At 69.1% G+C, this 57,671-nt stretch carries 51 protein-coding genes, 1 tRNA gene and 2 pseudogenes (1 of these 54 running past the window's edge); 25 read left to right on the forward strand and 29 right to left on the reverse strand.

The window, feature by feature from the left end:
* Positions 1 to 186 precede the first annotated feature (186 nt).
* Together GVY39_RS26080 and GVY39_RS26085 are read right to left on the reverse strand one after the other, a co-directional pair.
* Positions 187 to 1,302 (reverse strand): annotated as a pseudogene (locus GVY39_RS26080) (amino acid permease); the annotation flags it as partial.
* Between the two features lie 8 nt (positions 1,303 to 1,310).
* Positions 1,311 to 2,777 carry a peptide MFS transporter gene (locus GVY39_RS26085; RefSeq protein WP_159929147.1) on the reverse strand — a complete coding sequence of 489 codons (1,467 nt, stop codon included), beginning with the start codon at positions 2,775 to 2,777 and terminating at the stop codon, positions 1,311 to 1,313.
* Positions 2,778 to 2,941: 164 nt separating this feature from the next.
* Here GVY39_RS26085 and GVY39_RS26090 point away from each other — a divergent pair, with 164 nt between their 5' ends.
* Positions 2,942 to 3,466, forward strand: coding sequence for an SRPBCC family protein (locus tag GVY39_RS26090; protein ID WP_159929149.1), 525 nt, complete (start codon positions 2,942 to 2,944; stop codon positions 3,464 to 3,466).
* Between the two features lie 19 nt (positions 3,467 to 3,485).
* Here the strand turns inward: GVY39_RS26090 and GVY39_RS26095 are convergent, their stop codons facing one another.
* The 9 genes from GVY39_RS26095 to GVY39_RS26135 form a co-directional block, all read right to left on the reverse strand.
* Positions 3,486 to 4,433 (reverse strand): Ppx/GppA phosphatase family protein, encoded by a 948-nt coding sequence (locus GVY39_RS26095; RefSeq protein ID WP_159929151.1) that lies wholly within the window; start codon positions 4,431 to 4,433, stop codon positions 3,486 to 3,488.
* Entirely contained in the window at positions 4,426 to 4,965 is a 540-nt protein-coding gene (locus GVY39_RS26100; protein ID WP_159929153.1) for a DUF501 domain-containing protein, read from the reverse strand. The genes GVY39_RS26095 and GVY39_RS26100 overlap by 8 nt, the downstream gene beginning before the upstream one ends.
* The gene (locus tag GVY39_RS26105; protein WP_159929155.1) at positions 4,962 to 5,573 is read right to left on the reverse strand and encodes a septum formation initiator family protein; all 612 of its coding nucleotides are present in this window, start codon (positions 5,571 to 5,573) and stop codon (positions 4,962 to 4,964) included. The genes GVY39_RS26100 and GVY39_RS26105 overlap by 4 nt, the downstream gene beginning before the upstream one ends.
* Before the next feature lie 90 nt (positions 5,574 to 5,663).
* Complete coding sequence (eno, locus tag GVY39_RS26110) at positions 5,664 to 6,950, reverse strand: phosphopyruvate hydratase (RefSeq protein ID WP_159929157.1); 1,287 nt, start codon at positions 6,948 to 6,950, stop codon at positions 5,664 to 5,666.
* Positions 6,951 to 7,064: 114 nt separating this feature from the next.
* On the reverse strand, positions 7,065 to 7,790 hold the full coding sequence (locus tag GVY39_RS26115; RefSeq protein ID WP_159929294.1) for a lytic transglycosylase domain-containing protein: 726 nt from the start codon (positions 7,788 to 7,790) through the stop codon (positions 7,065 to 7,067).
* Between the two features lie 96 nt (positions 7,791 to 7,886).
* On the reverse strand, positions 7,887 to 9,449 hold the full coding sequence (locus GVY39_RS26120; protein WP_159929159.1) for an ABC transporter ATP-binding protein: 1,563 nt from the start codon (positions 9,447 to 9,449) through the stop codon (positions 7,887 to 7,889).
* Entirely contained in the window at positions 9,446 to 10,294 is an 849-nt protein-coding gene (locus tag GVY39_RS26125) for an ABC transporter permease (protein ID WP_159929161.1), read from the reverse strand. Before GVY39_RS26125 ends, GVY39_RS26120 begins: the two co-directional genes overlap by 4 nt.
* Positions 10,291 to 11,232: an ABC transporter permease gene (locus tag GVY39_RS26130; RefSeq protein WP_236565680.1), complete on the reverse strand. Its 942-nt coding sequence runs from the start codon at positions 11,230 to 11,232 to the stop codon at positions 10,291 to 10,293. Before GVY39_RS26130 ends, GVY39_RS26125 begins: the two co-directional genes overlap by 4 nt.
* On the reverse strand, positions 11,217 to 12,734 hold the full coding sequence (locus GVY39_RS26135) for an ABC transporter substrate-binding protein (RefSeq protein ID WP_159929163.1): 1,518 nt from the start codon (positions 12,732 to 12,734) through the stop codon (positions 11,217 to 11,219). The genes GVY39_RS26130 and GVY39_RS26135 overlap by 16 nt, the downstream gene beginning before the upstream one ends.
* A 321-nt stretch (positions 12,735 to 13,055) precedes the next feature.
* Between GVY39_RS26135 and GVY39_RS26140 the strand changes: the two genes are divergently transcribed.
* From GVY39_RS26140 to GVY39_RS26170, 7 genes are all read left to right on the forward strand, one after another.
* A complete protein-coding gene (locus GVY39_RS26140; protein ID WP_195139765.1) occupies positions 13,056 to 14,213 on the forward strand; it encodes a TauD/TfdA family dioxygenase in 1,158 nt (385 codons plus the stop codon).
* Positions 14,185 to 15,195 (forward strand): ornithine cyclodeaminase family protein, encoded by a 1,011-nt coding sequence (locus GVY39_RS26145; RefSeq protein ID WP_201295355.1) that lies wholly within the window; start codon positions 14,185 to 14,187, stop codon positions 15,193 to 15,195. The genes GVY39_RS26140 and GVY39_RS26145 overlap by 29 nt, the downstream gene beginning before the upstream one ends.
* A gap of 43 nt (positions 15,196 to 15,238) precedes the next feature.
* Positions 15,239 to 16,594, forward strand: a complete 1,356-nt coding sequence (locus GVY39_RS26150) for an alanine racemase (RefSeq protein WP_370523827.1) — start codon at positions 15,239 to 15,241, stop codon at positions 16,592 to 16,594.
* 34 nt (positions 16,595 to 16,628) lie between these two features.
* Entirely contained in the window at positions 16,629 to 17,660 is a 1,032-nt protein-coding gene (locus tag GVY39_RS26155) for a PLP-dependent cysteine synthase family protein (RefSeq protein WP_159929165.1), read from the forward strand.
* A gap of 70 nt (positions 17,661 to 17,730) precedes the next feature.
* Positions 17,731 to 19,134: an MATE family efflux transporter gene (locus tag GVY39_RS26160; protein ID WP_159929167.1), complete on the forward strand. Its 1,404-nt coding sequence runs from the start codon at positions 17,731 to 17,733 to the stop codon at positions 19,132 to 19,134.
* A 159-nt stretch (positions 19,135 to 19,293) separates the two neighbouring features.
* Positions 19,294 to 20,382 (forward strand): glycerol dehydrogenase, encoded by a 1,089-nt coding sequence (locus GVY39_RS26165; protein ID WP_159929169.1) that lies wholly within the window; start codon positions 19,294 to 19,296, stop codon positions 20,380 to 20,382.
* A 163-nt stretch (positions 20,383 to 20,545) separates the two neighbouring features.
* On the forward strand, positions 20,546 to 21,499 hold the full coding sequence (locus GVY39_RS26170; RefSeq protein WP_159929170.1) for a phosphodiesterase: 954 nt from the start codon (positions 20,546 to 20,548) through the stop codon (positions 21,497 to 21,499).
* Here GVY39_RS26170 and GVY39_RS26175 read toward each other — a convergent pair.
* Positions 21,447 to 22,910, reverse strand: a complete 1,464-nt coding sequence (locus tag GVY39_RS26175; protein WP_159929171.1) for a stealth family protein — start codon at positions 22,908 to 22,910, stop codon at positions 21,447 to 21,449. The genes GVY39_RS26170 and GVY39_RS26175 overlap by 53 nt on opposite strands.
* 507 nt (positions 22,911 to 23,417) lie before the next feature.
* On the opposite strand from GVY39_RS26175, the gene GVY39_RS26180 reads away from it, so the two are divergent.
* From GVY39_RS26180 to GVY39_RS26190, 3 genes are all read left to right on the forward strand, one after another.
* Positions 23,418 to 23,873 (forward strand): flavodoxin domain-containing protein, encoded by a 456-nt coding sequence (locus tag GVY39_RS26180; protein ID WP_159929173.1) that lies wholly within the window; start codon positions 23,418 to 23,420, stop codon positions 23,871 to 23,873.
* A gap of 140 nt (positions 23,874 to 24,013) precedes the next feature.
* On the forward strand, positions 24,014 to 24,499 hold the full coding sequence (locus tag GVY39_RS26185; RefSeq protein ID WP_159929304.1) for a hypothetical protein: 486 nt from the start codon (positions 24,014 to 24,016) through the stop codon (positions 24,497 to 24,499).
* Between the two features lie 64 nt (positions 24,500 to 24,563).
* Positions 24,564 to 25,139, forward strand: a complete 576-nt coding sequence (locus tag GVY39_RS26190) for a TerD family protein (protein ID WP_159929175.1) — start codon at positions 24,564 to 24,566, stop codon at positions 25,137 to 25,139.
* A 382-nt stretch (positions 25,140 to 25,521) separates the two neighbouring features.
* On the opposite strand, the gene GVY39_RS35365 is transcribed toward GVY39_RS26190, so the two are convergent.
* The 7 genes and pseudogenes from GVY39_RS35365 to GVY39_RS26225 form a co-directional block, all read right to left on the reverse strand.
* Positions 25,522 to 25,620, reverse strand: coding sequence for a DUF397 domain-containing protein (locus tag GVY39_RS35365; RefSeq protein WP_201295356.1), 99 nt, complete (start codon positions 25,618 to 25,620; stop codon positions 25,522 to 25,524).
* 22 nt (positions 25,621 to 25,642) lie between these two features.
* Positions 25,643 to 26,203, reverse strand: a pseudogene (locus GVY39_RS26200) (DUF5753 domain-containing protein); the annotation flags it as partial.
* Between the two features lie 635 nt (positions 26,204 to 26,838).
* Entirely contained in the window at positions 26,839 to 27,480 is a 642-nt protein-coding gene (locus tag GVY39_RS26205) for a MazG family protein (RefSeq protein ID WP_223521801.1), read from the reverse strand.
* Positions 27,481 to 27,629: 149 nt separating this feature from the next.
* The gene (mfd, locus tag GVY39_RS26210) at positions 27,630 to 31,241 is read right to left on the reverse strand and encodes a transcription-repair coupling factor (RefSeq protein ID WP_159929180.1); all 3,612 of its coding nucleotides are present in this window, start codon (positions 31,239 to 31,241) and stop codon (positions 27,630 to 27,632) included.
* Between the two features lie 223 nt (positions 31,242 to 31,464).
* Positions 31,465 to 31,758 carry a DUF1330 domain-containing protein gene (locus GVY39_RS26215; protein WP_159929182.1) on the reverse strand — a complete coding sequence of 98 codons (294 nt, stop codon included), beginning with the start codon at positions 31,756 to 31,758 and terminating at the stop codon, positions 31,465 to 31,467.
* A 142-nt stretch (positions 31,759 to 31,900) separates the two neighbouring features.
* The gene (locus GVY39_RS26220; RefSeq protein ID WP_159929184.1) at positions 31,901 to 32,548 is read right to left on the reverse strand and encodes a TetR/AcrR family transcriptional regulator; all 648 of its coding nucleotides are present in this window, start codon (positions 32,546 to 32,548) and stop codon (positions 31,901 to 31,903) included.
* 181 nt (positions 32,549 to 32,729) lie between these two features.
* A complete protein-coding gene (locus tag GVY39_RS26225; protein ID WP_159929186.1) occupies positions 32,730 to 33,344 on the reverse strand; it encodes a TetR/AcrR family transcriptional regulator in 615 nt (204 codons plus the stop codon).
* Positions 33,345 to 33,780: 436 nt separating this feature from the next.
* Between GVY39_RS26225 and GVY39_RS26230 the strand changes: the two genes are divergently transcribed.
* The 6 genes from GVY39_RS26230 (at position 33,781) to GVY39_RS26255 (ending at position 38,421) form a co-directional block, all read left to right on the forward strand.
* A tRNA-Gln gene (locus GVY39_RS26230) sits at positions 33,781 to 33,851 on the forward strand.
* Positions 33,852 to 33,940: 89 nt separating this feature from the next.
* Positions 33,941 to 35,431, forward strand: coding sequence for a bifunctional UDP-N-acetylglucosamine diphosphorylase/glucosamine-1-phosphate N-acetyltransferase GlmU (glmU, locus tag GVY39_RS26235; RefSeq protein ID WP_159929188.1), 1,491 nt, complete (start codon positions 33,941 to 33,943; stop codon positions 35,429 to 35,431).
* On the forward strand, positions 35,428 to 36,408 hold the full coding sequence (locus tag GVY39_RS26240; RefSeq protein ID WP_159929190.1) for a ribose-phosphate diphosphokinase: 981 nt from the start codon (positions 35,428 to 35,430) through the stop codon (positions 36,406 to 36,408). Before glmU ends, GVY39_RS26240 begins: the two co-directional genes overlap by 4 nt.
* A gap of 95 nt (positions 36,409 to 36,503) precedes the next feature.
* The gene (locus tag GVY39_RS26245; protein WP_159929192.1) at positions 36,504 to 36,764 is read left to right on the forward strand and encodes a hypothetical protein; all 261 of its coding nucleotides are present in this window, start codon (positions 36,504 to 36,506) and stop codon (positions 36,762 to 36,764) included.
* A gap of 104 nt (positions 36,765 to 36,868) precedes the next feature.
* On the forward strand, positions 36,869 to 37,726 hold the full coding sequence (locus tag GVY39_RS34055; RefSeq protein WP_201295357.1) for a hypothetical protein: 858 nt from the start codon (positions 36,869 to 36,871) through the stop codon (positions 37,724 to 37,726).
* A 50-nt stretch (positions 37,727 to 37,776) separates the two neighbouring features.
* Positions 37,777 to 38,421 carry a DUF2461 domain-containing protein gene (locus GVY39_RS26255; protein ID WP_159929194.1) on the forward strand — a complete coding sequence of 215 codons (645 nt, stop codon included), beginning with the start codon at positions 37,777 to 37,779 and terminating at the stop codon, positions 38,419 to 38,421.
* A gap of 24 nt (positions 38,422 to 38,445) precedes the next feature.
* Here GVY39_RS26255 and egtD read toward each other — a convergent pair whose 3' ends face one another.
* The 4 genes from egtD to egtA all read right to left on the reverse strand — a co-directional run bounded on the left by egtD (position 38,446) and on the right by egtA (position 43,148).
* Positions 38,446 to 39,417: an L-histidine N(alpha)-methyltransferase gene (gene egtD, locus GVY39_RS26260; RefSeq protein ID WP_159929196.1), complete on the reverse strand. Its 972-nt coding sequence runs from the start codon at positions 39,415 to 39,417 to the stop codon at positions 38,446 to 38,448.
* 16 nt (positions 39,418 to 39,433) lie between these two features.
* Positions 39,434 to 40,243 carry an ergothioneine biosynthesis protein EgtC gene (gene egtC, locus GVY39_RS26265; protein ID WP_159929198.1) on the reverse strand — a complete coding sequence of 270 codons (810 nt, stop codon included), beginning with the start codon at positions 40,241 to 40,243 and terminating at the stop codon, positions 39,434 to 39,436.
* 90 nt (positions 40,244 to 40,333) lie between these two features.
* On the reverse strand, positions 40,334 to 41,680 hold the full coding sequence (gene egtB, locus GVY39_RS26270; protein WP_159929200.1) for an ergothioneine biosynthesis protein EgtB: 1,347 nt from the start codon (positions 41,678 to 41,680) through the stop codon (positions 40,334 to 40,336).
* A 130-nt stretch (positions 41,681 to 41,810) separates the two neighbouring features.
* Entirely contained in the window at positions 41,811 to 43,148 is a 1,338-nt protein-coding gene (gene egtA, locus GVY39_RS26275; protein ID WP_159929202.1) for an ergothioneine biosynthesis glutamate--cysteine ligase EgtA, read from the reverse strand.
* A gap of 176 nt (positions 43,149 to 43,324) precedes the next feature.
* Between egtA and GVY39_RS26280 the strand changes: the two genes are divergently transcribed.
* Positions 43,325 to 44,509: an aminotransferase class V-fold PLP-dependent enzyme gene (locus tag GVY39_RS26280; RefSeq protein WP_159929204.1), complete on the forward strand. Its 1,185-nt coding sequence runs from the start codon at positions 43,325 to 43,327 to the stop codon at positions 44,507 to 44,509.
* Positions 44,510 to 44,635: 126 nt separating this feature from the next.
* Positions 44,636 to 46,288 carry a fatty acyl-AMP ligase gene (locus tag GVY39_RS26285; RefSeq protein ID WP_159929206.1) on the forward strand — a complete coding sequence of 551 codons (1,653 nt, stop codon included), beginning with the start codon at positions 44,636 to 44,638 and terminating at the stop codon, positions 46,286 to 46,288.
* A 30-nt stretch (positions 46,289 to 46,318) separates the two neighbouring features.
* Here the strand turns inward: GVY39_RS26285 and pth are convergent, their stop codons facing one another.
* Together pth and GVY39_RS26295 are read right to left on the reverse strand one after the other, a co-directional pair.
* Complete coding sequence (gene pth / locus GVY39_RS26290; RefSeq protein ID WP_159929308.1) at positions 46,319 to 46,906, reverse strand: aminoacyl-tRNA hydrolase; 588 nt, start codon at positions 46,904 to 46,906, stop codon at positions 46,319 to 46,321.
* Positions 46,899 to 47,495 carry a 50S ribosomal protein L25/general stress protein Ctc gene (locus GVY39_RS26295; protein ID WP_159929208.1) on the reverse strand — a complete coding sequence of 199 codons (597 nt, stop codon included), beginning with the start codon at positions 47,493 to 47,495 and terminating at the stop codon, positions 46,899 to 46,901. Before GVY39_RS26295 ends, pth begins: the two co-directional genes overlap by 8 nt.
* Before the next feature lie 303 nt (positions 47,496 to 47,798).
* Here GVY39_RS26295 and GVY39_RS26300 point away from each other — a divergent pair, with 303 nt between their 5' ends.
* Entirely contained in the window at positions 47,799 to 49,442 is a 1,644-nt protein-coding gene (locus tag GVY39_RS26300) for a peptide chain release factor 3 (protein WP_201295358.1), read from the forward strand.
* Position 49,443: 1 nt separating this feature from the next.
* On the opposite strand, the gene GVY39_RS26305 is transcribed toward GVY39_RS26300, so the two are convergent.
* Positions 49,444 to 49,971 carry a nuclear transport factor 2 family protein gene (locus tag GVY39_RS26305; protein ID WP_159929310.1) on the reverse strand — a complete coding sequence of 176 codons (528 nt, stop codon included), beginning with the start codon at positions 49,969 to 49,971 and terminating at the stop codon, positions 49,444 to 49,446.
* A gap of 458 nt (positions 49,972 to 50,429) precedes the next feature.
* Positions 50,430 to 51,308, reverse strand: a complete 879-nt coding sequence (locus GVY39_RS34650; protein ID WP_159929212.1) for an Abi-alpha family protein — start codon at positions 51,306 to 51,308, stop codon at positions 50,430 to 50,432.
* A 240-nt stretch (positions 51,309 to 51,548) separates the two neighbouring features.
* Between GVY39_RS34650 and GVY39_RS26315 the strand changes: the two genes are divergently transcribed.
* Complete coding sequence (locus tag GVY39_RS26315) at positions 51,549 to 52,823, forward strand: DUF445 domain-containing protein (RefSeq protein ID WP_223520691.1); 1,275 nt, start codon at positions 51,549 to 51,551, stop codon at positions 52,821 to 52,823.
* Entirely contained in the window at positions 52,814 to 53,707 is an 894-nt protein-coding gene (locus GVY39_RS26320) for an Abi-alpha family protein (RefSeq protein WP_159929216.1), read from the forward strand. The genes GVY39_RS26315 and GVY39_RS26320 overlap by 10 nt, the downstream gene beginning before the upstream one ends.
* On the opposite strand, the gene GVY39_RS26325 is transcribed toward GVY39_RS26320, so the two are convergent.
* Positions 53,704 to 54,297, reverse strand: coding sequence for a TetR/AcrR family transcriptional regulator (locus GVY39_RS26325; RefSeq protein WP_159929218.1), 594 nt, complete (start codon positions 54,295 to 54,297; stop codon positions 53,704 to 53,706). The genes GVY39_RS26320 and GVY39_RS26325 overlap by 4 nt on opposite strands.
* Before the next feature lie 77 nt (positions 54,298 to 54,374).
* Between GVY39_RS26325 and GVY39_RS26330 the strand changes: the two genes are divergently transcribed.
* Together GVY39_RS26330 and GVY39_RS26335 are read left to right on the forward strand one after the other, a co-directional pair.
* Entirely contained in the window at positions 54,375 to 55,127 is a 753-nt protein-coding gene (locus GVY39_RS26330; protein ID WP_159929220.1) for an SDR family oxidoreductase, read from the forward strand.
* Positions 55,128 to 55,216: 89 nt separating this feature from the next.
* Entirely contained in the window at positions 55,217 to 56,152 is a 936-nt protein-coding gene (locus GVY39_RS26335; protein ID WP_159929222.1) for a 4-(cytidine 5'-diphospho)-2-C-methyl-D-erythritol kinase, read from the forward strand.
* Positions 56,153 to 56,280: 128 nt separating this feature from the next.
* On the opposite strand, the gene GVY39_RS26340 is transcribed toward GVY39_RS26335, so the two are convergent.
* Positions 56,281 to 57,129, reverse strand: coding sequence for an LLM class flavin-dependent oxidoreductase (locus GVY39_RS26340; RefSeq protein WP_159929224.1), 849 nt, complete (start codon positions 57,127 to 57,129; stop codon positions 56,281 to 56,283).
* 269 nt (positions 57,130 to 57,398) lie between these two features.
* On the opposite strand from GVY39_RS26340, the gene GVY39_RS26345 reads away from it, so the two are divergent.
* On the forward strand, positions 57,399 to 57,671 hold the beginning of the coding sequence (locus tag GVY39_RS26345; RefSeq protein WP_159929226.1) for an ABC-F family ATP-binding cassette domain-containing protein. 1,539 nt of this gene lie beyond the right edge of the window; 273 of the gene's 1,812 nt are visible here — the first part of the coding sequence; the start codon lies at positions 57,399 to 57,401; its stop codon lies beyond the right edge, outside the window.

A 57,671-nucleotide genomic window follows, 5' to 3' on the forward strand; every position in this document is an offset into this window, starting at 1 on the left:
GCCGAGGGACACGTCTCAGTTGAGAGGCTGCGCCTCATTCTCCTATCAAGTCACACTCGGCTGGACCAGCTCCGGCCGCAGTGGACGATTCACGAAAAGGCCAACCTCACCGGCGGCACCCACCGTAAGAGTCACCCCGCGACCGGAGCTGATCTACCACCGCATTCGGCGGCAACGGAAGTCTCACACTGAGACCACCGTAGTGAGCCCGGCGAGGGCGCCGATCGAGATGATGTTCTTCGCCCAGGTCACTCCGTGGATGCCGAACGCCGTCGCCAGCGTCGCGTCGCCACCGGACAGCTCGGTGTAGGGCACCATGCCGGTGAGCACGAGCGAGACCGCGACGTAGAGGACCGTGACGATCAGCAGCGAGCCGAGGATGCCGCGGGGCACCGCCTTCTGCGGGTTACGGGTCTCCTCGGCCGTCGTGGCGACCACGTCGAAGCCGATGAACGCGAAGAACACCAGGCTGGCCGCGGCGAGCAGGCCGTACCAGCCGAAGTCGGTGTGCCCGGCGCCGGTCAGATAGGAGAACAGCGACTGCCGCAAGCCCTCGCCTTCTTCACCGGGCTGCGACGGCGGGATGTACGGCGAGAGGTTCGATGACTTGAAGTAGGTGAGGCCGACGACCAGCACCAACGCGATCACGCCCAGCTTGATGGCGACCGCCACGGCCGATACCCGCGAGGACACTTTGGTGCCGGTCGCGAGCAGCACACCGAGCACGGTGATCAGCAGGACCGCGCCCCAGTCGAAACTCACCGAGCCGATGTGCACGATCGGGGACGTGGTGCCGAGCACCTCGCCGAGATACTGCGACCAGCCCTTGGCCACCACCGCCGCGGCGAGCGCGAACTCCAGGATCAAGTCCCAGCCGATGATCCAGGCGACGAGTTCGCCGAAGGTGGCGTAGGAGTAGGTGTAGGCACTACCCGCGACCGGCACGGTGGAGGCGAACTCGGCGTAGCAGAGCGCGGTCAACCCGCAGGCGATGGCGGCGAACACGAAGGCGAGCGAGACCGACGGTCCCGCGACGTTGCCCGCGGTGCGTGCGGTGAGGGTGAAGATGCCCGCGCCGACCACGACAGCGACGCCGAAGACGGTGAGATCCCAGGCGGTCAGGTCCTTGCGTAGTTTCGAGTCGGGTTCGTCGGTGTCGCGGATCGACTGTTCGACGGACTTGGTGCGGAAAAGATCGCCCCACCGAGGCGAGACGTCACCCGCCGGTTCGGCTTGTGGCCCGGGGTTGGTCGTCACGCGTACTCCTTCATTCGTGCTGCTGTGCGTTTGTTCTGTACCCATACGGCGGGTCAATGCACGCCGGCCATGAACTTGCTGATCCATGGTGCGATGGCGGCGACGATCAGCCCCGCGCACACCACGACCGTCCCGGTGATGCCGAAGTAGGCGAACTCATGGCCCTGGTCATAGAACCGGGCCAAGCTACCCGACATCGACGTTCCGATACCAACCGAGAAAAAGTACAGTGCCATCATCTGAGCCCGGAAAGCTTCCGGTGCGAGTTGGGTGGTCACCGCAAGCCCGATGGGCGACAGCAGCAGTTCGGAGATCGCGAACACCGCCATGATCGCCAGCACGAGCAGGGCGGGCACGGCGCGTCCCGTGGTGCCGGACATGGGAACGAACAGCCAGAACGCCACTCCCATACCGATCACGCCGAGCGCGAATTTCCGGGGAGTGCTCGGGGCGCGCCGCCCCAGTCTCGTCCACAGCAGCGCGAACAACGGCGACAGCAGCAGCACCCAGACCGGCTGGATCGATCCGATCCAGCTCGAAGGCGCGGTCCAGCCCAGGATCGTCCAGTTCATCCGCTCGTCGGAGTAGACCGCCAGCACGGTGAAGATCTGCTTGAACAGCGACCAGAACACCGCGTTGGCCAGGAACAGCGGGAGGAACGCCCGCACCCGGCCGCGCTCGGACGGCGTGACCTCGGCGCTGGTGAGCAGCAGTGTGAAGTACCCGGCCGACGCGACGACCAAGACGCCCGTCGTCACTTCGGGCAGATTGTCCAGCGTCACGACGCCGGTCATCCACACCACCGCGATCAGCACCGCGGCGGCGGCCAGCGCGGCGCTGATCGGCACGGCGGCTCCGGGCGCGAGCGGGTGGGGCGCCCTGCGGCCGTGCGTGCCGAGATTGCGGCGGAACATCGCGTACTGGGCGAGGCCGAACGCCATGCCGATCGCGGCCGCACCGAAGCCGTAGTGGAAACCCAGGCGGGTCTGCAACAGGCCGGTGAGCAATGGCCCGGTGAACGCGCCGAGATTGATGCCCAGGTAGAACAGCGTGAATCCACCGGCCGCGCGGGCGTCACCCTGCGGATAGAGGGTGCCCAGCAGCGAGGACGCGTTGGCCTTCAAGCCGCCGCTGCCGAGCGCGACCAGCGCCAGCCCCGCCCCGACGCCGGACAGGCCGGGCAGCACGGCCAGGGCGATGTGCCCGGCCATGACGACCACGCCGCCGTAGAAGAGGGTGCGTTCCATCCCGAGCAACCGATCGGCGATCCAGCCGCCCAGCACGGTGGACAGGTAGACCAGGCCGCCGTAGGCGCCGACGATGCCGACGGCGGTGTCCTTGGCCAAGTCCAGACCGCCGTCGGTGGCCGAGTAGTACAGGTAGTACCCGAGGATGGTGACCATCCCGTAGAACGAGAACCGCTCCCAGAGTTCGACGCCGAACAGGTTGGCCAGCCCGATCGGGTGGCCGAACACGGTCGGTGTCCGCACTGATTCTCGCGAGGTCGTCGCTTCGATCATGCGACGAAGATCGCACCTCGGCCGGTGCGGAGGAGGATTCGTGTGTTCTGTTCAGGCGAGAGGAGAAACCCGGGCGCGCCGAAGGGTTTGCCCACCGCCGCATCGGGCAACCCGCAAGCGCAAGGCAAACCCGCCCCGGCCCGCACCCAGAAAGCGCTGAGCTGATGGTTCACGTGGAAATCACCGTGCCGACGACCCCGGAACAGGTTTTCGCCGTCCTATCCGACGGCTGGCTGTTCTGTGCCTGGGTGGTCGGCGCCACGCACATCCGAAACGTCGACGACGAATGGCCCGCCGCCGGTTCCGAGCTCCGCTACAGCGTGGGAGTCTGGCCGTTCACCGCGGAGGACACCACGCAGGTCGTCTCGGTGGACCCGCCGCACATGCTCGAACTCGAGGCCAAGTTCTCGCCCCTCGGCTCGGCGTGGATCCGTCTGGAACTCGTCGAGACCGTGCCCGGCGAAACCGAGATCCGGATGTACGAGCACGCGAAACGGGGGCTGGGCACGTTGATGCCCAACGTGCTGCAAGAGGTCCTTCTGGTGCCGCGGAACAAGGAGTCGCTCTCCCGGCTCGCCGATATAGCGGTCGGCAAGGCACGCCGGGCCGCGCACACCGGCACGGCGGTTCGCGCCGCCGCCGAGACGCACGCCGAGATCAAGTTCGACGGAAACGCCACGCGGAGCTGACCGGACGCGGCCCGGCCGGTCAGGCGATGGACAGGGCGATGCCGTCGAGGATGTCGTGCTCGCTGACGACCAGCTCGGAAATGCCCGCGCGCCGAGACAGTTCCTCGGCGAGCACTTCGGTGATGACCGCACCGCCGCCGATCACGTCGACCCGGCCCGGATGCATCGGGCCGAGCGCGGCGCGCTGATCGTGGTCCATGGCGATCAGGCGGTCGCAGACCTCGTGCACCTGGTCCATGGTCAGCCGGGTGAGATGCACCCGCTCCGAGTCGTACTGGGGGAGATCGAGCGCTACCGCGGCCAGGGTGGTCATCGTGCCCGCCACGCCGACCCAGGTGTGCGCCCCCTCCACCGGGACGTGAGTGAACGCCTCGGTCAACCGTTGGGTGGCGAAGGCGCGCGCGGCCGCGATCTGATCGGCGGTCGGCGGGTTGCCCGCCAGGCACCGCTCGGTGATCCGGACGCAGCCGATGTCCGCGGAGAACGCGGCGCGCACACCAGCGCTGTCGCCGAACACCAGCTCGGTCGATCCGCCGCCGAGGTCCACCACGACGAAGGGACCCGCGGCCTCGGACAGTTCGCCGATAGCGCCGCCGAACGACAGCCGCGCCTCCTCGTCACCGGTGATCACCTCGGCTTCGGCGCCCGCGACCACGGTGCCGAGTTCGGCGCGGGCCATGGCGAAGAAGTCCTCCCGGTTGACGGCGTCCCGGGTGGCGGACGTGGCCACCATCCGCACCCCGGAGACGCCCGCCTCGCGCATCAGCGCGGCGTAGTCGGCCAGCGCGGCACGGGTGCGTTCGATCGCCTCCGGCGCGAGCGAGCCCGTCGCGTCGACCCCCTGACCGAGACGGACGATCCGCATCTCGCGATGCACGTCGGCCAGGCGGCCGTCGCCGAGCACGTCGGCGATCAGCAGTCGGATGGAGTTCGTGCCGCAATCCACGGCGGCAACCCGGTCACTCATCGCTGTGCTCCAGTCTCTCGGGGCCGTTCGGCGGGTACGCAGGCCAGTCGGCGGGGATCGCGGTGCCGCGCAGGCCGTGCTCGGCGGCCAGCGCCACGGCCTCGTCACCGAGCGGGTTCACTCCCGGCCCCTTGGCCAGTGCGTGGGCGATCAGGACATGCAGGCATTTGACCCGCTCGGGCATCCCGCCGCCGGTGAAATCCGTGCCGAGCGATTCGATCTCGTCCCGTTCGGCCAGATAGCTCTCATGCGCGGCGCGATAGGCGGCGGCCAGCTCCGGGTCGGCGCCGAGCCGCTCGGTCATCTCACGCATCACACCGGCGGATTCCTGCCTGCTCGCTTCCGCGGTGAGCCGGGGATCGGTCAGGTAGTAGAGGGTGGGGAAGGGAGTGCCGTCCGGCAGCCGGGGCGCGGTCTTCACAACGGCCGGGATCCCGTCCGGGGTGCGGTAAGCGACGGCGAGCACGCCGCGCGGCGCACGGCCCAACTGCTCGGCGATGATCGCGAGATCCTGGTCGTTCGGTGCGCTCACCTGGGTCCTTCCAGTCCTTCCGGTGCTTGTGATGGCGGAGCGGCGGCAGGCGAAGGCCCCGGCTCGGAGATGCTGCGCCACAATTCGGTGTACCAGGGATCGGGTTCCCTGGCTCTGGTGGGCGCGGGCGGCGGGGCGGGCGCCTCGATGCCGGGCACCTGCACGATGTACGGGGTCTCACCGGGCATTACCAAGCGAAGACGGTCCCGCGCCTCGGTGCGGATGTAGGCCGGATCCTGTTGCTGGGCCCGGCGATCCCGCAACCGGGCCAGATCCGCCTCCAGTTCCTCGCGCTGCTGCGCCAGCTGCGCGGCCTCCGCGCGCTGGGTGAAGTACGTGCGCATCGGCACGGCGAGGGTGAGCGCGAGCCCGCACACCACCATCGCGAGGATCACCGCCTTGCCGGTGGAGAGCCCGAGGAAAGTGTGGTCGTGCTGCTCGGCGGCCGAACGCGACGCGCTCCTGCGCCATTTCGGCTTCTGGGCGGTCTCCGATCTCCTGCGGCCGCGCTTGGCCGCGGAGTCGGCCGGACGTGATCTGGCGGCACGCGACGTGCGGCGGTCCCCGCGTCCGGCCGGACTGGTCCCACGCGCACGTCGCTCCGTCATCTCACGCCTCGGTCTCTACTTCGCGGCGCTCCCGGCGCCCTGCGTGGTCACGCAGGCTACCTCCGCGGGGCACGCCGCTCGCACCGTGGGTCAGCCTTCGAACGCGAAGCGGGGGAACGCCACGTCGCCGGCGTAACGCGCCGAGTCGCCGAGCGCGTCCTCGATGCGCAGCAGCTGGTTGTACTTGGCGACACGCTCGCTGCGAGCCGGGGCGCCGGTCTTGATCTGGCCGCTGCCGACCGCGACGGCCAAGTCGGCGATGGTGGTGTCCTCGGTCTCGCCGGACCGATGCGACATCATCGTCTTGTAGCCGTTGCGGTGCGCCAGCTCCACCGCGTCCAGGGTCTCGGTGAGCGTGCCGATCTGGTTCACCTTTACCAGCAGCGCGTTGGCCGCGCCCTTGGCGATGCCCTCTTCCAGGCGCTCCGGGTTGGTGACGAACAGGTCGTCGCCGACGAGCTGGATCTTGTCGCCGATCTGGTCGGTCAGGGTGACCCAGCCGTCCCAGTCGTCCTCCGACAGCGGGTCCTCGATGGACACCAGCGGGTAGGCGTTGATCAGCTCGCCGTAGAACTGCGCCATCTCCTCGGCCGAGCGCACGGCGCCCTCGAACTTGTAGCCGCTGCCCGAGGTGTAGAACTCGGTGGCCGCGACATCGAGCGCGAGCGCGACGTCGCTGCCCAGCTTCAGGCCGGTCTTGGCGATGGCCTCGCTGATCAGGTCGAGCGCGGCCTTGGTGCTCGCCACGTCGGGCGCGAAACCGCCCTCGTCACCGAGGCCGGTGGCCAGACTCTTGGCCTTCAGCACCGCCTTCAGCGCGTGGTAGACCTCCGCGCCCCAGCGCAGCGACTCCTTGAAGGTCGCCGCGCCGATCGGGGCGACCATGAATTCCTGGACGTCGACGCCGGTGTCGGCGTGCGCGCCGCCGTTGAGGATGTTCATCATCGGCACGGGCAGCACGTGGGCGTTCGGACCACCGAGGTAGCGGAACAGCTCCAGGCCCGAGGACTCGGCGGCGGCGCGGGCCACGGCCAGCGAAACGCCGAGCAGCGCGTTGGCGCCGAGGCGGGACTTGTCCTGGGTGCCGTCCAGGTCGAGCAGAACCTGATCGACGGTGCGCTGCTCCACGGCGTCCAAGCCGATCACGGCGGGCGCGATCTCGTCGAGCACGCCCTCGACCGCCTTGCGCACGCCCTTGCCGCCGTAGCGCTCGCCGCCATCGCGCAGTTCGACGGCCTCGTGCTCGCCGGTGGACGCGCCGGAGGGCACGGCCGCCCGGGTCAGGGTGCCGTCGTCGAGAGCGATCTCGACCTCGACGGTGGGGTTACCGCGGGAATCCAGGATCTCGCGAGCTCCGACCTGTTCGATGATGGCCACGAAAACGACACTCCTTCGGCTGCTGACACGGTAGGTCTCACGGGATGGGCCGTGCGCTGCGAGCCTATCGTCCCGGCCGCGCCGCGGGTAACCGGCACTCCGGGGACCGGCGGATCACACCCGGCGGCCGACGCTGTAGCTGGCGGCCCGGTCACGCACGGTCAGCAGGTAGCTGCGCGACTGGTTGTAGGTGAGCAACGCCCGCTGCCAGCCGTGCTCGGAGGTGAGGTCGCCGCCGCTCGCGCACAGGTACCGGGCCGCGGTGAGCGCGGCGTCGTCGATGTTCTGCGGATCGGCGACGCCGTCTCCGTTGGCGTCCACGCCCCAGCGCTTCCAGGTCTCCGGGATGAATTGCAGCGGACCGACGGCGCGGTCGTGCACCGGATCGCCGTCGAGCGCGCCGCCGTCGCTGTCGGCGATCCGCGCGACGCCCGGTGCGCCGTCCAGCGGGATGCCGATGATCGGCGGGCGGACCGAGCCGTCGTCGCCGACCTCCGAACCGCGATGGGTGCCGTGCTTGCTCTCCACGCTCGCGATGCCCGCGAGCGTGGTCCACGCGATGCCGCAGCCGGGACGGGCCCGGGTCATCACGGCGGCCGCGTAGCCGTAGGCCTCCAGCGCGATCGACGGGATACCCAGCCGATCGGCCTGTTCGTCGGACCAACCACGCAATTGGACGGCCGTGCGTCCGGGAGCGTCCAGGTCGATCACGGGCAGCGGGGTGCCCGGGCCGGGCGGAATGCCCTCCGGGATGGGGGTGCGGTCGATCCCGCAACCGGCGAGCCCGAGGATCACCACGACGGCGGCGCAGGCGCCGGTCTTTCGCAACACCCCTTCCATGATCCAGATGACGGCGAGTGCCCACGGCAAGCGGGTGATCGAGTCCACTGCGTGTCGGGTGCGCGCATGACTGTCCCCGCGGCGGCGGGGCCCGGGTCAGACCAGCAGCTCACTGGTCGCGTTGTGCGCGGGTGCGGCGAGAACGGTTCCGGTGTGGCCGGATTCGACGATGCGTCCGTGATCGAGGACGAGCAGCCTCGGGCAATATTCGGCGACCAACGCCATGTCGTGGGTGATGATCAGCAGGGCGGTGTCGTGCTCGGCCCGGATCCGGTCCAGAAGTGCCATGATCGCTGCCGCGGTGGCGTGATCGAGGGCCGAGGTGATCTCGTCGCACAGGAGCACGGCGGGGTCGGCGGCCAACGCACGGGCCAGCGCCACCCGTTGGCGTTGGCCGCCGGACAGCTCGTGCGGGTAGCGGGCGGCCAGGTCGGCGGACAGCTCCACCGCGGCGAGGAACTCGGTGATCCGCCGCGCGAGATCGCGGCGCGGGACGCGGCCGATTCGCCGTAGCGGGCGGCCCAGCGTTTGCGCGACCGTGCGGCGCGGGTTGAGCGCGGATCTGGGGTTCTGGGTGACCAGCTGAATGCCGCCCGCGCCGTAGCGGATACGCCGTCCCCGCCCGACCGTGACCGGCTCGCCGCGCAGGGTGAGCGACCCGCTCGCGCGATCGTGCAGACCCGCGATGACGCGCGCCAGCGTGGTCTTGCCCGCGCCCGACGCGCCCACCACCGCGAGCGCCGAACCCGCGCCGAGCGCGAGGTCGATATCGGCAAGCACCTGATGGCCGTCGATGGACGCGGTGATTCCCCGTGCGCGCAGGACATCTCGATCGTCCGTCGCGGTAGCAGGTGAACGCTCGCGGCCGTTCGGCTCGTCGCGAACCGCCGCGGACGCACGCGGCCCTGATTCGGCATCGGAAACCGCTGCGGAGACGGCGGTTCGTGACGCCGAGCCCGGACCGATCGGCGATGACGCCGGGCGACCGTCCCCGAGTTCGACGACGTCGTCGGCGATCGAGTGCACGAGGGCGGTGTCGTGCCCGGACAGCAGGATCGCCGCAGACCGCTCCCGAGCCAGTGCGGCGAGTTGTCCGGCGATGTCGGTGCGCAGGGCGCCGTGCAGCCCGGCGAGCGGCTCGTCGAGCACCAGCACGCCGGTCCGGCGGATCAGCGCCCTGGCGAGGGCGACGCGGCGCTGCTGACCGCCGGAGAGTTCCCCGGGGCGGCGGTGCAGGTAGTCCGGCGACAGGCCGACCAGCGCCAGCGTATCGGTGAGGGTGGACTTGGACGCGTCCGGAGCCACTTCGCGCAACAGGGCGCGCACGCGCAGCAGTGGGTTCAGCGCCGATCCCGGATCCTGTCCCACGTAGGCGATGTGCCTGCGCCGGAAACGACGCAGCGCGTCGCGATTCAGCGCGAACACGTCGTGCCCGGCGACCGACGCCGAACCGGTCGTTCGCGCCGCGGTGGAAGGCAGTTGGCCGAGCAGTGCGCGCATCACCGTGGTCTTGCCGGACCCGGACGGACCGGTGAGCGCGGTGACCGTGCCCGCCGGTATCCGGAAGGTCGCGGGACCGGCCAGTTCCCGCCCGTCCGCGGCGAGCACGGTCAGGTTCTCGACCGCGACGAGGTCGTGCACCGGAATGTCGTCGTTCATTCCCGCACCCCTCGTCCGAACGCCGTCACCGCCAGGTTCACACTCACCGCGACGATCGCGATCGCAAGACTCGGGGCCAGCACGGCCCAGGGATTGAGCAGCATGCCGGAGGCGTTCTCGCGCACCATGACCGCCCAGTTGCTCGCACCGAGCGTGGTGGGCAGTTGCAGGAAGGACGCCGTGCTCACGAGGTAGACCGCGGCCACGAAACGCAGCCCGAGCTGGGTGGTCAGGACTTCGCGCATGTTCGGGATCACCTCCCGGAAGACCAGATGCCGCAGCGGCTCGCCCGCGGCCAGCGCGCTCTCCACGAACCCGGACGCCGCGACCCCCGCGGCCGCCGCCGCGAAGATCCGTGCGCAGTACGGCACGCCGAACAGCAGCGCCACCACGATGAGTCCGACGCTGCCCGCGTCCGGCCAGGAAGTCAGTACCAGCAGGATGCCCAGCACCGCCGGGATCAGGATGAACAAGTCGGTGCCCAGCTCGATCATCGCGCCGATGCGCGGACGCAGGGCGGCGACCGCGCCGAGCACACACGACAGACCGGTGACCGCCACCGCGATGACAGCCGACAGCAACAGCAATCCCCAACCGCCGTAGAGCACTTGGCTGAGCACATCCCGGCCGAGCCGGTCGGTGCCGAGCACCGCGCCGTCGCCGGGATCACCGAACGGTATGCCGACCGCCTCCTGCGCGGCGTGCGGTGCCAGTGTCGGCCCGAGCACCGACAGCATGGTGACCACCAGCGCGGGCGCGACGGTCAGCAGGCCCAGCCCGCGCTTCGCCCGCCGACGCTCTGCGCCTGTCGCCCTTGTTCTGCGCACCGCCCTGGAAACGGTCATCGCCGCCCCCGCAACGACCAGGTACGGATGCCGTCGGCGGCGGCCAGCATGACCATGATCACCACTCCGGACAGCGCGACCACCGCGGCGACCACCGAGGTGTCGCGGTCGGCCACCGAACCGGCCAGGACCGCACCGAGACCGGGGTAGTTGAAGATGGTCTCCACCACCAGGGCGCCGCCGAGCACCATCCCCACCGTGGTGGCGAAGCTGGCGACGATCGTCGGCAACGCGAAGGGCAGCACGTGCCGAGTGAGCACGACCCGCGTCGAAAGTCCGTCCAGCACCGCGCTTTCCACGTGCGGCGCGAGCGCCGCGTCGGAAAGGGCGGCGCGCACCACCCTGGTGTTCCACCCGATCTGCGGCAACGCGAGCGCGAGCACCGGCAGCACCAGCATTTGCGGCCCGGCCGGGAATCCGGACCGGTCGGTGATGGTGACGGCGGGCAGCCAGCCGAGCGCCAGCGCGAAGATCAGGATCAGCACCGTCGAGATCACGAACTCCGGGACCGCCACCGCCGTGGTCGTCACCGGCTGCAATACGCGTGCCGCCGCACTGCCCGGGCGGGTCGCCCACCACGCGCCCAGCGCGAGGGAGGCGAGCACGGTCAGCGCCAGGGCGAGTCCGCCGAGCAGCAGCGTCGGCGGGAACTTGTCGACGAGCAGGTCGTTGACCGACCGCCCGCGCGCGGTACGCCCGAAATCACCGGTCGCCACACCCGATATCCAGTCCCGGAACCGCATCGCCAGCGGGCGGTCCAGGCCGAGTTCGTGTTCTTTGGCCGCGATCTGCTCCGGCGTGGCCTCCCGGCCGAGGACGGCACGGGCGGTATTCCCCGGCAGCAGATCCACCGCCACGAAGACGCACGCCAGCAGCGTCACCAGCAGGATGACGCGCCGCAAGAGGAGTCGCGCGAAGGAGATCACTCGGCCAGCCAAGCCCTTTCCAACTGAACCCGGGCGAACCCGCCGAGGGTGGGCAGTTCGCGCACCCGGGAGGAGGCGATATCGATGCCGTCGGCCATACCCCAGACCAGGTAGCCGCCACGCTCGTACTGGATGCGCTGCACTTCCTGGGCGGCCTGCTGGTACTCCGAATCGCTGCGCGCGGCGGAAGCCTTGGCGGTGGCGGCGTCGAAAGCCGCGTCCTTGAAGGCCGTTTCGTTGCGGTTGGAGCCGCTGGAGAGCAGATTGCTGGCGAAGAAGAGCGTGGAGTCGTTGGTGCCCCAGGAGACCGTGTACAGCGGCGCCTTCAGCCAGGTCTGGTCGTAGAAGGCGTTGGGCTCCTGGGTGACCACCTCGAGCCGGACGCCGATGTCGGCGAGCTGGGTGGCGATGACCTTCGCCGACTCGACCTCGCCGGGGGCCTCCGCCTTGGTGACGAGCGGATAGCTGCGGCCGGTGTCGAAATTCGCTTCGCGCAGCAGCGCCTTCGCGCGGTCCACGTCGCGGGTGCGCTGGGCGATGGAGGTGTCGTAGAGCGGGTCGCCGGTGCCGAGGATGTCGTTGGCCACCGACCCGTAGCCCGAATGCACCTGGTTCACCAGGGCTTTGCGGTCGACGCCCAGCCGCAGCGCGGTGCGTACCCGCGCGTCGGAGAACGGACCGTCGGAGGTTCGCATGGCCACGCCGAGCATCGTGTCGTTCGGGCGGCGAACGACCGTCAGGTCGCCGCGTCCCTCGGCGGTGCGTCCGGCGATGGCGCCGACGTTGGAGGCGAAGTCGATCTGCCCGCCGAGCACCGCGTTGCCCAGCGCGGTGACGCTTTCGAACATGGTGACCTCGATCGCGTCCAGCAGCGGCGGTGTGCCGTGCCACCGGTCGTTGCGCACCAGCCGGGCGTTGCCGCCGTGGTAGGACTCCAACCGGAACGGTCCGCTGCCGATCGCCTCGGTGAAGTCCGTGGTGTCCTTCTTGACCGTGAAGGTCATCAACCGGACCAGTAGCGGCAGTTGGGTATTCGGCGCGGGCACCGTGAGGATCACCCGGTTCGGCCCGTCTGCGGTGATGTCCTCCACGGCCACCGGCATCTTCGAGGCGCCGCCGACCGTGCGCAGTCTGCGCAGCGACCACACGACGTCCTCGGACGTCACCGGAGACCCGTCGTGGAATGTCGCGTTCTCGGCCAGCGTGAAGCTCCACCGCCGCCGATCGGCGTCCGGCTCCCAGCGCGTGGCCAGGCGCGCAGCGACATTCGGGTTTCCGCCCGGCACAGTGAGGGCGTCGTAGACCAGCGAGGTGACCAGGAAGTCGCTGTCGTTGCTGAGGTTGGCGTGCGGATCGCGTTCGATGCGGGCCGCGGTGCCGAGCGCGCCGACGCGCAGCGTGCCGCCGCGCCGCGCGGGCCCGGAGGAGTTCGTGCCGTCGAAACATGCGGCTACCAGCAGTAGCGCCCCGACGCCGAGACCAGACCCCAGCAGTTGCCGTCGATTCAAAACCATTGCGCTGCCCTCTTCCTGAACCGAACCCACGGCGGTACCCGCACTCAGTGTATTGATCAGGACAGGCTAGCCTAATGGGTTGCGCGACTCGCCGGTAGCGGCACCAAAACGGCAGCACTGGGGCGTACCGCCCGCAAACTCATCGAAACAAGCCCCGGCGCACCCGTAGACGACCACCCGAGTCGCAACCCAAGTTATGCGATTCGGCTATTTTTTCGCCGACGCGCTTAGGTAAGCCTTGCTTCACTCCATGGGAAGGGCTACCTTCGCATACTAATCGTTCACCCTGCTTTTCGAACCGATGCGAAGAAGGGACCTCCGGTGGAAAGCGTTCTCTCCGAACGTAAGACGCTTCACCAACAAGATCTCGAACGACGCGAGTTTTCCGCTGAGGCGGGCCGGGCGGTGCGCGAACTCGCCAGAGAGATCTCCGCCACACTCGACCTCGCCCTCACCGATCCGGCCGCCGCCGCGCGCACGCTCGCAGACCCGGCGCTGATCGAACGGATCGATGCCGGCGCCGCGCAGCTCCCGGCCGAGCTGCGTCACGCCGTGCGGCCGCCCGCCACAGCGGCGGGAGCCGCCATCGTCGGCCGTCTTCCGCTGTCGGACAACGAACTCGGGCCGACGCCGCCGAGCTGGCGCGAGGCGGCGCGCTGGAGCGGTGATCCGGCGCTGCGCGCACACTCGTTCGAACTCGACCTGGTCATGCTGCTGCTCGCGCGCAGCGCGGGCGAGCCGTTCGGCTGGCAGGGACAGCAGGACGGGCGGTTGGTCAACAACATCGTCCCCGCGGCCGGTCACGAGCACGAACAGTCCGGCGCCAGCAGCAGAGTACTGCTGAGCCCGCACACCGAGGACGCCTTCCATCCGCGGCGCGCGCACCTGCTGATGCTCGGCTGCCTGCGCAATCCGGACCTGGTCGGCACCACCGTCTCGTCGGTGCGCCGGATCGAACTGTCCACCGAGCAGCGTGCCGTGCTCAGCACGCCCACGCTGCCGATCCTGCCGGACGTCTCCTACGGTGACGGCCACGAAATGTATTGCGCAGCGCCGATTCCGACGCTATGGAGCGCGGGCGGACCCGACCAGCAGACGCTGCGTTACGACCCCGCGTACACCCCGCTCGCGGAAGCCGATCCCGAATTCCGCGCTGCCTACGAGCAGCTCACCGCGGAACTCGAACGCGTCTGCGTGACCGCCGCGCTCGAGCCCGGCGAGCTGTTGCTGGTGGACAACGACGTGGCCGTGCACGGCCGGGTGCCGTTCACCGCACGGTACGACGGCACCGACCGGTGGCTCAAGCGAGTGAACATCCGGCTTCCGGAACGACGGCGGCGGACCGGGGAAGCGGATGAGAATGGCTACGGGCAACAAATCGTAGCCCCGTTCCGAGCGGCGCTCACTTCGCCGGTCGAGAGCGGCACTGATGAGCGGGATGCGGTACGACATGATCGAGGACCCTTTGAGCACGCGTGACCGAAGCACACCCCTGCGGGTGTTGAGCCGCAGCGACCTCGCCGACGTGCCGATCACGCCGGCCGCGGTGGTGCGCGCGGTGGAAGAGGCGTATCTGGCGTTCGCCGCCGGTGATTCGGACAACCCGCGCAAGCTCAGCGTCGCGAACCCGGACGGCTGGTCGGTCGCCTACGCCATGCTCGGCCGCGACGGCCGCAGGCGCGTGGTCGCGATGAAGACCTCCTACAAGTTCGACCCCGGCCACGATCGCAGCACGAAGCGGTACTACACGACCATCACGCTCTACGACGACAGCACCGGCGCGCCGATCGCGATGATGGACTGCGCGCGTGTCGGCGCGCTGCGCACGCCCGCGGTGTCGGCCCTGCTGGTGCGCGAGACCATCCGGCGCGGCGCGGAGAGCGTGCTGCTGATCGGCACCGGAACCCAGGGCCGCAACGCCCTTCCGCATCTGCTCGCCGCGAATCCGCAGCTGCGCAAACTGATGGTCTACGGGACGCACCCCGAGGGGCTGGCGGCCGTGCACCGCGGGCTCGCCGAGCACCATCCGCACGCGCTGCTCGAGACCGTGACCGATCCCCGCGCGGCGGCGGCGACCGCCGATGTCGTGCTGGCAACCGCGGGTCCCGCCACCGAGGTCGCGCTCGAATCCGAGGATCTGGCACCGGGTTCGGTGGCCGTGCTGGTCGGTTACGGACTCGCGCCGTCCACGCTGAGCGATGCCGACCGGGTGATCGCGACCAGCGCCGAGCAGATGGCGCTGACCGGCACCGACATGGCGGGCCCCGACGGCACGCTGCGTCCGGTCGACGCCGAACTGCCGCAGATCCTGAGTCGTCGGGCGGTCGCGCGGCGCTCGGACGACGAGCGAGTCTTCGTCTACAACAGCGGCCTGGTGCTGACCGACATCGCGGTGGCCCACGCGCTGGCCGAGCGGGCGATCGCGGAAGGCCGGGGCACGGAGGTGCCGCTGTGGGACTAGCGCACGGAGGTGCACGGTGGGCCTAGAACACACGGGTACCGTCGTGGAACCGGGATCGGATGCGGACGCGCACGATTCGATCAGCGCGGCGCCGATGCCCGCGCATCTCGATCCGTGGGAGCGCCGACTGCTCACCGATCCGGATCTGCTCGGTGACCTGGCTTTCGCGATGGGCGGCCCGTTCCATGTGATGTATCCGGCGCGGGTGGCACACAACATCCAGGCGTTCCATGCAGCTTTCACGCACGCCGGGGTGCACGGCGCGATCTACTACGGAAAGAAGGCGAACAAGGCCGCGTGCATCGCACGGGCGTGCGCGGAACACGGCGTGGGCGTGGACGTCGCCAGCGTCGGCGAACTGACCGCCGCGCTGGCCCAGGGCGTCCGCGGTGACGAGCTCATGGTGACCGGACCGGCCAAGGCCGACGATTTGCTCTGGCTGGCCGCCCGGCACGGTTCGCTGATCGCCGTGGACGATCCCGCCGAGCTCGACCGGCTCGCCGCACTGGCCTCCTCCGCGGCGCCCGCGCGCGTGCTGATCCGAGTGCTGCCCGCGGCCTCGGCCAGCCGGTTCGGCATGACATCCGGCGAAATCGACGACGCGCTGGCGGTGTGCGGCAGCCGCGACTCGATCCGGCTGGAGGGCTTCAGTTTCCACCTGTCCGGCTACGACGCGGTGGCGCGCGCGGAACTGGCGGGCGAGCTGATCGCCCGCTGCCTGCACGCCCGCACACTCGGGCATCCGGCCACCACCGTGTCGATCGGCGGAGGTTTCGGCGTCGACTACGTTCCGGCCGAGGCCGCGCTGGAGTTCGCCGAACGGGTGGGCAGGCAGTGGTTCCACTCCGGGAAGTCCTTCGACTCGTACTACCCGTACCACTTTCCGGTACCCGGTGCGGCCATGCTCGCGCAGATCCTCGCGCACGAAGATCTCGCCGGACGGCTGCGCGACAACGCCCTGCGCCTGGCGATCGAACCGGGACGCGCGCTGCTGGCGCACGCGGGCTGCACCGTCTTCCGCGTGCAGGGCAGCAAGACCAGGCACGCGCACGGCCGGCCCTACCGGCTGCTCACCGTCGACGGCACCAGTCTCAGTCTCTCGGAGCAGTGGTTCGACAGCGAGTACCTGCCCGATCCGGTGCTGTGGCCCGCGCGGCCGGGCGCCGTGACGCCGACCAGCGTCGGCGCCGCCACCTGTCTGGACTCCGACATGCTCAGCTGGCGCCGGGTGCCGCTACCCCGCCCCGCCGAGATCGGCGATCTGCTGATCTACCCGAATACCGCCGGCTACCAGATGGATTCGAACGAATCCGCCTTTCACGAACTCCCCATCCCACCGAAAGTCGTGCTGCACGACGCACCCGGCGAGCGTTTCCGCTGGACCCGCGACGGTAGCTGACTCGACATCCCCCGATACGAACCAGGAGAGATCAATGCCGCTCGTCACGCGCGTGACGGATCTGATCGGCCGCACGCCGCTGTTCGAGCTCGCGGCCACCGCGACGGGCACCCGCTTACTGCTCAAGCTCGAGCAGTTCAACCCGACCGGTGCGGCCAAGATCAGGATGGCGCGCGAGATGGTGCTCGACGCCGAGCGCCGCGGTTTGCTGCGCAGTGGCGGACATATCATCGAATCCACGTCCGGAAACACCGGGCTCGGCCTCGCGGTAGTTGCCGCCGAACGTGGGTATCGCTTCACCGCGGTAGTCGACCATCACGCATGTAAGGACAAACTGCGCGCGATGCGGGCAATGGGTGCGGAACTGGTGTATGTCGCCGACGAGGGCGACGACAACCTGGCCACCTCGGCACGGGAGGACCTTGCCGAGGCGATGGCGGCCGAGCGTGACGACGCGTTCTTCACCGAGCAGCACAACAACGACGCCAACGCCGTGGGCTACTACGCGGTGGCCGAGGAGTTGCTCGAAGAAGTCGAGAGGGTGGACATCCTGCTGTCGGCGGTGGGTACCGGCGGTTCGCTGTTCGGCACCGCGACCCGGCTGCGCCAGCTGGGCTGCACACCCCACGTGATCGGCGTCGAGCCGGTCGGTTCCATCGCCTTCGGCGGGCCGGGCGGCCCGTACTGGCAGTCGGGCACCGGTACCCCGCCGGGCGCGACCATCGGCACCGCCGTCGACTATTCACTACTCGACGAGGGCGTGAAGGTCTCCGACGTGGCGGCGTTCGCGACCGTCCGCGCGGTGGCGGCCGAACTTGGCCTGATGATCGGCGGGTCGGCGGGCGGCTCGGTGCACGCCGCGCTCACCCGGCTCGAGGAGTTCCCGCCCGGCTCCACCGTGGTCACCATCGTGTGCGACGGCGGGGAGAAGTACCTGGACACGGTGTTCGACGACGAGTGGATGAACGAGCGCGACCTGCTCGACGCCGATGCCGAACGCTCGGTCGCGGACATGCTGCGGCGCTACACGCCCGCCGCGCGCCAGACTCTGGTGGAGGCGCGGTGAACTCCGATCGGTCGTACGGCGCGACGCCGCGCCCGCGCGGGACGCTCCCGTCGGTTGCGAAGGAGGACCGGTGATCATTTCGAGCTTCCGTGGCGACGGCGGGCGGCTCACCGCGCTCGCCACGCCGATCGCGCTCACCCAGCTGGCGCAGATCGCGGTGTCCACCACCAACATCGCGCTGATGGGCACGCTCGGTGTCCGGCAGGTGGCCGCGGGCGGGCTGGCGATCGTGCTGTTCAACCAGATCCGCACCATGTGCGTCGGGTTGATCACCGGCAGCGGCAACCAGATCGCCACCGCGGTGAGCTCCGCGGGCAAACGCGGCACGTCACCGGATCCGGAGATCCGTGACCTGCTGCGGTCGAGTTTCGCGATCGCCACGGTCGCCGGCCTCCTCGGCGGCGCGGCGCTGATCGGACTCGGCTGGGTGCTGCCGTGGCTCGGACAGGACCCCGGAGTGCTCGCCGACGCCCGTCCGCTGATGGTGGCCCTCGCGCCGGGCCTGCTGCCGTGCCTGTGGTTCCAGGTCCTGCGCCAGTACACCGTCGGCATGCAGCGTCCGCAGGCTCTGTTGCTGGTGACGCTCGGCTCGGTGGCGCTGAACCTGCTGCTGGCGCTCGGCTTCATCCACGGCAAGGCGGGGCTGCCCGAACTCGGGCTCACGGGCATCGGCGTCGCGACCTCGCTGGTGTTCCTGATCACCTTCGGCGTGTTCTGGGCAATGGTCTGGCGCGACGAGGAACTCGGCCGCACGCTGCCGATGACTCCGCTGCCGGTGCGCCTGGCGACGGTGCGCGCCGAGTTGAAGCTGGGTACGCCGATCGCCTTGACCTACGGCTCCGAGGCGGGCATGTTCTCGGTGCTCGCCCTGGTCATGGGCAGCATCGGACCAGCAGCGCTGGCCGCGCACAACGTCGTCTACCAGATCATCTACATCGTCTTCCAGGTGGCGATCGGCCTGTCGCACGGTGCCTCGATCCTGGTCAGCCACGCGGTCGCCCGCGACGAGCACGCGCACGCCCGCGCGCTGGCCTGGCTCGCCCTGCGACACGCCGCGGTGATCGCGGCGGTGACCGGCGCGGTGTACGTGGTCGCCCCCGATGTGGTGCTGCGCCCCTTCCTGGATTCCTCGGACGCCGACACCGTACGGATCGCGCACACCTTGCTGCTGATCGGCATCGTGCTGCAATTCTTCGACGCCGCCCAGAACATCGGCACCGGCCTGCTGCGCGGCCTCAAGGCGACCAACGCGGGCTTCCGGCTCTCGTTGATCGGCTACTGGGGCGTCGGCCTGCCCGTCGCCCTGCTGCTGGCCTACCCGGCCGGCCTCGGCGCCGCGGGCGTCTGGTGGGGGCTCACCGCGGGTCTGGCCACCACCGCGATCCTCATGCTGCGCCGCTACTTCGCATTGCTGGGCGAGCTGGACCGCGACCGGCCGCGGCTGCTCCCGGAAACCCTCACCACACCGACCTGATCCGGTGCCGGCGTCCTCCTACCCCACCGTTGGTCGGGTAGGAGGACGCTGGCGATCGCCGAAGCCGACTTCCCGAGGGCGCGCCTCGCGTAGCGTTGAAGGGTCGTTCGGTCGGGCTGTCACAGCGCGCGTTCGCGGCCCGGGATCGGGAGGTGCCAGGTGCTGAGCGTGTTCTCCTCGCCGGGACATTACGTGCAGGGCCGGGATGCCACCGCCGCGCTCGGCGCGGAGATGACCCGGCTCGGGATCGGCGGTCCGGTGCTGATCGTGGCCGGGTCCAGCGCTTTCCGGCTGCTCGCCGACACCTGGGAGCGCTCGCTGACGGACGCGAAGATCGCCTATTCGGTCCAGTTGTCCGGCGGTGAATGCAGCAGGGCGGAGATCGCGCGGATCGCGCACGCCGTCGCGGAGTCCGGCAGCACTGTCGTCCTCGGCGCGGGCGGCGGCAAGGTGCTCGACGCGGCGCGCGCGGTCGCCGACGACCTCGATCTGCCGATGATCAGTTGCCCGAGCGCCGCCTCGAGCGACGCGCCGTGCAGCGCGCTGTCGGTGATCTACACCGAGGCGGGCGAGTTCGAGGCGTATCAGCTGGCCCGGCGGAATCCGGCGCTGGTGCTGGTGGACACCTCGGTGGTCGCCCAGGCTCCGGCCCGCTTGCTGATCGCGGGGATGGGTGACGCCCTGGCCACCTGGTTCGAGGCGCGCACGTGCGGCGCCGCGCAGGTGCGCAACATGCGCGGCGGCGCTTCCACGCGCAGCGCCACCGCATTGGCCGAACTCTGCTACCGCACCCTGCTCGCCGACGGCGCCCACGCGCTGAACGCCGTCCGCAACCGCGTCGTCACGCCCGCGCTCGAGCGCGTCGTCGAGGCCAACACGCTGCTGTCCGGGCTCGGTTTCGAGTCCTCAGGGTTGGCCGCCGCGCACGCCGTGCACAACGGTCTCACCGCCGCCGCGCAGACCCACCCGTTCCTGCACGGTGAGAAGGTCGCCTTCGGCACCGTCACCCAACTCGTGCTCGAGGGCGCGCCCGCGTCCGAGATCGGCACGGTGCTCGATTTCTGCGCGGAGGTCGGCCTGCCGACCACGCTCGCCGCACTCGGGCTGTCCGACGCCGACGACGAGACGCTGTCGGCCATCGCGCAGCGGGCGACCGCCCCGGGTGAAACGATCCACAACGAACCCTTCACCGTGGATGCCGCGATGGTGGCCGACGCCCTGCGCGCCGCCGACGCCCTCGGTCAGTGACCAATCCCACAGGCGCCCGCGTTTCCCCAGCGTTCGACACCGAAATCTCACCTTCCCGCAAGCGTGTCTTCATCAACCGTCGGGAAACCTGTCCGTAACCGCCGCTATCGTGGCGACGGAGCCAAGCCAATGGCGGGCAAACCGCCAGGAGGGATTCGGTCCGGTGTCCATCACCAGAGTCGCGGAGTACCCGCGTCCGGATCACGTGTTGTTTCACTTCAGCGACACACATCTCATCGCAGGCGACGACCCGCTGTACGGCGATGTCGACGCCGACCTGCGGTTACGGCAACTGCTCGAGCAGGCCGCGGCAAGCGGGATCCGTCCGACCGCGATCGTGTTCACCGGCGACCTCACCGATCGGGGCGAGCCCGCCGCGTACACCAAGCTCAAGTCGATCGTCGAGCCATTCGCCAGGAGTTTGCAGTCGCCCCTAGTGTGGGTCACCGGCAACCATGACGACCGCGCCGCCCTCCGCGCGCGCCTGCTCGGCGAGTACCCCACGAGTTCCCCGCTGGACCGGGTGCACATGATCGACGGCCTGCGCGTCATCGCCTTGGACACCTCGGTGCCGGGATACCACCACGGGGAGATCTCCGACGACCAGCTGGAGTGGCTGCGCTCGGTACTGGCCGAGCCCGCGCCCTTCGGGACCATCCTGGCCATGCACCACCCGCCGGTACCGTGCGTGGTCGACCTCGCCGTCACCGTGGAACTGCGGGATCAGCGCAGGCTGGCCGACGTGCTGGACGGCAGCGACGTGCGCGCCATCCTCGCCGGACACCTGCACTTCTCCACCAGCGCGACATTCGCCGGCGTACCGGTCTCGGTGGCGTCGTCCACCTGCTACAGCCAGGATCTCGGCGTGGCTCGAGGCGGCCTGCGCGGCCAGGACAGCGCGCAGGCCTTCAACTACGTGCACGTCTACCCGGACACCGTGGTGCACTCGGTGGTGCCGATCGAGCGCGGCCGCACCGTCGGCGCGCCCGCCACGCCGGAGGAAGCGCGGCAACGGCTGGCGGAGGACGGCATCGTGATCCCGCCCGCCGCGCGCATCCCCCACGTCATGCGGCGCCAGGCGTCGACTCCCGAAGCGGATGACGAGGCGGTGTACTGAGCCGCTCCCACGGTGCCGGTTCCGGGTAGTACGCCGCCAGGAACTCCGAGACGATCCGCACCCGCTCGAACTCGGCGACCTCGGGGAAACTGCCGTCGTTGAGGCAGAAGAAATCGACGTCGCGATGGCGTGCGAGCCCGTCGAGCAGCGCCAATCCGCTGTAGCTGGTCGTGTCGACGTAGCGCACCTTCGCCGTCTCCTGCGGCACCGCGCGCCCGGTCAGCAAGGCGTAGTAGTGGTACAGCGAATTGGTGACCGAGATGTCGGTGGCCGACCGGAACCGGCTCGCGCTGGTGCGCGCGAAATCCGCCGCGAATTCCTCCTCCATCTCCAGGAGCACGCTGCGTCGCAGCGGCGCGGGCGTGTGCTCCAGATGCCGCGTGATGACATGGCCGAAGCGCTCGGCCAGCAGCGCACGGTTGACCCGCGCGGCGTTCTCGTAACCGCTGCGCCGCTCGTTGTTGCGCCCCGGCCCGATCCTGGTGTCCGCTTCGATGAACCGGCTGACCCCGCCCGGAGTGAAGAACATCGACGGACGCACCGGCCGCGCGAAGAACATGTCGTCGTTGGAGTACAGGAAGTGCTCACTGAGCCCGTCGATGTGCTGCAGCTGGCTTTCCACGGCATGTGAGTTGAACACCGGCAAGCCGCTGACGTCGCGGAAGTGGTCGACCGCGCGCACCACGGTCACCTTCGGATGCGCGGTCAGCCAGTCCGGGGGCGTGGAGTCGGTCGCGATGAAGATCCTGCGGATCCACGGCGCGTTCTTGCGCACCGACCGCAGGGCGTACTTCAACTCGTCGATCTGGCGGACCCTGGCGTCCGCGTCGTCGCCTTCGCCGACCACGACTTGGGCGAGCATCCCGGCGCGGCGTGCGCGGAACTCGGGATCGGTGCCGTCCACCCAGGAGAACACCAGGTCGATATCGAAACCGACATCGCTGGTCTGGGGCGCGAACATGTCGACGAGGGTGGGCCAGTTCCGGTCGAACAGCCGCACCTGCGTGTGCTGGACGTCGGCGAGGTCGAACACCGAGCGGGTCAGCGCGTTCGGTCGCGGACAGGTCACCGTGTCGCCGTGGTACTCCCACAGCTGCAGCTCGACGTGATGCGCCGGATCATGGTCGCGCCCGAGACGGAACACGTTGTGCTGCATTTCTTTACAGGCGAACCCGGCCGCGATCGCCGCGGCGGTCACCCGGCGCACCATCGTGCGGTGCGCCGCGTCGGCCGCGAGCACCAGCCGGTGCTCGCTGTCGCGCACGAGCAGGAACGGCACCTCCGCCGTCGCCAGCTCCGCGCGCAAGTAGCCGAGATCCTCGATCATCGCGGCGGACACGGCGAGATTGCTCGCCATGAGCCGCGTCACCATTTCTACCGCCCCCGTACCCAGTGCTCCCCTGTCCACCATGCTTGCCTCCCACATCCGTCGATCCGCCGGTTTCCGATCTGTTTCGGGGCACCGCGCCGAGCGATGAGTCCGCCGATGCTCGACATCGGCGAGTGATGACCGCGCCCGGCGCGGTGACATTCAGAAATGGGGAAGGGTGCCGAAGCGGAGGTGCGAATTGATCACCTGGTATGCAGACGACTGGTAGACCATTTCGTTTTCACCTCACTCACGGCCGGACGCGCGAAGCGTCATGGATGGAAGCGCTGCACTCGTGCGGTGACGATCGAAGAGCACGGGCGGCAGCCGCAGAGCCGGACAGTCATCGGCCGGCGGCAATCGTGCCCAGAAAACACCGGGCACCTCTACGAATGATGCAACGCATCAGAGATTCCGTCAATCGCTGCAGCTGAACTGCCTGTGCCCTTCCGCTGCCACCGACTCCCCTCCTCCGCCGAGCCGGTAGCACACCCCGGGCTATGTGGTTAGGATAGGCTCACCATATTCACTCGAGAAAGGGTTGTGTCGGTGCGTGTCGTCATCCTCTTCGGAACCGAGATGGGCACCGCGGAGTCCGCGGCCGACAGCATCGCCGAGGAGTTGCGCGCGGCGCACGAGGTCTCGGTGTCCGACATGACGGACTTCGACATCGAGGATCTGGACGTGCGCGACTTCCACGTCGTGGTGTGCTCGACCTACGGCGACGGTGACCTGCCGACCGGCGCCGAAACCTTCTACGACGCACTGGAGCGTCACGCGCCGTATCTGGGCGGCCTGCGGTTCGCCGTCTTCGGGCTCGGTGACAGCGTCTACGGCGACACGTTCAACCGTGGCGGCGAGCTCATCGCCGAGAAACTGCTCGCCTGCGGCGCCACCCAGGTCGGCGAGCACGCGCGCCACGACGCGTCGACGGAGGTCCGCGTCGAGGACATGGCTCGGGAATGGGCCGCCACGCTCGACATTTCCACGCTCGTCTCGGCCTGATCGGCGGCATGCGCGGACTGTTGGTCGCCTGAGCGGTCCGGACAATGCGCACAGCGCCAGCGCACATGTGGCACAGCACCTTAGACTGCTATCAAGCGCGGCACAGCCCGCCGCGCTCGACGATCCATGAGGTGACGAAGATGGCAGCCGGAGCGAGCCCCGCCCAACGTCAGCACAACTCGACAGATCATCCCGAGCTGGACGTGCTCCCGGAATGGCCCCTGGAGACGATCGGCGTGCTGGTGACGACGGATCCCGCGCCGCACGCCATCCCGGTGTCCTGGCCGGTGCGGGCCGGTGACCGGCAAATTCTGCTGAGCCTGAAATACGATCGCGGTTCGCTGGCGCGGCTGCGTGAGAATCCCGAGGTGGCGCTGCTGATCCTCGGCGGCGGCAACGTGGCGATGTGCGCCCGTGGCACCGCGCACGTGGTCGCCGAGCGGATGCCCGACGCCGACGACTACGTCGCCGTCCGCATCGACGTCGACGTGATCGATGACCACCGCCAGTCGGCCTTCGCTGTCGTGCAAGGCATCCAGCGCACGGTGCTCGACGACGAGAGCGAACTGCGCGCGCTCGAGAGCCGGGTCGACACCCTGCGATCCTGGGCCGACCACCAGAACTGAAATCAGCCCGGCAGCTGCGGGCAACGGAAGTGGCGGCACCGGCCGTGCCGCGCGGAAGGGGATCATGAGCGTCACTCTTGCCAAAGGCGGCAACGTCTCGCTGTCGAAGCAGGCGGCGAACCTCACCAAGGTGTCGGTGGGACTCGGCTGGGACGTGCGCACCACCACCGGCGCCGACTACGACCTCGACGCCAGTGCGCTCGCCTGCGGACCGAATCTGAAAGTGCTCTCCGATCAGCACTTCATCTTCTACAACAACCTGCGTTCGCCCGACGGATCCATCGAACACACCGGCGACAATCTCACCGGCATGGGTGAAGGCGACGACGAGGTGATCAACGTCGACCTCACGGCGGCTCCGCCGGAGATCACCAACATCTTCTTCCCGGTGTCCATCCACGACGCCGACGCTCGCGGCCAGTCGTTCGGCCAGATCCGCAACGCCTTCATCCGCGTCGTCGACGCGGGCACCGGCGTCGAACTGGCTCGCTACGACCTCACCGAGGACGCGTCGACTGAAACGGCCATGATCTTCGGCGAGCTGTACCGCCATAACAACGAATGGAAGTTCCGCGCCATCGGCCAGGGCTACGCCTCCGGCCTGGGGGGCATCGCCCGGGATTACGGCGTAAACGTCTGATCGAATTCCCCAACGCCGCGGGTCATCCGGAATGCGATGCACACCATCGAATTCCGGAAGACCCGAGCGGCGTCGGTTCAGCACCGGCCGACCTGAGCCCGACCGCTACCGCCTGTGCATGTGGTGGATTACGACCGATCGAACGCCGGCGACGCCGCTATCGAGGAACGCAACCTCGACGCACTCCGCACCTTCAGCGCTGTCAGTACTCTCGAATCACTTCGCGGATGGGAGCCTAGATAACACCGGCAGCGAACACGTCCTGGTCTCGCACCGCGCGCGCACCGCTCCAGGGGGCAAGGAGCTTGCGTCTCCAAGCCATCGGCTACGAAGACCTCGCTACAGACGTCTCCGTCGGCCGACGCCGCCTACCGGGCGGCCATTAGAACCCTCTCTTCGAGTCGCGGACACCGACACCGCCATCAAGGAACGCGACTTCGACGCATTCTGAACACCGGCGCTGTGCATACTCTTGAACCACTCAGCCGTGGATAGATCGATCTTCATACCGCGAACTCCCTCGCTACCTGCAGGAGCAGGTGCCTGCTTTGCACCGGGTCCAACGCTGCGCGCTCGGTGGCTACGAACGCTTTTCGGTAGATCCGCTCATCCTGCGCTCGTTCAAGGTACATGTCGCCCGTGTAACCTTCGACGAAGACAACCGACGGCGCGACCTTCTCCCCTTTCGAGTCGAAGCCGAAGTCCAGAATCACGTACGGCCCGACATACAGACCCACGGGAAATCCCGCTTCGAATGGAAGTATGCGCACCTCCACATTGTCGCGAGTACTCATGTCCGCGATATACCGGTGCTGCGCCGCCATCGTCTTTCGGCTTCCCACCAGAGTCCTCAGGGCGGACTCCTGTAACACCACTTTCAGCGTCACCGGCCGTGTACGTCGGGTGATGACGGCCTGTCGCTTGATTCGCAGCTGCACTCGCCGGTCTAGTTCCTGAGCCGTATCGTCGGGGAAGAAGATGCGATCGAGGGCCTTGGCGTAGTCAGGAGTCTGGAGGATTCCCGGAACCAGATTCGGGCGGAACATCGTCAATAACGTCGCGGCGAACTCGAGCCCGACCTACATGTTGTAGCTTCTCCGGATGACATCGTCGAATGTGTGCCACCAGCACTTCGCATCCGTCTGCCGAGCCAAGCCGGCCATCGCAGTCGTCTTGTCGTCATCGAAACCGTAGATACGGGACAGCTCCCGGATGTCCAGCTCACGCAGGACACCGCCGCTCTCGCCTCCGTTCCTCGGGACTGGCTGATCACAGACATCGCGTGTGCTTGCATGTCATGCGCACGTTTGTCATCCGCAGCAAACCATGTCGTCGCAGGGTTTTCCTACTTCACTGCCGTACGCCGTGAAGTCCCGGATAGGCGCCAAGATTTGTTCGGCTGTACCGGGTTCGAGCGGCGGTGAAGATCGAGGGCTCGGCCGGCCCCAAGTGGCCGGGGTGTCGTCGAGGTCGAAACGCGGTGCGCCGTCGATGAACAGTGTCCACAGTGGGTGGTCGGGAAAACCATTTATCCGCAAGACCCACCAGTGGCCGTCGACGTGGGCGGCGACGGGAAACCTGCTGTTCCCGGTCGATTGCCATCGCGGTCGTGCGTTCAGCTCGGGATACGGCATTGTCTCAGTGTCCCTGATGCGGACGGCCGCGCGGATTGCACTACGGTTCGTCGGCCGGGTGATCTCTACTCGGTCTCCTCCGGCCAGAAGGCGCGCCAATCCTCGGCGGTGAGCGGGAGGCGTTCGCCGCGTTCCTTTTCCGCCGCGTCCTCCGCCGCACGGATAGCGGCGGCGAACGTCAGCGTCGCTTTGCGGAGATGTTCTTCGGCGCTTTCCGGACCGCCGAGGCGCACCACCCGGAGCGCTTCGGGAACGAGATCGGGCGGGAGGCCGGCTCTGGTGCTGCGGGAGATGATCTTCTCGGCGAGCGCCAAGGCTGGCTGGGCCATGGCGATGCCGTCCAGGCAGGAGCGGCGGGACTTCTCGGCGGATTTGCGTTCCTCCCAGGCGCGTTCCTGGGCGGCGATCTTCTCGGCTACCGACGCGGACGGATCGATCGGGGCGTCGACCAGGTGCGGGCTGCGGTTGACCAGCTTGGCGACCAGCGCGGCGGCGACGTCGTCGACAGTGAATTCCCCCGCGGCCTCGGCGATCCGGGAATGGAAGAGCACCTGCAGCAGCAGGTCGCCGAGTTCTTCCTTGATCATCTCGGTATCGCTGTGTTGGATGGCGTCGAGCAGCTCGTAGGTCTCCTCGAGCAGATAGGGGCGCAACGAGTCGTGGGTCTGGGTGACCTCCCACCCGCCGAAGTGCCACAGGCGGTCCATCACCTCGACGGCGCCGGTCAGCCCCGCCGCGACCACCGCCGTGTCCGTGCGCGGCAGCGAGTCGCCGTTCGGCGCGCTCCCGGACGGCGCGCCTCCGGCGGCACGATGCCGGGCGGCCCGCAAGACGGACTCGTCGCGATCGGCCGAGCTCATCGCGGCGCCAGCTCGGCGGCGACGGTGAGGTCGACCGCGCCTTGGGCCTTGCCGTCCAACGCCAGCAGCAAGTCTGCGACGAACTGCAGCAGCACGACGTCCCGCACGCGCTCGGCGCCGACGCTGTCCTCCACGCGCGGCAGCGGAAGCTGCACCACACCGGAGGCGGCGCGGTACCCCGCGCTCGGGTAGAGCCGCTTGAGGCGCATCTGCTTGGAATCGGGCAGATGCAGCGGCGAGATCTTCAAAGTTGTTCCGGTGACCGCTATTTCGGTGATGGCGTACTCACGGGCCAGCAGCCGCAACTTTGCCACCGAGACCAAGCGCCCGACCTCAACCGGGAGCGGACCGTAGCGGTCGACGAGCTCGTCCACGACCAGCGCCAGCGCCGGATCGTCCTGCGCGGCGGCCAGTTTGCGATACGCCTCCAGGCGCAGCCGGTCGCTGGCGATGTAGTCGGGCGGGATGTGCGCGTCGACGGGCAGGTCGATGCGCACCTCCTTGACCTCCTCGGTGGTGATCGGCTTGCCGTCGGCGGCGGCGCGGTAGGCCTCGACCGCCTCGCCGACCAACCGGACGTAGAGATCGAAGCCGACGCCGGCGACGTGACCGGACTGTTCGGCGCCCAGCACGTTGCCCGCGCCGCGGATCTCCAGATCCTTCATCGCGACCGCCATGCCCGCGCCCAGGTCGGAGTTCTGCGAGATGGTGGCCAACCGGTCGTAGGCCGTCTCGGTGAGCGGCTTCTCCGGCGGGTACAGGAAGTAGGCGTAGCCGCGTTCCCGGCTGCGCCCGACCCGGCCGCGCAACTGATGCAGCTGCGAAAGCCCCAGTGCGTCGGCGCGTTCCACGATCAGCGTATTCGCGTTGGAGATGTCCAGACCGGTCTCGATGATCGTCGTGCACACCAGCACGTCGTATTCGCGCTGCCAGAAGCCCTGCACGGTGGACTCGAGCGCGTCCTCGTTCATCTGACCGTGCGCGACCGCCACCCGTGCCTCCGGGACCAGATCGCGAATCCGCTTGGCGGCCTTGTCGATCGATGACACGCGGTTGTGCACATAGAACACCTGGCCGTCGCGCAGCAGCTCGCGCCGGATCGCGGCGGTGACCTGCTTGTCGTTGTAGGCGCCCACATAGGTGAGCACCGGGTGGCGTTCCTCCGGCGGGGTGAGGATGGTCGACATCTCGCGGATCCCGGCCAGGCTCATCTCCAGGGTGCGCGGGATGGGGGTCGCCGACATGGTGAGCACGTCGACGTGCGTGCGCAGCGCCTTGATGTGCTCCTTGTGCTCGACGCCGAAGCGCTGCTCCTCGTCGACCACGACGAGGCCGAGGTCCTTCCAGCGGACGCCGGTCTGCAGCAGCCGGTGCGTGCCGACCACGATGTCGACGCTGCCGTCGGCCATCCCCTCCAGCACGGCGCGGGCCTCGGCCGGGTCGGTGAAGCGGGAAAGACCCTTCACGGTGATCGGGAAGCCCGCGACACGCTCGGCGAAGGTCTGCAGATGCTGTTGCGCGAGCAGCGTGGTCGGCACCAGCACGACGACCTGCTTGCCGTCCTGCACCGCCTTGAACGCCGCGCGCACCGCGATCTCGGTCTTGCCGTAGCCCACGTCGCCGCAGACCACGCGGTCCATCGGGACCGGCTTCTCCATGTCCGCCTTCACTTCGGCGATGGCGGTCATCTGGTCCACGGTCTCGGTGAACGCGAACGCGTCCTCCATCTCCTGCTGCCACGGCGTATCCGGCCCGAAAGCGTGGCCGGGCGCCGCCTGACGGGCGGCGTACAGCTGCACGAGTTCGCCCGCGATCTCGCGAACGGCCTTGCGCGCCTTGCGTTTCGTGTTGGCCCAGTCCGAGCCGCCGAGCTTGGAGAGGCTGGGCATCTCACCGCCGACGTAGCGGGAGAGCTGGTCGAGCGATTCCATCGGCACGAACAACCGGTCGCCGGGCTGGCCGCGCTTGCCCGGTGCGTACTCGATCACCAGGTATTCCCGGCGGGCGCCGCCGACGGTGCGCTCGATCATCTCGACGAATTTGCCGATGCCGTGCTGATCGTGCACCACCATGTCACCCGCGCTCAACGCGAGCGGGTCGACCTGGTTGCGGCGCTTGGCCGGCATCCGCTTGCCCTCGGTCGGCGCGGTGACCCGGTTGCCGGTGAGGTCGGACTCGGCGACGATCACCAGACCGGCGTCCTCGAACACGAGGCCGTCGTGCAGCGAGCCGCACAGCACGCCGACCACGCCGTCGTTCGGCTCGCTACCCTGCTCCAGCGCCACGGCGGGCACGTCGGCATCGGCCAGCCGTTCCAGAATGCGCTGGGCCGTGCCGTGCCCCGCGACTACCACGACGGCCCTGCCGCCGGTAGTGACGTGGGCGCGCAGCGAGGCGAACAAGGTCGCCACCAATTCGTCGGAGCCGCGCGCGGCCGGACCGGGCAGCACCCGCAGTGCGACCTCGGACGCATCGCCGGAGGCGAGCGGGCTCAGCGTCCACCAGGGCAGGCCCTGCCGGTCGGCGCTGGCGTGGATCTCCGGCAGCGGCCGGTAGGCCGAGGCGGCCAGGTCGAGTCCGTGCCCGCCGAGCGGCGCGGCGCCACCGAAGGAGGCGGCGGTCCAGGAGGCCTCCAGGAATTCCTCACCGGTGCGCACCAGGTCCGCCGCGCGGGTGCGAATCTTCTCCGGGTCGCACAGCAGCACGTGCGTGCCCTCCGGCAGCACCTCGGTGAGCAGGCGCAATCGGCCGGGTTGCAGCACGGGCAGCAGCGCTTCCATGCCGTCTACCGGGATGCCCTGCGCCAGTTTCTCCAGCATCTCCACCAGCGCCGCGTCGGCCGCGTTGGCGGCGGCGACCTCGGCGGCCCGCTCGCGCACCTCGGGGGTGAGCAGCAGCTCCCGGCACGGCGGCGCGACCACCACGTCCACCGTGACGTCCGGCAGCGAGCGCTGGTCGGCGACGGCGAACGGCCGCAGCTCGGTGACCTCGTCGCCCCAGAACTCCACGCGCACCGGGTGGGCGGCGGTGGGCGGGAAGAGGTCCAGGATGCCGCCGCGCACCGCGAACTCGCCGCGCTTGCCCACCATGTCGACGCGGGTGTAAGCGAATTCCACCAGCCGCGTCAGCAATTCGTCGAAGTCCAGCTCGGCGCCGACCCGCAGCACGACCGGCTCGATGTCGCCGAGCCCGCCCGACATCGGCTGCATCAGCGACCGCACGGTGGTCACCACCACTCGCAGCGGCGCGGGGAAATGCGAGTCGTCGGGATGCGCGATCCGGCGCAGCACCTCCAGCCTGCGCCCCACCGTGTCCGCGCCCGGCGAGAGCCGCTCGTGTGGCAGCGTCTCCCAGGACGGGAACTGCGCGACCGTGGGGCCGAGCATCTCCTCCAGCTCCACGGTCAGATCGTCGGCCTCACGCCCGGTCGCCGTGACCACCACCAGCGGACGCTCGGCCGCCACCCGCGCCGCGACGAACGGCCGCACCGCCGACGGCGCGACCAACTCGACCGACGTGGTGCCGATCAGCTCCGCGACGGTCCGAAGCGAGGAATCGGCACCGGCCGCGGCGGCCAGTCCCGCCAACGGCGGGCGGTGGGTGGACATCAAGAACTCCTGAGCGCAGGCGACACGTTTCGAGCGGCCAACCGAGTCTAGTGAAGCGAGCATCTCGTTTTTGCGGCGCCCGCGCCGCTGCGCGTTCGCAGGCGCCTCTGGTCCGCGGCCGAGGGAAGGCATCGGGCCGGTCCCGTCGCGAACGCGGCGGTCTGTCGGGACGCGCTCCGCCTCGCCGGCGAGGAGCACCGACCTCGAGCCACCGGGCAGAGGCCTACCCGGGGAGTCCGTCCGCGAAGACCATCCGAACCTCGACCCCCGACTTGCGCACCTCGCGCGCCTTCAGATACTCCGGCGAGTCGTACCACTCCCGGATCCGGTCCAGATCGGGGAACTCCAGGATCACCGCGCGCCGACCGGCGGGCCAGGCGCCTTCCACCGCTTCGGGCACGCTCGCGACGAGATAACGGCCGCCGTACTGCCGGATCGATGACTGCGCCAACCGCGAGTACTGCAATCCGACTTCTTCGTCCGAAACCTCGGCCTCGACAATGACATAAGCGGGCATACACGACTCCAGCAAGACGAGCGGGTCCGACGCGAGCCACACTAGCGTCGCGTGATCACGACGTCCGCACGCGACCGGTACTACGGCCGTGCCGCAGCGACCACATAGGCCACGCCGCGACGAAGTGGCGGCCGGACACCGCTCACGGCACGTAGCGCCGCAACCGCCTTGCCGCGAATTCCCTGAAGTACGAAAGCTTTTCGGGCGGCACGAGGGCCGGGAGCAGGAAGTACCAGGCGCGCTCCATCCGGACCGCCATCTCATCGATGGATTCCGTGCCGACGGCGATGATGTGCACTCCCGCGGCCATCTCCTGCCACAACAGGCCGATGACCTCCGCGTCCAGGTCGGCGATCAGGTCGCCCTGGGCGATGGCCCGCTCGGCCAGCAGCCGGTAGGTGTCGCCCCAGTTCTTGGCGATGTTGTCGCCTTGCGCGCCACGGTAGTCGCCGATCTGATGGGTCAGCTTCAGCATGGCGCCGACCATCGGATCGTTCATCGATAGATCGGCGACGACGTAGGTGATGCCGATGCACGCCTCCAGCGCGGGCACCCGAGGATCGAAGAACCCCTGACACGAACTGGTCAGTCTCTCGTTGCCCTGGTCGACCACGGCGCGCGCCAGCTCTTCCTTCGAGCCGAAGTGAAAGTACAAGGCGCCCTTGGTGACATTGGACTGCGCGATGATCTCGCTCAGGCTCGCATTCGCATATCCCAAGCGCAGAAAGACATCGGCAGCGCCTGCCAGGACGGAATCGCGGGTGATCTCCGCGCGCGCTTGCCTAGCCATCAGATCCGCCTGTCATCCTAAAACCAGCCATCCTGAAGTAGACCGACATCCCGAAGTTGACCGACTTACCGCCCGAACAGCACCCAAAGGATGGGTGAACCGTACCACCAGAGGCGCGCCCAGCAGCCAATTCGAGCATTCGGCCAGAGCTGCCGCGCAATTTTCTAGTTAACAATCCGCGTCACTCACCGGCGCCCGCGCGCCATTCCGAACTCAGTCGCGGATGGGCCTCGAGATGGCTCAGCCCGTTCCAGCACAGGTTCACCAAGTGCGCCGCGACAACCTCTTTCGACGGTTGACGTTCGTCGAGCCACCAGGTCGCGGCGGTGGCGACCTGGCCGACGAGCGCCTGCGCGTAGAGGGTGGACAGGCTGGTGTCGAACCCGCGGCGCGCGAAATCTCCGGCCAGGATGTGCGCCACCTGGTTGGTCGCCTCGTTGAGCAAACTGGAGTACCTGCCCTCCGCGGCGGCGGCGGGCTGATCACGCACCAGGATTCGGAATCCGTCGGTTCGTTCCTCGATGTAGGTCAGCAGGGCCAGTGCGACCTGTTCCAGCCGGATCCGCGATCGGTTGCGGGTGAGCGAGGAGGTGATCATGTCCAGCAGCATCGACATCTCGCGGTCGACCACGACCGCGTACAATCCCTCCTTGCCGCCGAAGTGTTCGTACACCACCGGTTTGGAGACTTGGGCGCGTTGCGCGATCTCCTCGATCGAGGTCGCGTCGTAGCCGCGTTCGGCGAACAGCGCGCGCCCGATCTCGATCAGCTGCTGACGCCGCTGGGTGCCGGTCATACGCGGCCGGGGCACTCGATGCGACTCACCCGAAGACACTGACAATTCTCCGCCTCTCCGCGTTCTCGCCGGCCGTGCGTGCGTCGACGGTTCGCCTCCGGGCCGCGGTCGCATGCCCGGCCGAGTCGTGGGCGTGCCCGGCGAGTTACCCATGTGCGTAGACGCCGGCGTCGCATCAGGGCTCCGACGCACGACGCCGCCGTTCGGATACCACTGTTCCAGACAGCTCGGTGATACACCCCGTCGACCCTCCGCTCCGACCCGCCATGACGCCGCGGAGTGAAACGAGAGAACTTCGAATGGTACGGCCGGAAGACGCGCGCAAGCGGCTCACGACCGAACACACCAAGAATTCGCGGGGAGGCGGGCGAGTATGCGAGGATTCATCCCGTGCCGTGGCACAGCGGCGGGGGTTCGCCAACCGCCGGTGTGGCAATCCGCCGTGGTGTAATGGCAGCACATCTGATTTTGGTTCAGAGAGTTCAGGTTCGAGTCCTGGCGGCGGAGCTCGAGAGCACGATGACTATCGTTGGCCCGCACATCGCTGACCAAGTACGACGACGACCCCCACGATGACAGGCAGCCGAGGGAGATCCATGCCACAGCAGACCGCCGTCGTCGTTCTCGCAGCCGGTGCCGGGACGCGGATGCGGTCGAAGACCCCCAAGGTGCTGCATTCGCTGGCCGGTCGGAGCATGCTCGCGCACGCGCTGCATGCGGCGAACGAGATCGACCCCGCGTACCTCATCACCGTGGTGGGGCACGACCGCGAACAAGTCGGCGCGGCGGTGACCGCGGTGGCCGACGACCTGGGCCGGGAGATCGCCCCCGCGATCCAGGAGCAGCAGCTCGGCACCGGGCACGCGGTGCAGTGCGCGCTGGCCGCCCTGCCGGTCGGCTTCACCGGCGACGTACTGGTCACCTCCGCCGACGTCCCGCTGTTGGACGGTCACACGCTGGCCGCGCTGCTCGACGAGCACCGCAGCTACGCCGAACGCCCCGCGGTCACCGTACTGACCTTCGTGCCGGAGGACCCGAACGGCTACGGCCGCATCGTCCGCGACGCGGACGGCCAGCTGGCCGAGATCGTCGAGCACGCCGACGCCACCCCGGAACAGACCGCGATCACCGAGGTGAACTCCGGTGTGTACGCGTTCGACGCCGCGGTGCTGCGCACCATGATCAGCCGTCTGTCCACCGCCAACGCCCAGCACGAGCTGTATCTGACCGACGTGCTGCGCCTGGCCCGCGAGGCGGGTCACCCGGTGCACGGCGCGCGGCTGGTCGACGCGGCCAAGGTCACCGGCGTCAACGACCGGGTGCAGCTGGCCTCGGCGGCGCGAACGCTCAACCGCTACATCCTCGAACGCCACATGCGCGCGGGTGTCACGATCATGGATCCCGCCTCCACGTGGGTGGACGCCAGCGTGCGCATCGGAAGGGACGCGGTGCTGCGGCCCGGTGTCCAACTGCTCGGCAATACGGTCATCGGCGAGGACGCCGAGGTCGGCCCGGACAGCACGCTCACCGACGTCGTCGTCGGCGACGGCGCCCGGGTGATCCGCACCCACGGCGAAGGCGCGACCATCGGTCCGAAGGCGACCATCGGTCCGTTCAGCTACCTGCGTCCCGGCACTGTCGTGGGCGACGAGGGCAAACTGGGCGCTTTCGTGGAGACCAAGAACGCCTCGATCGGGGCGCATTCGAAGGTCCCGCATCTGACCTACGTGGGCGACGCCACCATCGGCGAGCACAGCAACATCGGTGCGTCCAGCGTCTTCGTCAACTACGACGGCGTGAGCAAGCACCACACCGTCGTCGGCTCGCACGTGCGCACCGGCAGCGACACGATGTTCGTCGCGCCGGTGACGGTGGGTGACGGAGCCTATACGGCGGCGGGTACTGTACTGCGCAGAAACGTTCCGCCAGGGGCTCTCGCGGTGTCCGGTGGACCGCAGAAGAACATCGACGGCTGGGTGCAGCGACACCGTCCAGGGACGGACGCGGCCCGCGCGGCGGCGGAAGCCATCGCGGCCAAGGAGATGTCGGGTCAGGCAATAGAGCAAAAGGATGGCAATCAGCAGTGACCGCGTCATGGATCGACAACCAGAAGAACCTGATGCTCTTCTCGGGACGCGCTCATCCTGAGCTGGCCGAGCAGGTCGCCAAGGAACTCGACGTCCACGTCACCCCGCAGATCGCACGGGACTTCGCCAACGGCGAGATCTTCGTCCGGTTCGAGGAGTCGGTCCGCGGTTCCGACGCCTTCGTCCTGCAGAGCTTCCCCGCACCGCTGAACCAGTGGCTGATGGAACAGCTCATCATGATCGACGCGCTCAAGCGCGGCTCGGCCAAGCGGATCACCGCGGTGCTGCCGTTCTACCCGTACGCCCGCCAGGACAAGAAGCACCGCGGCCGCGAGCCCATCTCGGCCCGCCTGGTGGCGGATCTGCTGAAGACCGCGGGTGCGGACCGGATCATCACCGTCGACCTGCACACCGACCAGATCCAGGGCTTCTTCGACGGCCCGGTCGACCACATGCACGCCCAGTTGCAGCTGGCGGAGTACATCCGCACCAACTACAGCCTCGAGCACATCACCGTCGTGTCCCCCGACTCCGGCCGCGTGCGCGTCGCGGAGAAGTGGGCCGACTCGCTGGGCGGCTCGCCGCTGGCCTTCATCCACAAGACCCGCGACCCGCTGGTGCCCAACCAGGTGAAGTCCAACCGCGTGGTCGGTGAGGTCGAGGGCCGCACCTGCATCTTGATCGACGACATGATCGACACCGGCGGCACCATCGCGGGCGCGGTCAAGGTGCTCAAGGAGGCCGGCGCCGGTGACGTGGTCATCGCCGCGACCCACGGCGTGCTGAGCCCGCCCGCTGCCGAGCGCCTGGCGAGCTGCGGCGCCAAGGAGGTCGTGGTGACCAACACCCTGCCGCTGACGGAGGAGAAGAAGTTCCCGCAGCTGACGGTGCTGTCCATCGCGCCGCTGCTGGCCCGAACCATCCGCGAGGTCTTCGAGAACGGCTCGGTCACCGGCCTTTTCAACGGCAACGCATAAACGAACACATCGCGAGAACGGCGGCTCGGACTTCGGTCCGGGCCGCCGTTGTCGTATGCGCGTTAGCCGCGCCGATCGGTGGGGATACTGAGGGTATGGACCGTGACCCGCTGGAAACCGAGATGGGGGATGACGACCAGGAGGACGAGATCCGCGAGTATCAGCGCAACATCGAGGATCCGCCCGACGACCTGCGCATCCGCTACCACGAGGACGAGGACGACGGCAGGCTCGGCATCGGCGACGAGCTGGATCAGGAGTGGACACCGGGCGACGGCCGGGCCGAGGACGACGAGGCCGACGACCGGTCCGCCGAGGTGGCCGCTATCGAGATCGTCGACGACGAGGACCTCTGAGACCCCGCCCGCCTCGACGCGCCACACCGGCGCAATCGAGGACGACGCCGCGTTCACCGTGGTAGGCATAGGTTGCGTGACCGGGACGATACGAGGAGGGTGCGATGAGCACGCCGAAGGATCCGGAGCACACGAACGACGAGCCGCGGCCGTCGGAGTCGCCGTCGTCGCCGAAGCAGACCGGGGACTCCTCCGGTGACGAGCCTGCCCAGCCGCTGACCGGCGCCGCTCCGGCCCAGACACCTGGCGGACAACCTACCGAGCACGACCCCGCTGCCGCGCGGCCGCCGGAGACCGAGCCGGGGGCCGCGGACCAATGGTGGCAGCCGGGCGGCACGCAGCACGCGGGCCGGCTGGGTGGCCAGTGGGGAGCCGAACCCAGCGGCCAGCCCGCCGAACCCCAGCCATGGGGCGCCGACGGCCCGAGTGGTCAACAGTCCTGGGGCGCCGAACCCGCCGCGCCGGAGAACCCCTTGTCCGGCTCCGCGCCGCAGCCCCCGCCCGACGAGTCGACGCAGCGGTTCACGCCGGACGACCACACGCCATACGGGTCAGGTGGGCAATCGCCTTATCCGCCCACCGGGCAGCCCGCCGACGCCCAGGAGCCGTATCCGCCGACCGGACAACCCCAGTACCCGGCGGGCGGGGTGTACAACTATCCGGCGTCCGGGCAGCAGCCGCAGTACGGCTACCCGTCCTACCCGCAGCAGGGCTACGAACCCTATGGCACACCACCGAGGCAGCCGGGAAGTCAGGTGTACTCGATCATCGGGTTCGTCTGCGCGGTCACCGCGGTGCTGTTCTGCCCGATCCTCTTCGGCCCGGCCGGGATAATCCTGGGCGTCATCGGACACAACAAGGGTGAATCGCTCGGCAAATGGGCAGCGATCGCGTCGGGCGTCGGCATGGTGATCGGCTTGGTCGTAGGGTTCGCCGTGTTCGGCGGAGACCTCACCACGTAGATTCTCGGTATGCGTCTCTTCGGTGACACCGGCTCGGCGGGTGCGCGAGCATGACCGGATTCACAGGCTTTCCGCTGGCGGGGCTGGACTTCTACGAGGACTTGGAAGCCGACAACTCCAAGGCGTTCTGGACCCCGCACAAGAAGATCTACGACGAGTCGGTGCTCGCGCCGATGAAAGCGCTCGTAACCGATCTCGAACCGGACTTCGGACCGGCAAAGATCTTCCGGCCCTACCGGGACGTGCGATTCGCCAAGGACAAGTCGCCGTACAAGACCGCGCAGGGCGCTGTGGTGCGCGCCGCGCCGGGCGTGGGCTGGTACGTCCAGATCAACGCCGCGGGCTTGTTCGTCGGCGGGGGTTTCTACCAGGGCTCGCCCGACCAACTCGCGCAGCTGCGCGCCACCATCGATGACGAGGTGCGCGGACCGGAACTGGCGGCGATCCTCGCGGAACTCGCCCACGCGGGCTACACCATCGACGGCGAGAAACTGAAGACCCGCCCCAAGGGCTACGACGCCGACCATCCGCGCATCGACCTGCTGCGCCACAAGTCCATCACCTGTGGCAAGGAATTCGGCGCGCCCGCCTGGCTGGAAACCCCGCGCGCGGCGAAGGAAATCCGCTCCGCGTGGGAGACTATGCGGCCGCTGGTCGAGTGGCTCGCGGCGGTGGTCGGCGGCGTGCCGTCGTAGTGACCGCCGCCGACGGGAGCGCCGTCAGCGCCGCCCGGCGAGGACCAGCGCGAAGCGATCGTCCGGATCGGTCCACACGTGTCCGGTGTCGAAGCCCGCGGCGGCGAGTTCGGCGTCGAGGCCCTCGACCCGGAATTTCGCCGAGATCTCGGTGCGTATCTGTTCGCCGCGGCCGAAGCGCGCGGTCAGATCGAGGTCGCCGACCGTGACGGTCATGTCCTCGCTCGCCTCCAGCCGCATCTCTATCCACTCCCGCTCCGCGTCCCAGACCGCGACGTGCCGGAACTTCTCCGGCGCGAAGTCGGCGCGCAACCGGGCATTCAACACGTGCAGCACGTTCCGGTTGAACTCGGCGGTCACACCCGCCGCGTCGTCGTAGGCGGGGACGAGCACCGCCGGGTCGGTGACCAGCCCGGCTCCGAGCAGCAGTTGCTCACCCGGTTCGAGCACGTCGTGGATCCTGGCGAGGAATGCGGACCGCTCCTCGGGGACCAGGTTGCCGATGGTGCCGCCCAGGAAGGCGATCATTCGGCGTCCGCCGCGCGGCAGGGTGTCCAAGGTGCCGGTGAAATCGCTGACCACACCGTGCACGGCCAATCCGGGAAACTCGGTCGCGACCTCGTCCACCGCGGCGCGCAGCGCCGTCGATGAAACGTCTTGCGGCACATATGTCTTCAACGGCCCACGGGCGATCGACGCGGTGAGCAGCAGGCGAGTCTTCGCCGCCGATCCCGCGCCGAGCTCGACGAGCACCTCGGCCTGGGCGGCGTCGGCGATCTCGTCGACCACCCGATCCAGCAGCGCGCGCTCGGTGCGGGTCGGATAGTACTCGGGCAGCTCGGTGATCCGCTCGAACAGCTCGCTACCCCTGCCGTCGTAGAACCATTTGGGCGGCAACCATTTCGGGGTAGCTTCCAGGCCGAGCCGGGCGTCCGAGCGGAGCGCCGCGTTCAGATCGTCTTCGGTGAGGTGGATGTCCAGCGTGGCTGCGGTCATGGCTGGGCCTTTCGGGTCAGAGGAGGGCGTCGACGGACAGCGTGCCGGGCTTGGCGCTGACCAGGCTGCGGTCCGGGATCGATCGCCAGCGTGGGTCGTCGTCGAACGGTTCGGAGGACACGAGTGCGAAATCGTCGGTCACCAGCACCGACAGGGAGTGGGAGCAGGTGGTCGCCCACAGCTGCGCGCCATCGGAGAGCAGCAGATTCAGGCGTGCCTCCGGCGCCCGGCCGAGGATCGCGGACACGAGCAGCCGCAGCGCCGCCGGAGCCGCCGACCACTCACCGTCCGGGGAACTGGTCGACAGCAGATCGCACAGCAGCACCCACAGTGTGGCGGCGTCGGTGGCCGATTCCGCCTCCAGCAGCCGCGCCGGGGTGAACAGATCCTCGGCGCCCAGTTCGGCCGCGATGAGCGCGAACTCGCCGGCCACGCCGGTGAGGGTGCGACGCCAGTCCGGAACCACGCCGTTGTGACTGAACGCCCAGCGGTCGCGGGTGAACGGCGCGCACGCGGACCGCTCGACCGGCATGCCGACCGTCGCCGACCGCACCGCCGCGAGCACCGCGGCGGACTCCAGCTGCGGCAGCACCTCGTCCACCGCCGGATCGGTCCAGATCGGCGCGGCGTTGCGGTAACGGCTGGCGGTGACCGTTTCGTCCGCCGCGACGCGCCACCAGGCGACGCCGAAGCCGTCGGCGTTGATGGTGCCGCCGTGGCGCATGTCGCGCGGGGCCCAGGCCTGGGTGCGCAGTGAATGGGAACCGAGGGTCAACATCTCGCCCACCCGCACCGGCGGACCGACGTAGCCGAGGTGTCTACACATCGGCATCCACCGCGACGACCGTGGCCGGGCAGGGGCCGCCTGCCGCGTCGCTGCGGCCTTCCGGCCGGCACGCGGCGTGTCCGCGGTCGCTCACTCGCCTTCTCCCGGCCGCAGGTCTCGCGCCAAGCGGAACCCGGCGAAGATCTGGCGGCGGACGGGGTGGTCCCAGTTGCGGAAGGTGGCGCGGCAGGCCACCGGATCGGTGCCGAAACAACCGCCGCGCAGCACCCGGTAGTCGCCGCCGAAAAACACCTCGGAGTACTCCCGGTACGGGAACGCGCGGAATCCCGGGTACGCCTCGAAGCCGGAGGCGGTCCATTCCCACACGTCACCGATCAGCTGGTGCACACCCGCGGGGGACGCGCCTGCCGGATACGCGCCGACCTCGGCGGGCTCCAGGTGACGCTGCCCGAGGTTGGCGGTGGCGGCATCGGGATCGGCCTCGCCCCAGGGGAAACGGCGCGACACGCCGGTGGCCGGGTCGAACCTGGCCGCCTTCTCCCACTCCGCTTCGGTGGGCAGGCGCTTGCCTGCCCAGTTCGCGTAGGCCTCGGCCTCGAACCAGCACACGTGCACTACCGGCTGCCGAGGCCGCAGCGGGGTCATCACCCCGAAGACCCGCCGCCACCAGCGCCCGGACGGATCGCGCTCCCAGAACTGCGGCGCGACCAGGCCCGCCTCGACGCGGTGCGCCCAGCCACGCTCGGACCACAGTTCGGGCCGCTCGTAGCCGCCGTCGTCGACGAAGGCCAGGTACTGCTCGTTGGTGACCGGCGCGGCGTCGATCGCGAAACCGGGCACCCGGACCTGATGGGCGGGGCGCTCGTTGTCCAGCGCCCACGCGTCGGTCGAAGTGCCCATGGTGAATTCACCCGCCGGGATGACGACTTCCCCCGTGACCGGCGCCGCCGAAGTCGGCGCCGCGGGCGCGGAGAGCACGGCGGCTCCCGTGCGCAGCTGATGGGTGGCCAGCATGGTCTCGTCGTGCTGCTGCTCGTGCTGAGCGATCATTCCGAACGCGAAACCGCCGTCGATCAGTGGACGACCTCGTAAGTCGCTGCGCTCCAGCACATCGAACACTTTGTCGCGCACGGCGCCGACGTAGCCGCGGGCTTGCGTGGGGTCCAGCAGCGGCAGCGTGGGCCGGTTCGCGCGGGCGTGCTTGAAGGCGTCGTAGAGTTCGTCGATGTCGGCGCGCACCGGGTCGCGGCCGCCGACATCGCGCACGAGCCAGAGTTCTTCCTGGTTGCCGATGTGTGCGAGGTCCCAGACCAGCGGGCTCATCAGCCGCGAATGCTGGGCCACCAGTTCGGCTTCGTCGACACAGTCGGTGAGGGTGAGGGTGCGCTGTCGCGCGCGGGTGAGGACGTCGGCGATCCGGTCGCGGAGCTGTTCGGTGCCGGAGTTGTCGGTCGGGGCGGAATGCGAAGTGGTCACGGGAAACGTCTCCGGAGTTCGTGCTGATCGGCGGCCGCGCGGCCGCGGGTGTCGGTGCCGCGGCGGGCGCTTCGGCTCACGCCGGCCTGGTCGGCCGGGACGCCGTCGGAAAAGAGCGGGTGCATCGTCGTCACGGGGCCGCTCCCGGAGGCTCGGAGCCGTTGCCGGTGTCGTCGTCGGTCGGGGTCCGACCACGGTGACATCGTTCGGCGGCGACTCGGACGGCGCGGGCCGCCTCGTCGGTCGCGGTGTGCTCGGCCGCGAGCCGCAGCAGGGCGACCGCACCGGCACGGATGTCCGGATCGGCCAATCCGTAGCGAGCGGCGTCGACCCAGCGACCGGCCAGCGGCGCGGCGATCGAGCTCGCCTCGGCGACCACCGCGGGGCTGGACATGAGCCCCTCGAAGACGTGTACCGGAACGGTCCACATGTCACCGGGCTGGGCGTCGATGTAGCGGACTTCCAAGTGGCCCGAGGCACGCACCGGAGGGAACAGCGTGGTCAGGTGATAGTCGAGGTCGCCGGTGTCCGGGCGGCGGCCGACCTCGTCGTCCAGCGCGCCGGACAGCCAGTCGGCGAATGTCGCTCCGGGCGGTGCGGACCATCCCTCGTCACCGTCACCGCGTTCGGTGGTCCCGCCGGGCCCGCGCACGCACAGCAGCGGCACGTCCAGCGCCCATCTGCCGTACGCGGCCACCGGATCGGTCCAGTCCAGCACCGGCGGGCGGGTGCGCATGTTGTCCAGCCGCAGCCATGCCCGCATGCGCTGGGACGCCCACGCGCCGGGCGGTGCGCCGCGCAGGGAGGGTGAGCAGGCGAAGGCGGCCAGCAGGGCCGGGCCGACGGCGTTCAGGGCGGTCCAGCGTGCGGTGACGTCCGCACGGTCGGCACCCGCGTCGACACTGACCTGGGTCGCCGCGGTGTTGCACATCATCAGCTTGCCGAAAGGACCGATGCCGCCGAAGGAGCGCTCCATCGCGCGATAGCGCGGCAACTGAAGCAAGCGTTTGGGGCGGCGGTCCGCGTCGGCGGCGACGGAAACGGTGCGAATGGACCGGGAAGCGAGAAGTTCCCGCAACAGGCGGGCATCGTCACGCAGCCGCTCGCACAGCTGCGCGGCAGCGCCGTAAGGGGCGCTGGAGAGTTCGATCTGACCTCCGGGTTCGAGTGTGACCCGGCTGCCCCCCGGCAGCGCGAGCGCCGGCGAATCAGGGGCGATGGACCGTGGTGCGTACGGTCCGAGCGCGTCCGCCAACATCGACAGCTGGGGGCGCGGAGCGGCCGAAGGGCCGGACGCCGAACACTCACCGTGCACCGTGAGCCACTCGAGTTCGGCGCCGATGAGGGCCGGTGGCCCGAGCTTGAAGCACACCCCCCCGATGTAGGCCTCCGCCGCGGCCCGGGAGGAAAGTTCTCCCTGCTCGGTGGCACAACCAGCCGACTCAGAACGCTCGAGCGTCACCGCCATGCCGACCTCCAGTGGGCTCCGGGACGTAGTCCGCTGCTCTTCGATTATCGCCATTCGGCGCCGTCGTATTCCTCTCGCGGGCCGAAATTCGCGTGTGGCGATCCATCCAGCGTAGCCACGCGGACCGACAAGAAACTGACATGAAGCCGAACATTCGACCCGATAAGGTCGGCTCCATGCTGGATGACGATCGCGTACGAGCCGACACTCCCGGATGCGCGTCCGGGCCCGGACCAGGCCCGGTTTTCCTCGACAGCGCCGGGTCGTCGCTGCCGCCCCGGGTCGTCACCGAGACCGTTGTCGCGCACCTGCGGCGGGAGGCGGAGATCGGCGGCTATCGCGCCGCGAACGAACGGCTCGATGATCTCGCCGAGGTCAAGACCGCGATCGGCGCGCTGATCAACGCCGAACCGGAAAGCATCGCGCTCAGCGACAGCGCCACCCGGTCCTGGGCGGACTTCTTCTACTCGGTACCACTCGCCGCGGGCGACCGCGTCCTGGTCTCCGAGGCCGACTACGCCAGCAATGCCATCGCCGCCCTGCAACGCGCCCGAGCCACCGGCGCCACGGTGGAGAAGATCCCCAGCGACGGCAGTGGGCAGATCGACCTCGACGCGCTGGAGGCGTTGGTCGACGAACGGGTCAAGCTGGTCTCGGTGCTGCACGCGCCGACCAACGGCGGGCTGGTGAACCCCGCCGCCGAGGCGACCCGGATCGCGCACTCCGTCGGCGCGCTGGTGCTGCTGGATGCCTGTCAGTCCGCCGGGCAGCTGCCCTTGGACGTGGCCGAGCTCGGTGTCGACGCGTTGTCGGCCACCGGTCGCAAGTGGCTGCGCGGCCCGCGCGGCACCGGGTTTCTGTATCTGCGGCCGGAATTGGCGCGGTCGATGGAGCCCGGACGGCTCGACCTGCACGGCGCGGAATGGACCGGTCCGAGCGACTACCGGCTCGCACCGGATGCCAGCCGCTTCGAGTTCTGGGAATGCGACGTCGCCGGCCGCCTCGGCCTGGGCGCCGCGGTGCGATACCTGCTCGAGCTGGGCCCGGAAGACGTCTACGCCGCGATCGCGGCCCGCGCCGAGCACCTGCGCAAGGCGCTGCCGGAGATTCCCGGCGTGACGGTGCGCGACCTCGGCATCCGGCACAGCGGCATCGTGTCCTTCACCGTCGACGGCGTCGACCCCGTCGAGGTGCGCGACCGGCTGCTGGCGCAGGACATCACGGTCACGGTCAGCCACGCCGGCTCGACCCTGCTGGACATGAACGGCCGGGGCCTCGCCTCCGTCGTGCGCGCCTCGCCGCACTGCTTCGTCGGCTTCGACGAACTCGATCGCTTCGTCGCCGCGGTGGCCTCGCTGTAGACCGCGCCGCACCGCCCGACCCCGGTCCGACCTGCGCCCCCAGAAAGGGGGTTAACGCCGCGCCGCGATGGCGGGATAGTTGGGGGAGGCCGATTCCCGGCGACGGTGGTGATGGAGGAGTTGACGTTGAGCAGGTTCACCGACGAGATGTATGCCACGGCGCAAACCTCCGAGCGCGGACTGGTCACCGGCGAGCCGGGTGCCCCGCTGCGGCGCACCTGGTCCGAAATCCACCGGATCGCCCGGCGTATGGCGGGCGGGCTGGCGGCAGCGGGCATCGGGCACGGCGACGCGGTCGGCGTGCTGGCAGGCATGCCGGTCGACATCGCCCCGGCCTGCCAGGCCGTCTGGATGCGCGGGGCGTCGATCACCATGCTGCACCAGCCGACCCCGCGTACCGACCTGGTGGTCTGGGCGCGCGACACCGAGACGGTGCTGACCATGATCGAGGCGCGCGCGGTCGTGCTCGGCGCGCCGTTCGAGGCGGCCGAGCCGCTGCTGCGCGAGCGCGGCATCACCGTGGTCCGCATCGACCAACTGCCCGACAGTCCCGACATCGATCCGGTGCCCACCGCCGAGGGCGATATCGCCTTGCAGCAGCTGACCTCCGGGTCGACCGGCTCGCCCAAGGCGGTGCGGATCACGCACGAGAACTTCTTCGTCAACGCCCACGCCATGTTCGACCGGGTGAAATTCCAGCTCGGCGACGACGTGATGGTCAGCTGGCTGCCGCTGTTCCACGACATGGGCATGGTCGGATTCCTCAGTGTGCCGATGCAGTTCGGCGCCGAAGTGGTCTGCGTGACGCCGATGGACTTCCTCACCAGGCCGCTGCTGTGGGCCGATCTGATCAGCAAGTACCGCGGAACCGTCACCGCCGCACCGAATTTCGCCTATTCCCTGCTCGCCAGGCGGCTGCGGCAGGCCGACGACGGCGCGTTCGACCTCAGCAGTGTGCGCTACATGTGGAACGGCGCCGAACCGGTCGATCCGGACACCATGGACGCCTTGGCCGAGGCAGGCAAACGCTTCGGGCTCAACCCGATGGCGCTCACCCCCGTCTACGGCATGGCCGAGACCACGCTGGCCGTGTCGATCCCCGATCCCGGTCACGGGCAGGTGCTCGACGTGGTCGACGCCGACCTGCTCGAGGCGCTCGGCAAGGCGGTGCCCGTGCCGGAGGAGCACGGGCATCCCGCCAACATCCGCCGATTGCCCACCCTCGGCTATCTGGTCGACCAACTGGAGGGGCGGGTCGTCGACAGCGAGCGCCAGCCGCTGCCCACCCGGTCGGTGGGCGTGATCGAATTGCGCGGTCCCGCCGTCACTTCCGGGTACGTGACGGTGGATGGTTTCCAGTCGGCCCAGGACAGCGAGGGCTGGCTGGACACCGGCGACATCGGCTACTTCACCGACGAGGGACTGATCGTGGTGTGCGGCCGGATGAAAGACGTGATCATCATGGGCGGGCGCAACATCTATCCGACCGATATCGAGCGCGCGGCCACCAGAGTGGCGGGCGTGCGCCCCGGTAACGCGGTGGCGGTGCGCTTGGACGCGGGCCAGCACCGGGAGAGTTTCGCCGTGGTGGTGGAGAGCAACAGCCACCAGAACCACGAAGAGGTCAGGCGCATCGAGCGCGAGATCGTGCACTCCGTCTTCGCGGAGGTCGGCGCGCGGCCGCGTACCGTCACCGTGCTCGGACCCGGCGCGCTGCCGAAGACCTCCTCCGGCAAACTGCGCAGGGCGGCGACCGCGATCCATCTGCCGCGCGGATGATCGGCGCGGTCGCCGCGAACGCTGTCGCGTTCAGTGCAATTGATTCTGCGCGGTCTCCAACCCGACGCGCAGCAGCAGTTCCACCGCGTCGGCGGCCTGCTCGATGATCACCGGCACCTCTTTGCGCTCCGGCGCCGCGAACGGCTTGAGCACATAATCGGCCGGATCCTGCCTGCCCGGCGGGCGGCCGATGCCGATGCGGGTACGCAGGTAGTCCTTGGTGGTCAGGGCGCTGGAGACGGAGCGAAGACCATTGTGCCCGCCTTCGCCGCCGCCGCGCTTGAGCCGGATCGCCCCGAAGGGGAGGTCGAGTTCGTCGTGCACGACGATCACCTCGGTCGGCGGCACGGAGAAGAACCTCGCCAGCGCGGCCACCGCCCTGCCGGACAGGTTCATGAACGATCGCGGCTTGGCGATCAGCACCTGGCGCCCGTCCAGCCGGGCTTGCAGCAGGTCGGCGCCGGATTTCTTGTGCACACCGAAACGGCCGCCGACGCGCTCGGCGAGCACGTCGGCGACCAGGAAACCGACATTGTGCCGGGTGCGCTCGTACTCGGGACCGGGATTACCCAGTCCGACGACGAGCGCGGGCCCGGCGGACGATTCGGTGTTACTCAGCGCTCTCGCCCTCGGCCCCTGCCTCGCCCTCGGTGGACTCGGCGGCCGGGGCGGCGATGACGTTGACGATCAGGATCTCCGCGTCGGTGGCCAGGCTGACACCGGCGGGCAGCTCCAGCGCGCCCGCGGTGATCTGGGTGCCGGCCTCGACGCCCTCGACGGAGACCTCGATGGACTCGGGCAGCTTCATCGCGTCGGCCTCGATGGAGACGGTGGTGGCTTCCTGGGTGACCAGGGTGCCGGGAGCGGCTTCGCCGGTGATGGCGATGTTCACGTCGGCGGTGACCTTCTCGCCGCGCTTGATGATCAGCAGGTCGGCGTGCTCGATGTAGCGACGGATCGGGTGCACCACGACGGACTTGGTCAGCGCGAGCTGCTTCTGGCCGTCGATGACGAGGTTCAGCACCGCGTTGGTGCCGTGCTCACGCAGGATGGCGGCGAAGGCCTGGGCGTTGACCGACAGGTGCTGCGGGTCGGACTGGTGGCCGTACAGCACGGCCGGGACGTTGCCCGCACGACGGGTGCGGCGGGCGGCGCCCTTGCCGAACTCGGTACGTACGGATGCTTCGAGAAGGTTGACGTCGGACATGACTGGATCTACTCCTACGGCTCTTCCGGGCTGGTCAATTACACGTGAGGTGTTCCGCACACCTGACGGGGTGGTCTATTCGTCGGGGCGAAGACCGAACGAGGACGGCCGGAAGCCGAGCCGCGTCGATCACGGTGTCGCAAATCTGGTCTGCGGTCACCCTCGCCGAGACAACCCGAACACCATACCCCAGCGCAGGGGCGCTCTTTGAATCGGGTGGTCACCCGCGGTTCGGCTCGCGCTCGGGCGCGTCGCGTACGCTGGCGTGGTTGCCGATCGGTCGTCTGCGAAAGGTTGTCTGCGTTGAGCGCCTCCCCCGAGGGTGTTGTCGCGCCCGCACCGCGCGGGTTACCCGCCGAGGTCGCCCGTCGGCGGACGTTCGCGGTGATCTCCCACCCCGACGCCGGCAAGTCCACGCTCACCGAGGCGCTCGCCCTGCACGCCAGGATGATCTCCGAGGCGGGCGCGATCCACGGCAAGGCCGGGCGCAAGTCCACCGTCTCGGACTGGATGGAGATGGAGAAGGCGCGCGGCATCTCGGTCAGCTCGACCGCGCTGCAGTTCAACTACCGCGTCGAGGGCTCCGACGTCGACAACGTGATCAACCTGGTCGACACCCCCGGCCACTCCGACTTCTCCGAGGACACCTATCGGGTGCTCACCGCCGTCGACGCCGCGGTGATGCTGATCGACGCGGCCAAGGGCTTGGAGCCGCAGACGCTGAAGCTGTTCCAGGTGTGCCGCCACCGTGGCATCCCGGTGATCACCGTGATCAACAAGTGGGACCGGCCGGGCCGGGCTCCGCTGGAACTGCTCGACGAGATCGATGAGCGGATCGGCCTCACCCCCACCCCGCTGTTCCTCCCGGTCGGCATCGCGGGAGATTTCCGCGGCCTCCTGCGCCGCGGCCCGGACGGCGTCCCGCTCGAATACATCCACTTCACCCGGACCGCGGGCGGCGCGACCATCGCGCCGGAGGAGTCGCTCACGCCCGAGGCCGCCGAAGCGCGCGAAGGCGAGCCGTGGACGACCGCCGTGGAAGAGAGCGAGCTGCTCTCGGCCACCGGACAGGATCACGACCAGGAATTGTTCCTCGCCGGGCAGACCTCGCCGGTCATCTACGCCTCCGCGATGCTGAACTTCGGCGTGCGGCAGCTGCTGGAAACCTTGGTCGCGCTCGCACCGGCCCCGGGCGCGCGGCCAGACGTCGACGGCAATCCGCGGCAGCCCGGTGACCCGTTCAGCGCGGTGGTGTTCAAGGTGCAGGCGGGAATGGACGCCGCCCACCGGGACCGGCTCGCCTTCATGCGGATCGTGTCCGGCGAGTTCGAACGCGGCATGGTGGTCACCCACGCGCAGACCGGGCGGCCGTTCGCCACGAAGTACGCGCTGACCGTATTCGGCCGCGAGCGCGCCACCGTCGACACCGCCTACCCGGGTGATGTCGTCGGCTTGGTCAACGCGACGGCGCTGGCTCCGGGCCACACGCTGTTCGTGGACAAGAAGGTGGAGTTCCCGCCGATCCCGTCGTTCGCGCCGGAGCACTTCGCCGTGCTGCGGGCGCGTTCCGCGGGCAAGTACAAACAGTTCCGCAAGGCCGTCGACCAGCTCGACTCCGAGGGCGTCGTGCAGGTGCTGCGCAACGACATCCGCGGCGACGCCTCCCCCGTCCTGGCGGCCGTCGGCCCGATGCAGTTCGAAGTGGTGACCGCGCGCATGCTCACGGAGTTCAACGTGGAGACCACGAGGGAGCACCTCGGTTACACGCTGGCCCGGCGCACCGACGCCGCGTCGGCGGACGCACTCGGGCGGCAGCGCGGGGTGGAGGTGTTCACCCGCTCAGACGGCGCGCTGCTCGCGCTGTTCAGCGACAAGTGGCGGCTGCAATACATCGAGAAGGAGCACCCGGCGCTCACCTTGGAGCCCCTGGTCGCCACCGCCGACTGAGTCAGCCTGCCTCGGACTCCGGCCGCAGCGGCGGCACGCCGGGGTCGCGTTCGACCGAGGAAATGCCGTCCTCTTTCGCGATCAGGCCCCAGCGGCTGGAGGTCAGGCGCAGGCTGGGCAGGTCGCTGAGGGACAGCACCACTTCATAGGTGCGTTCGTAACCGGTGTGCGAGATCCGCCAGCGTCCGTCGTCGCAGCGGACGTAACGGTCGGTGTAGAAGGCCGCGCCGCGCAGCAGCATGTTGTGGCCCGGTATGAGGACCGTGTCGGCGAGGTACCACGTACCGTTGGCGGTGTCGCCCTCGACGTCGATCTCGGGGTGGTCGCAGCGATGCTCGGTGATCACGTGCGGCCCGAGCGTGTTGCGCATGAACGCGATGAACGCCTCACGGGATTCGAACTGGAGATATTCGCTGTAGGTCGCGGTCGCCTCCGGAATCATGGTGTCCGCGAAATCGTCCCACGACTTGGTGTCGAGTGTGCGTAGGTACCGGTACTTCAGCCGGGAGATCGCCGATACGTCGTCCACCTCCCGCTCCTCGTTGCCACGGCCGCGACCCGACCGCGGATCGTCGCGCACCTGTCCGAAGTCGATCGGGCCCGCGTCGAAGCGCAGCCGCCCATCGGCGCTGTCGCCGGGATCGCGCTCACCGGTGCTCGTCGCCCGCCGACCGCGCCCCTGACCCGTCCCGCCCGGGTCGATGTCCTGTTCGCCCGGCTCCGGTCCACCGGGATCGATTCCCACCCCGCCGCGCTCCTGCCGGCCCGGGTGCAAACCCGGGTCGTCGCGCTGCTGTCCACCGGAGCCAGTGCCCCGGTCGTTCCGCGCTTGCCCAGCGATGCCCAAACCCGGGTCGCCGCGCCCCTGCCCGCCGATTCGCTGATCCATACCCTCAACAATCCCATCCCGAGTGCCGGATTGGGAGACTTGTATCAGATTGCTATCACGGTAAGGGGAAACATTCCGGCGAAGATCAACTCGGGATGTCAGCTTCCGATGGTGAAGCAGGTGCGGCAGAAGTCCTCGCCGAACTCGGTGAGCCGGAGACTCTTGCGGACGATCTTCGGCGCCCGGCCCGCCTTCTTCAGCGCCGCCTCCACCACCGGCTGCACCTCGAGCACCATGTACCGGCTCAGCACCACCGGATCGTCCGAGGTCAGCGTCAGGCCGAGGCGGTTGAGGTTGATCAGGTAGGACCGCGCGCGGTCCGGGTAGCGCACGCCCGCCTGCTCCGGGACCGAGGTGAGATCCCCTTGCACCAGTTCCGAGCCGATCCCGAGCGGACGGTTGGTGCGCACGTCGACCGACGGCTGCGGGCCGTTGAGCGCCATGAAGCGCAGGATGCGCGCCTCGTCGGGAGCGAGCTGGTCGAGGATGCGGTCGTAGGCCGGGTGCACGTCCTCGGTGAAGTAGACGTCGGCCGACCTGGCCAGCAGCGCGTCACCGCGGCGGCGCAGTTCCTCGGTGCTCGCCGACCGGAAGTAGGAGCCGACGGCCAGCGCCTGCTGCGAGGCGGGACCGTTGGAGGTCGGGACGTAGCTGACGATTTCCCGGACCGAGCCCTCGGTGACGCCCAGCGCGCTGCGGGCGATGGAACGCAACGCCTTTCCGGTCCGCTCGGCGATCTCGGCCGAGGATTCCCCGTCCAGCGCCGCCTGGGTGATCTCCTTGGTGACCTCGTAGGTCGTGCCGACCGCCCACTGGCTTCCACGCGCCACGGTGCCCGCGGCCAGTCCGGCCGCGCGGAACACGCCGCGGATCAGCCGTGCCTCATTGCTGATCTGCCGCTGTTCGACATCCGAACTGCGCTCGACGGCGCGGGAAGCGGCACGGGCCACGTCCTGTCCGGTTCTGTCGTCTGCCACGTTTTCTCCGATGTCGCCGGGTGAACGAATCCGTCCCACAGATTACTTCCCCTTGTGTCGCCGGTCATTCGCACCACCTGACTCGGACAGTGCGACCGGCACGCGGCGCGCAATAGCGTTTCTTCGTCGAGGGGGTGCTAGTTTTGGGTGCCGGTGAGGCGGCGATCACCGGTGTATCGGCAGGAGGGTGTCGTGTTAGAGAGCGTATTCGGAATCCACCCGACGATCCTCCTCGAGCTCGTGACCATACCCCTTTTCACCGGGGTCATCGGCTACATCACCAACTGGACCGGCGTGCTCATGCTGTTCAAGCCGGTCGCCTTCCACGGTGTCCGAGTTCCCGGCCTGCGCGCACTGTATCCGTTCCTTCCCAAACGAATTCAAGTTCTCCCACTGCTCAGCTACGACGGCCGGTTCGGCTGGCAGGGCATCGTCCCGTCGCGCGCGGACAAGATGGCCAGCATCGCGGTCGACAAGGGTCTGGCCAAACTCGGCAGCGTCTCGGACTTCTACCGGGAACTCGAGCCGGACAAACTGGCCGAGCATCTGGCCAGCATCGCCGACGCGCAGATCAAGGACATCGTCGAGGACATCCTGCGCCGGGAGCATCCCCAGCTCTGGTACAACCTGCCCGCCCAGGTGCGCGACATGGTGCACGCCAGGGTGCGCCAGCAGTTGCCGGAGATCCTGCGCGAGCTGACCGAGGAATTGGGCGCGAATATCGATCAGCTGCTCGATGTGAAGCAGATGGTGATCCGCTACTTCCAGGCTCGGCCGCATCTGCTCAACACCCTGTTCCAGGTGCTCGGGGCAAAAGAACTGCGATTCATGCAGAACTTCGGTTTCTACTTCGGCGCGCCGATGGGCGCGCTGCTGGTCGCCGCCCTGCATCTGACCGGCTGGTCCAGCCTGGTGGTACTGCCGATCGGCGGCGTGATCATCGGATGGGTGGTCAACTGGATCGGCATCAATATGATCTTCGCGCCCGCTTATCCGAAGTGGTGGGCGCCGTGGCGGCAGGGCCTGCTGATCAAACGCAAGTCCGAAATCACCGACGGATACGCGGAATTGGTTTCCAGCCAGGTGATCACCGTGGCGAATATCGGCGACGAGTTGCTCAACGGCCCGCGCTCGGACCGCACCATGCAGATGCTCGAGGACACGCTGCGACCGGCCGCCGACCGCGCGCTCGGCCCCGCGCGCCCCGCGGTCAAGTTCATGCTGGGCAGCCGCGAATACGACTCCTTGCAGTCGACCTTCACCAGCGAAGCCATGGCCATCGCGCCGATCGCGTTCGCCGACCCGGAGTTCAACGTCCGCCAGGGCAGGCAGATCAACGAATACATCGCCAGGCAGATGGCGATGCTGTCGCCACCGGATTTCGTCGACATGCTCCGCGCGGCCATCAAGCAAGACGAGTGGCTTCTTTTCGTCCATGGCGGCGTGCTGGGGCTGTTCGCCGGATACGCTCATATCCTGATCTTCGGAACGGGAGTGGCGACATCATGGCTGTAGCGGATCCGGACGACGGCGATCTCGAGGCCGTCGAGCACAGCGATGCGACGGAAGCGAACGCCGAGCCGTCGCACGACATCGCTCGGCGGCCCGCTTCCGACATCGCTCGCACCGACCGATCCCCGAGGCGTGCAACGGTTCCCGTGGCCACCGTGCGTGCCGCGACTGGCGTCGCCCGGGTCGCCTGGAGCGCCGTCACCGAGGTGACCTCCTGGAGCGTCGGCACCGCGGTCGGCGTCACCTCGACCGTGGTGCGGCGAAGCATCGAGGGAGCGCCGCCGCGAGAAGTGTTGGCCGAGGCCGAGGCCGAGGTCCGCGACGCGATGCGCAAAGCGCTCGGCCTCCCATCCGCCGCGGAACCGCCCGGGCAGGAAGCCGTGCCCACGCTGCGCGAGCAGGGCGCCGCGCTGTTGCGGTTGTCGGCCAGCCCGCACGGCGAGGACGACAACCACCCGGCCTTCGCGGGCATGCTCGCCGAGCTGACCCCGGACGAGGCGCGCATTCTGCGCTTCCTGCGTCTGGACGGTCCGCAGCCCTCGATCGACATCCGCACCGGCCGTCCCCGCGCGCTCGGCTCCGAACGCCTGGGCTCGATGCTCACGCTGATCGGCGAGCACGCCGGTTTGCGCTTCCCCAATCGGATCCAGCAGTACCTGACCAACTTGCGCAGGCTCGGCCTGGTCGAGCACGCGCGCGAGCCGGTCGGCAATCCGAACCGGTACCAGCTGCTGGAGGCGCAGTCGCCGGTGCGAGAGATCCTGAAGCGGTCCGGTTTCGGCACCAAGGTGATCTATCGCAGCGTGGTGCTCACCGACTTCGGCGCTGACTTCGTGCGTACCTGCCTGCCCGTGGTGGTGCAGGACGGCCGCGCCTCGGGGCACTAGGCTCCCCAGCCGCGCAGCGCCAGCTCGGCCACCCCTCGTAACTCGTCGCGGCTCGCGCCGTCCCGCGCCGCCTGGGACATGCCCTGCATCACCGTGCCGACGTAGCGGGCCAGAGTCCGCGCGTCCAGGTGGTCGGGCAGGACGCCGGCGTCGATGTCGGCCTGGATCCGCGCGGCGAAGGTGTCGATGTTCCGATTGCGCATGTCGCGCAGGAGATCGGCGATCTCGGCGCTGGTGGTGTTGACGCCCGCGCTGATCACCAGACAGCCGTGCGGGCAGTCCGTCCGGGTGTACTCCGTCGCCGCCTCCCGCAGGATGCGCCCGACCGCTGCCCGGGCGCTGCCCTCCTCGGCGAGCGCCCGCGTGACGAATCCGCCGTAACGCCCCCCGAAATTCGCGACCACCTCCTCGAACAGCGTCTTCTTGTCGCCGAACGCGGCATACAGGCTCGGTGCGCCGATGCCCATGGCCGCGGTCAGGTCGCCGATCGAGGTGGCCTCGTACCCGCGCGCCCAGAACAGCCGCATGGCTTTCTCCAGCGCCGCGTCCCGATCGAAGGATCGCGGCCGTCCCCGGGTCGTCGTACCCATATCGACATTCTATAGCGATCACTAGACAATGTGCTACCGTGTTTTTCTGTAGCGACCGCTAGAGAAAGGGGTGCGCGATGGGCGCACTGACTGGAAAGACCGCCTTGGTGACCGGAAGCAGCCGGGGCATCGGCCGGGCGATAGCCGAACGGCTGGGCAGCGACGGCGCGCGGGTGGCGGTCCACTACAACAACGATGAGCAGGCCGCGAAGGAGACGGTGTCCGCGATCGAGGCGGCGGGCGGCGCGGCCTTCGCCATTCGGGCCGAACTGGGCGTGCCCGGTGACGCGCGGGCTCTGTGGGCAGCCTTCGACGCGCACGCCGACGGGCTGGACATCCTGGTGAACAACGCGGGCATCGACGGCATCCGGGAGCCGATCGCCGGAACCGACGAGGCGGCCTTCGACCGCGTCTTCGCGGTCAACGCCAAAGCGCCCTTCTTCATCACTCGCCTGGGCCTGGACCGGCTGCGCGCCGGCGGCCGGATCGTCAACATCTCCACCGGCCTGACCCACGGGGCGTACATGCCGCAATTGATCGCCTACACCATGACCAAAGCCGCGATCGATAGTTTCACCACCGTGCTCGCCAAAGAGGTCGGCGCCCGCGGCATCACCGTGAACGCGGTGGCGCCGGGCATCATCGACACCGACATGAACGCGAACTGGCTCCGCAATGCCGAAACCCAGGCGGAGGTGGCGGCGATGTCCCCGCTCCAGCGCGTGGGGCAGCCCGCGGACGTGGCCGACGTCGTGGGGTTCCTCGCCTCCGACGACGCGCGGTGGGTGACCGGGCAGTGGATCGATGCCACCGGCGGCGGACTGCTGTAACGCGCGGAGTTCGCTCAGCCTTCGCCGGCTCCCCCGACGTGAGCCACACCGACGGCATCGCCCGGCTACTCCCATTAGGCTTGAGCACCGTGCTGTCAGTAGTGCCGAGTCCCGTCACCGTGCGGGCGCCGTCGAAGGTGAACCTCCATCTCGGAGTGGGCGACCTGCGGGCCGACGGCTACCACGACCTGACCACGGTGTTCCAAGCGCTGTCGCTGAGCGACGATCTGGAGATCGCTCCGTCGGCTTCACTGGCCGTGCGGGTCACCGGAGAGGGCGCCGCGGACGTGCCGACCGACCGGACGAATCTGGTGTGGAAGGCGGCCGTCCGCCTCGCACATCTCGGCGGCCGCGCTCCCCTGGTCGAAATCGCCATCGCCAAAGGCATCCCGGTGGCCGGAGGCATGGCGGGCGGCAGCGCCGACGCCGCCGCCGCGCTGGTCGGGCTGAACGAGCTGTGGGACCTGGGACTGTCCAGGGAGGAACTCGGCGCGGTGGCGGCCGAACTCGGCAGCGACGTCCCGTTCGCCCTGCACGGCGGCACCGCGCTGGGCACCGGCCGCGGCGAACGCCTGCTGCCGGTGCTGTCGCGCAACACCTTTCACTGGGTGCTCGCCTTCGCCAAGGGCGGCCTGTCCACACCGGCCGTCTTCGCCGAACTCGACCGGCTGCGCGAGCACGGGCGACCGCCTCGGCTCGGCGAGCCGCAGCAGCTGATGCAGGCCTTGGCCTCCGGCGACGCGCACCAGCTCGCACCCCTGCTCGGCAACGATCTGCAGGCGGCGGCGCTGTCGCTGCGGCCGGAACTGCGCCGCACCTTGCGCGCGGGGGTCACCGCCGGCGCGCTGGCCGGACTGGTCTCCGGCTCCGGGCCCACCTGCGCCTTCCTCTGCGAGAGCGAGGAATCGGCGATCTCGGTGGCCGCCGAACTCGCGGGCGCGGGCGTCTGCCGCAGCGTGCGGACGGCCAGCGGCCCCGTGCCGGGTGCGCGCATTCTCAGCGGCGAGCCGTCCGGGAAGCACTGACCGTCGCACGTCCGGACGGGCGCGACGGCTCGCTGGGAGAACCCGCGCGCGGTTCGTCGGCGCCCGCGGCGTCCTTCCGCGCAACGCTCGGACCCAGGGAGGACGCGCGCGGCGTGGACAGCGGATGGTCAGGAAAGCACGTCGGCGAGCCGGTCGATCTGATCGGCATCGCGTCCGTAGCAATAGAACATCACCTCGTCCGCGCCGAGATCGCCGAATTCGGCGACGGTCGTGCGGATCTGCGCGGGCGTGGTGAGCATGCCGGCGAGCATGCCTTCGGTGTAGTCGCTGAACTCGTAGTAGGCGCCCATCGACGCGCGGGCGTCTTCGATCACCTCGTCGGGGCCGAGGGCCACATTGACCTGGGCGACGATTCTCGGCGCACCCGGCCGGCCGTTGTTCGTCCAGGAGCGGCGCACGGTGTCGAAAAGCTTGCCGGCCCAGGAAGGCGGTGCGGCGGCGAGGAAGCCTCCGCCGCACCGGCCGACGCGTTCGAGTGCGGCGGGCTGGAAACCACCGAACAGGATCTCGGGTCCTTCCGGCCGCAGCGGCGCGGGGCCGATCGGCCCGCACTCGGCGCTGAAAGGCTGCCCGGACCACAGGCGCCGCATGAGCGCGAGTTGCTCATCGAGGCGGCGGCCGCGGGTACGCAGGTCGGTACCCGAGGCGATGTGGTCGTCGGCGCGGCCGCCGACGCCGAGGCCGAGCACCAGACGTCCGCCGGACATGCGGTCCAGCGTGGCGACCTGTTTCGCCAGCAGCACCGGGTCGCGCAGCGGCGCGAGCAGCACTTCGGTCTGGATCTTGACTCGGGTGGTCGCACCGGCGATCGAGGCCAGCGCGATCAGCGGTTCGGGATTGTCGTAGACCAGCCGGTCCAGTAGGCCGAGCGTGCGGAACGGCCCCGCGTCCGCGCGCCGGGCCCAGTCGAGCAGGGCGGCGGGGTCGGAGATGGGCAGGCCGAGACCGACGTGCATGGGATCCTCCAGAAAACAAACGGAATGGGAACGGTGCCGCCCGCCGACACCTCGCTGCGAGGCGGGCGTCCCACTCTGCGGCTGTACTTCTGGGGAGCGCCGGATCGGTGTCCTGAACGAACAATGTTCGTTCGGGAGATCAACTTAAACGAACACCGTTCGTCATGCAAGCGTCCCCGCTGCTCGGCGGGAGTACGAGCGGTCGGACGCGGTCGGTACGCTGGCCCGGGGCGATCATCGGGTTGCCCCCGCAAGACACGGAAGGATCCATGTCCAACCTGATCAATCTCGAACAGGTCCACAAGAGCTTCGGGATCAAGCCGCTGCTGGACAACGTTTCGCTCGGCGTGCACGCGGGCGAGCGGATCGGTGTCGTCGGCCTCAACGGCGGCGGCAAGACCACCCTGCTCGAGGTGCTCACCGGCATCGAGGAACCGGACAGCGGCCGGGTCAGTAGGCTCGGCGGCCTGCGCATGGCCGTGGTGACCCAGCGTGGCGTGCTGCCCGCGGGCGCGACGGTCGGTTCGGTGGTGCTGGCAGGC

Source organism: Nocardia sp. CY15 (assembly GCF_009829295.1).
Classification (GTDB): Bacteria; Actinomycetota; Actinomycetes; order Mycobacteriales; family Mycobacteriaceae; genus Nocardia; species Nocardia sputi.

Bases quoted from the DNA above. Each gene is read 5' to 3' on its own strand.
- GVY39_RS26145 (WP_201295355.1), top strand. From the start codon at position 14,185: ATGATCGAGGACCCTTTGAGCACGCGTGACCGAAGCACACCCCTGCGG.
- GVY39_RS26155 (WP_159929165.1), top strand. From the start codon at position 16,629: ATGCCGCTCGTCACGCGCGTGACGGATCTGATCGGCCGCACGCCGCTG.
- GVY39_RS26105 (WP_159929155.1), bottom strand. From the start codon at position 5,573: ATGACGGAGCGACGTGCGCGTGGGACCAGTCCGGCCGGACGCGGGGAC.
- GVY39_RS26125 (WP_159929161.1), bottom strand. From the start codon at position 10,294: ATGACCGTTTCCAGGGCGGTGCGCAGAACAAGGGCGACAGGCGCAGAG.
- GVY39_RS26135 (WP_159929163.1), bottom strand. From the start codon at position 12,734: ATGGTTTTGAATCGACGGCAACTGCTGGGGTCTGGTCTCGGCGTCGGG.
- GVY39_RS26220 (WP_159929184.1), bottom strand. From the start codon at position 32,548: ATGGCTAGGCAAGCGCGCGCGGAGATCACCCGCGATTCCGTCCTGGCA.
- GVY39_RS26245 (WP_159929192.1), top strand. From the start codon at position 36,504: ATGGACCGTGACCCGCTGGAAACCGAGATGGGGGATGACGACCAGGAG.
- GVY39_RS26085 (WP_159929147.1), bottom strand. From the start codon at position 2,777: ATGATCGAAGCGACGACCTCGCGAGAATCAGTGCGGACACCGACCGTG.
- GVY39_RS26090 (WP_159929149.1), top strand. From the start codon at position 2,942: ATGGTTCACGTGGAAATCACCGTGCCGACGACCCCGGAACAGGTTTTC.
- GVY39_RS26330 (WP_159929220.1), top strand. From the start codon at position 54,375: ATGGGCGCACTGACTGGAAAGACCGCCTTGGTGACCGGAAGCAGCCGG.
- egtA (WP_159929202.1), bottom strand. From the start codon at position 43,148: ATGGCGGTGACGCTCGAGCGTTCTGAGTCGGCTGGTTGTGCCACCGAG.
- GVY39_RS26325 (WP_159929218.1), bottom strand. From the start codon at position 54,297: ATGGGTACGACGACCCGGGGACGGCCGCGATCCTTCGATCGGGACGCG.
- GVY39_RS26215 (WP_159929182.1), bottom strand. From the start codon at position 31,758: ATGCCCGCTTATGTCATTGTCGAGGCCGAGGTTTCGGACGAAGAAGTC.
- GVY39_RS26095 (WP_159929151.1), bottom strand. From the start codon at position 4,433: ATGAGTGACCGGGTTGCCGCCGTGGATTGCGGCACGAACTCCATCCGA.
- GVY39_RS26340 (WP_159929224.1), bottom strand. From the start codon at position 57,129: ATGCACGTCGGTCTCGGCCTGCCCATCTCCGACCCCGCCGCCCTGCTC.
- GVY39_RS26255 (WP_159929194.1), top strand. From the start codon at position 37,777: ATGACCGGATTCACAGGCTTTCCGCTGGCGGGGCTGGACTTCTACGAG.
- GVY39_RS26120 (WP_159929159.1), bottom strand. From the start codon at position 9,449: ATGAACGACGACATTCCGGTGCACGACCTCGTCGCGGTCGAGAACCTG.
- GVY39_RS26320 (WP_159929216.1), top strand. From the start codon at position 52,814: ATGGCTGTAGCGGATCCGGACGACGGCGATCTCGAGGCCGTCGAGCAC.
- GVY39_RS26115 (WP_159929294.1), bottom strand. From the start codon at position 7,790: ATGGAAGGGGTGTTGCGAAAGACCGGCGCCTGCGCCGCCGTCGTGGTG.
- GVY39_RS26280 (WP_159929204.1), top strand. From the start codon at position 43,325: ATGCTGGATGACGATCGCGTACGAGCCGACACTCCCGGATGCGCGTCC.
- GVY39_RS26185 (WP_159929304.1), top strand. From the start codon at position 24,014: ATGGCAGCCGGAGCGAGCCCCGCCCAACGTCAGCACAACTCGACAGAT.
- egtC (WP_159929198.1), bottom strand. From the start codon at position 40,243: ATGTGTAGACACCTCGGCTACGTCGGTCCGCCGGTGCGGGTGGGCGAG.
- GVY39_RS26175 (WP_159929171.1), bottom strand. From the start codon at position 22,910: ATGGTGGACAGGGGAGCACTGGGTACGGGGGCGGTAGAAATGGTGACG.
- GVY39_RS26295 (WP_159929208.1), bottom strand. From the start codon at position 47,495: ATGTCCGACGTCAACCTTCTCGAAGCATCCGTACGTACCGAGTTCGGC.
- GVY39_RS26225 (WP_159929186.1), bottom strand. From the start codon at position 33,344: ATGACCGGCACCCAGCGGCGTCAGCAGCTGATCGAGATCGGGCGCGCG.
- GVY39_RS26190 (WP_159929175.1), top strand. From the start codon at position 24,564: ATGAGCGTCACTCTTGCCAAAGGCGGCAACGTCTCGCTGTCGAAGCAG.
- egtD (WP_159929196.1), bottom strand. From the start codon at position 39,417: ATGACCGCAGCCACGCTGGACATCCACCTCACCGAAGACGATCTGAAC.
- glmU (WP_159929188.1), top strand. From the start codon at position 33,941: ATGCCACAGCAGACCGCCGTCGTCGTTCTCGCAGCCGGTGCCGGGACG.
- mfd (WP_159929180.1), bottom strand. From the start codon at position 31,241: ATGTCCACCCACCGCCCGCCGTTGGCGGGACTGGCCGCCGCGGCCGGT.
- GVY39_RS26205 (WP_223521801.1), bottom strand. From the start codon at position 27,480: ATGGACCGCCTGTGGCACTTCGGCGGGTGGGAGGTCACCCAGACCCAC.
- GVY39_RS34055 (WP_201295357.1), top strand. From the start codon at position 36,869: ATGAGCACGCCGAAGGATCCGGAGCACACGAACGACGAGCCGCGGCCG.